This is a genomic window from Streptomyces sp. NPDC001663 (assembly GCF_042893105.1).
GTDB lineage: Bacteria > Actinomycetota > Actinomycetes > Streptomycetales > Streptomycetaceae > Streptomyces.
The window spans coordinates 343737-392699 of sequence record NZ_JBIAUR010000011.1 but is presented as its reverse complement, the minus strand read 5'-3'; the positions used below and the strand labels follow the sequence as shown (position 1 = coordinate 392699).

Sequence of the window (48963 nt, the reverse complement as noted above, 5' to 3'; positions counted from 1 at the left end):
CGGGGGGGGGGGGGGGGGGGGGGGGGGGGGGGGGGGGGGGGGGGGGGGGGGGGGTGTGGGGGGGGTGGGGGGGGGGGGGGGGGGGGGGGCCGGGGCGCCCCCCACCCCCCCTCGTCGTACTTCACATCGGCTACTTCACAGCCATGCTCTCGATACCCAGGACGAGATAGACCCACTTGGGCTGCCCCTTGGCAGGGCCGTCGACCTTCTTGACGCCGAAGAAGATGCGACCGTCCTGGACGACGATGTCGTTGTAGTCCGTCATCGTCATCAGGTCGGCCTCCTCCGGCAGGTCGAAGTAGAGGTACGGGGTCTCGGTGCCCGCCTTCGGGTCCAGGCTGACGAGCCCCGAGGGCATGACGTGCTGGTCGGTCACGCGCACGGCGAGAAGCCTGTCGCCGCTCATCCGTACCGGGTAAAGGAGCGAGCCGGGGCCGGAGTCGAACTTCTTGGTGGTGTGCCCGGTAGCCAGGTCGAAGCCGATGACCCAGTTCGAGTTGATCAGCTCGCCCGACTCCTTGCTGCGCAGGAAGACCTGGTCGTCGCCGACGGCGATGGTCGGGCAGTCGTCGGTGGTGAGGAAGTCGTCGAACGAGCACTCTCCGACGTAGGTGCCGTTCTGGAGGCGGATCACCGTGCGGGTCTTGCCGTCGGCGTCGAGGGACAGCATCTCGGAGATGCCGATCTCACCGGCCTGGACGGCCAGGACGGGCGGTTCGGCGGACGGGATGTTGAGGTCCCGGATGCCCTTCGCGGCCGAGTAGGTCCACAGGACCTTGCCCGTCTTCGGGTCCACCTTGCGTGCCTTGTAGGTGGTGGCGTCGGTCGAGCCGAGGGCGGCGTCGTCGTGCCAGCACTGCTGACGGACGAGCAGCGCGCCTCCGCCCGCGGCGCCCATGTCCTGGCAGGAGCCGGTCGACGTCGTCTCCCAGATGCGCTCGCCTGTCTTCATGCTGTACGCGTCGGTGCCGCCGCCCCAGGTCACGACGACCGTGCCGTGGACCAGGGTCACGCTCGGGGTGTCCTGGTCCTCGCCGCCCGTCGCCAGCCCCTTGGCGTCTCCGAACTTGGAGTAGGGGAAGTCGGTCGTCCAGACCTCACGGCCGTCGTCGAGGTCGAAGAAGGCCACGTGGTTGCAGTAGGCGCCGCCTCGGTCGTTGGCCCGATACAGGACGGCCGTGCGGTTGTCGTTGGTGACATGGCGCGTGTAGCCGCAGATCGGGCCGTCGAGGGGGAGCTTCCACTTCTCGTCGCCCGGGACGGCGTCGGTGCCGATGCGCAGGCCGATGACGGTCTTGTTGATGCCCTTGGCGAGGATCCTGTCCGTGGCCCACATGCCGGGCATCTGGTATTCCTCGCCCGGGCTCAGGTCGTCCACGGAGAAGCGGAAGGCCATCTTTCCGGTGGCGCTCGCGGGCTTCTTCTCGACGGTCTCCCGCACGTCGAGCGGCCCCTGGCCGTTGGCGAGCGGCTTGCCCGATGTCGTCGAACCTGCGCCGCCACCGCCCCACAGCAGCCAACCGCCCGTGCCGAGCGCCGCGACGAGTACGACCACGAGCACACCCAGCAGCCATTTCCGGCGGCGGTTCTTCTCGTCGGTCTCCGCGGCGAGGGCGGACTGGGTGTACATGGAAGGGGGTGGGCCGAAGCTCACGCTGGGGTCCTTTTCCTGTGAAGTGGTCACGGATTCCTGTGGGGTGATCACGAAAGCGCCCCTACTATGCCCGGCGTTGCGCTCACACGTGCGGGTGGGTGAAGTCGCGGGCCGTCAAGGCCCTTGCGGGGTGCGGCGGTTCGGGCGACGACTGCGACCGCTTTTGTTCGGGTTCGGCGTGAGATTCTGCGCGGCGGCTGCATGAGTATCGCCCGTTTTGTTCACCAATACGCGGACTCTGTACGCCACTTCTGAGCCGGTTGTGACGCAGTGGTCAGGCGCTCAGGGGTGGGCGGGCCTGCCGAGGTGGGGCCCGTGGTGATTAGGCTGGGAGGGGGCGCGTCGCCAGACCCGTGGACCAGGCGGCGGTGTCCCAGGGGGGAAGCCCGTGGATCGGACGACCTCGGAACGACTCAGGACGACAAGCAATGGTCGCCCCGGCACGGCATGAGGGTGCTCGACCACACCAGGAGGAACTGTGAGCAGCGATCGGGACGGGATCCGCGGGGGCTGGGCCACACCCGGCGATGACCAGCCCGATGCGGAGTCCGCCATCGAGACGACGGGCGAGTTCACCATCGACTACGCACCGCCCGCTTGGTACACGCAGAACGCGTCCGAGGGCGCAGGCGCGGGCGGCGGCGGAGCCGGTGGTTCCGGTGCGGCCGGACCCGGTTCCACGGCCTCCGGGCCGGCCGGTGGGCCGGGTGCGGGCGGGGGCAACGGTCCCGGTGCGGCCGGGGCCGGAGCGGTGCCGGGGGTGCCGTCTGCTGCCGGGTCCCCTTCGGACTTCTCGATCTCCTCGCTGCCCGGGCTGACTCCGCCGGCTCATTCGGTTCCGCGGCCTCCTTCGTCCGCCGGTCCGGCTGCTGTTCCGACTGCGCCGACTCCTCCGGCTCCGGGGGCTCCTTTCACGCCGCCCGCGCCGGCGCCCGGTGCTCCCTTCACGCCCCCTGCGGCAACGCCCGCGCCCGGGGCTCCTTTTGCACCACCCCCGCCTGCGCCCGGTACGCCGTTCACGCCGCCCGCGCCGCCCAGCGGCGGGCCGGGCGCGGTGCCGAGGCTTCCCGTGGGGAGCGGGTTCGAGCCGCAGCCGGGTCAGCCCGCGCCGCCCGCTCAGCCGCAGGGGCCGGGCGAGGCGCCGGCCGGAGGTGCCCCCTCGCCGACGGCCGTGCCGAACATTCCGGTCGGCGGGTTCCAGTCGCAGTGGGGGGCTCCGGCCACCCCGCCGGCACCCGTTGCCGCCGACTCGTCGGAACCCTCCGAGCCCTCCCCGGCTTCTCCGGCCGCCTCGGCTGCCGAGGACGAGTCCGGGAACGGGGACCTGGAGAGCGGTGCCACCATGCGGTTCTCCGCCGTGGCGCTGAAGCGTGAGATCGCCGAGCGCGCCGCCGCGGCCGAGGAGGACGCGACCGACGTGGCTTCCGGCGAGGCCGACGATCCTGCCGACGAGGTTGCCCCGGGCGAGAGCGCGGACGTCGACACCGCCGTCGAGGACGGTGACGGTGACACCGACGCCGAGGTGACGGACACGTCCACGGACGCGGAGACCGGAGCCGAGGACGAGGCCGCCGACGGCGACACGGCCGATGAGGCCGAGGACTCCGACTCGGCCGACGTGGTCGAACTCAGGGGCTTCTCCGGCTACTCCAAGGACACGGAGTCCTCGGCGATCGAGCCCGAGGATGCCGATTCGGGTGAGACGGAGGCCGAGGGCTCCACCGATGCCGTGGCCGAGGCGGACGCTGAGGCGGAGTCGGAAGCAGAGGCGGAGGCCGAGCCCGAGGCCACCGTGCTTCAGGACCCGACATCCGTGGACGCAGAGCCCTCGGACGCCGCGGTCGTAGACGCCGTACCGGAGGACTCGGTACGTGAGGACGCCGAGCCCTCTGACGCCGTGCCCGCGGATGCTGCGCCTGCCGACGAGCCCCAGGACAGCGAGCCCCAGGACGCCGTTCCGAGCGCGGCCGACGCCCCTCAGGACGCGCCGCCCGCATGGACTCCCCCGCCGGCGCCGCAGGGCGGGCTGCCGCCGTTGCCGCCGTCGTACCAGCCCGCCGCGCCTGCACCGGCCGCCCAGTGGCCCGTGCAGGCGGACCCGGCGGCGCCCGTGCAGCCGCAGCCGGCGGCCGCACAGGGCCAGCCGCCCCTGCCTCCGCAGCAGCCGGCCTTCCAGCCGCAGGCCCCGCAGCCCGCACCCGCGGCCTGGAACCAGCCGACCCAGGCGCCCGCCCCGGCCGCACAGCAGCCGCCCGTCGGCGCACCGCACCCGGGCACCCCGGCTCCGCCGCCCCAGCAACCGCCAGCCCAGCAGCAGCCCGGCGCTCCGGCACCCGGCGGCTACGGCTTCCCGCACCCCGGCGCCCCGGCCGCACACCAGCCCCCGGCCGCCACACCTGCAGCACCGCCCGCCCAGCCCGGCCCCAACCCCCCTGCCCAGCCCGGCAGTTACGGCTTCCCGCACCCCGGCGCCCAGCAGCAGCCTCCGGCCGCCGCACCCGCGCCCACCCCGCAGAGCGGCTACGGCTTCCCGCAGCCCGGCGCCCCGGCCGCACACCAGCCCCCGGCCGCCACACCTGCGGCGCCGCCCGCCCAGCCCGGCCCCAACCCCCCTGCCCAGCCCGGCGGTTACGGCTTCCCGCAGCCGCCCGCGGCCCCCAACACCCCCGGCGGCTACGGCTTCCCGCACCCCGGTGCCCCCGCCCCGAACGCCCAGCCGCAAGCCGCCCCCGCGGCACCCCCCGCCCAGCCCGTCCCCAACCCCCCTGCGCAGCCCGGCGGTTACGGCTTCCCGCAGCCGCCCGGGGCACAGGGGCAGCCTCAGCCCGGTGTGCCCCAGCCGGGCGCGCAGGCACCGCAGGGGTACCCCGAGCAGGCGCCGCCCGCCCCCCAGGCCCCGGCGCCGCAGCAGCCCGTAGACCCGCGCGCGGGCGCCGCCTGGCCGCAGCCGATCCAGCACGATCAGCGGCAGGTGACCAACCCCGGTGCCGCGCCGCTGGGTTACACCGCTGCTGTGGAGCTGTCCTCCGACCGGCTGCTCAACAACAAGAAGCAGAAGGCGAAGAGCGGGCGGCCCGCGGCGGCGCAGAGTCGGTTCAAGATCGGCGGGAAGAAGGAGGAGGCCGAGCGGAACCGCAAGCTCGAGCTGATCCGGACGCCCGTGCTGTCCTGCTACCGCATCGCGGTCATCAGCCTCAAGGGCGGTGTCGGCAAGACCACGACCACCACCGCGCTCGGCTCCACGCTGGCCACCGAGCGGCAGGACAAGATCCTCGCGATCGACGCCAACCCGGACGCCGGTACGCTCGGCCGCCGTGTGCGCCGGGAGACCGGGGCCACCATCCGTGACCTCGTGCAGGCGATCCCGTACCTCAACTCGTACATGGACATCCGCCGGTTCACCTCCCAGGCGCCGTCCGGGCTCGAGATCATCGCCAACGACGTGGACCCGGCCGTGTCCACGACCTTCAACGACGAGGACTACCGGCGCGCGATCGACGTGCTCGGCAACCAGTACCCGATCATCCTCACCGACTCCGGTACCGGTCTGCTCTACAGCGCCATGCGCGGTGTGCTGGACCTCGCCGACCAGCTCATCATCATCTCGACGCCGTCCGTCGACGGTGCGAGCAGTGCCAGTACGACGCTGGACTGGCTGTCCGCGCACGGGTACGCCGACCTGGTGTCGAGGTCCATCACCGTCATCTCGGGTGTGCGTGAGACCGGCAAGATGATCAAGGTGGAGGACATCGTCAGCCACTTCGAGACGCGCTGCCGCGGTGTCGTGGTCGTGCCCTTCGACGAGCATCTCGCCGCCGGTGCCGAGGTCGACCTCGACATGATGCGGCCGAAGGTGCGGGAGTCGTACTTCAACCTCGCGGCGATGGTCGCCGAGGACTTCGTACGGCACCAGCAGATGCACGGCCTGTGGACCAGCGACGGCAACCCGCCGCCGGTGGCCGCCCCGCCGATGCCGGGCCAGCAGTACGCCCCCGGACAGCCGTACGCCCCTGGCCAGCCGGTTCCCGGACAGCCCGTGCCGGGACAGCCGATGCCGGGTCAGCCGATGCCCGGGCAGCAGTTCCCCGGTCAGCCGCCGGTTCCCGGGCAGCCGGGCCCGTACCCGCAGGCACCTCAGGCAGCCCAGCCGCCACAGCCCGGCACTCCGTACGCCATGAGCGAGCTCTACGGCCAGCCGGGCCAGCCGCCCGCCCAGCCCGGGCAGCCGTACCCGCCGCAGGCCCAGGCCCCGGCCCAGCCCGGCCCGCCCTACCCGCCGCAGCAGCCGGGCCAGCCGTACCCGCAGCCCGGTCAGCCGCCCGCGCAGCCCGGTTACGGCTACCCGCAGCCCCCGCAGCAGCCGGACGGGCAGACCCCTCCCCCGCCGCCGCAGCAGTAGGCCGGGAACGACGAGGGGCGGCCGGTGCCCGAAGGCACCGGCCGCCCCTCGTCGTGGGAGAGCCGTCTACTCGGCCGCGGCCACCAGTTCCCGGCAGCGCTTCACGTCCTCGGAGATCTGCTCCAGCAGGGCCTCCAGGGACTCGAACTTCGCCTGGCCGCGGACGAAGGCGAGGAAGTCGACGGCCACGTGCAGGCCGTACAGGTCGAGGCCCACGCGGTCGATGGCGTACGCCTCCACCGTGCGCTCGGTGCCGTCGAACTGCGGGTTCGTGCCGACGGAGATCGCGGCCGGCATCGCCTCGCCCTGGGCGTGCAGCCAGCCGGCGTAGACGCCGTCGGCAGGGATGGCGGTGTGGGGCAGCGTCTCGACGTTGGCGGTCGGGAAGCCCATCTCACGACCGCGCTGGGCGCCGCGCACCACCACGCCCTCCACCCGGTGCGGGCGGCCCAGGATCTCCCCCGCGCCCTCGACGTCGCCCTCGGCGACCAGGCGCCGGGTGAGGGTCGAGGAGAAGGGTTCGCCGCCGCCCGCCTCGCCGGTCACGTACAGGTCGACGATCTCCACCTCGAAGTCGTAGACCCTGCCCTGCTCGACGAGGAACTCGACGTTGCCCGCGGCCTTGTGGCCGAAGCGGAAGTTCGGGCCCTCGACGACCGCCTTGGCGTGCAGCTTGTCGACCAGGACCTTGACGACGAAGTCGGCCGGCGAGAGCTTCGAGAACTCCGTGGTGAAGGGGAGGATCAGGAGCGCGTCCACACCCAGGTCCGCCATCAGCTCGGCGCGGCGGTGGTGCGGGGCCAGCAGCGGCGGGTGGCTGCCGGGGCGGACGACCTCGCTGGGGTGTGGGTCGAAGGTGACCACGACGGAGGGAACGCCCAGTTCACGGGCGCGGTCCACGGCATGCCGGATGATCAGCTGGTGCCCGCGGTGGACCCCGTCGTAGGAACCGATGGTGACGACGCTGCGCCCCCAGTCTTCGGGGATGTCCTCCAAGCCACGCCAGCGCTGCACTGTGACCGCTCCTCGAACCCGTGTCCGTGTCTACCGACCTCTTACGCAGGTCTAAGGGTGCCATGCCGGGCGCGCCCCGCCCGCATCGGCATGGGGGCTGTGACTCGACGCACGTGACGGCCCGGCCTCAGGCCGGTACTCGTACGCCCGACAGGTTCTCGAGCATCCGGCGGGTGCTGGGGCCCACCACCGCCGCCCAGGCCTTCGGGGCGTCGGTCAGCCAGCCCGTCATCCGCTCTGCGAAGCCGGGGACGTGCCGGCCGAGGTCGACCAGGCCGCGGTCGAAGCGGGCCGCGCCGTCCGGGGTGCGCACGAGGAGAAGGCCGGTGCGGTGGACGAGATCACAGGTGTCGTCGCCGGAGCGGTGGGCCGTGGCGTGCAGGAAGGCGTCCAGGACGGCGGGGTCGTGTTCGTGGGCCAGCAAGAACTCCAGGAGTTCACGGCGCAGGGGGCCGGAGGCGGGGGCGCCGGGAGCAGCGAGCAGGGCGGCGAGGGCGGCCCGCACCTCCACCGGGCCGCCGTCGAGGAGGCCGGTGACCAGAGGCAGGAGCACGGCCCGGGCCGCCGGTCCCTGGTCCAGGCGGCGATCGACGTACGCGGCCACGTCGGCGGCGATCTCCGGGCGCTGCTGCACGGCCTCCCGGACGAGGGCGGCGACCCTTCGGGCGAGCGGGGGCGTGGTGACGTCTGCGAGTGTCCGCAGCGCCGCCCCGGCGTCCGGCCCGCGCAGCCGGTCGCGGAAGGCGTCGAGGACCGGCTCCGGGTGGGTCGTCAGCGCGGGCACCAGTGCGCTCGGCGGGAACTGCGGGTCGCCGTCCGCGAAGTGCCGCAGCGCCTGCGGAAGATGACGGGCACGCGTGCGTGGATCCCGTACCAGGAGGGCGAGCGCACCGCCGTGCAGGGCGCGGTCGGCGGGGCGGGCTAGCAGGGCGAGCGCCGCGTACCGCAGCAGCTCGCGGTCGGCCTCCGTACCGACATGGGGTGCCGCGCGCAGACCGTACGCCAGCGCCGCCACCCGCCGGGCCGCCCGCTCGTCGTGCGCCCACCGGTCGACGGCCCGGCAGACCGCGGACGGCTCGTCCTGCGCCAGTACGGCGAGCAGCTCGTCGGCCCGCCGGTGCGCACTCTCGACGAGCACTTCGGTCAGCTCGTCCAGGGCGAGATGCCGATGGGTGTGCAGCAGGGCCTGCGCGGCCTTCGCCACGGTCGCGTGGGGGGTCGCGGGCAGCGGGCGGTCGTCCTCGAACCATTGGGTGAGGAGGGCTTGTACGGCGGTGGGGTCGGCGGCGAGGAGACGGGAGACGGCGTCGAGGAAGCGGGGACCGGTGTCCTGCGGGGGGCCGTCGGCGAGGAGGAGGTCGCGCAGGAGGTCGAAGCGCTCGGCCTGCGGGAGCGCCAGGGCGGTCCAGAAGTCGGGGGTGAAGGCGGTGGGTGTGTCCGGAATGTCCTGGCGGCGTGCCGCCACGAGCCGGTCGGCGAGCAGGCGCAGCACGGGCAGGTACGGCGTCGCGTCCGGTACCCGCAGCAGGGTCTCGGCGAGGAGGCGGGCGGCCCACCAGGAGTGCGGGTCCGCGTCCAGGGCGTGCGCCAACTCTTCTAGCCGGAGGGCGAGTTGGGGCGCACCCTGCTGACGGGCGAGCAGCAGCAGGGCCTGTACGACGGGGCCGATGCGGTGGTGCGGTACCGGGAGGAGGCGGTCGTCGTCCGGGGCGGGGCGGCGGTGGACCAGGGCGCGCAGGGCCTCGTCGAGGTCGAGGTGCATGCCCTGGATCCAGTCGGCGAGTTCCTCGTGGGCGAAGCGGTAGCCGCTGCCGGCGGGGACGAGGAGGCCCTCGGCGAGGACGGCGGACGCCCAGCCGGTGCCGCCGCCGAGCCTCTCGGGGGCCGGTCCCCACGGGAACACCGCCTCGAACGCCTCCCGGTCCAGCTCGCCCTGCCCGGGGCCGAGGCTGCGGCGCGCGGCCTCGTGGACCTGGCCGGAGACCTTGGCGGCGAGCCGGCGCACGGCGGTGCCGCGCAGGCCGTTCTCGGCGGCCAGTCTGACGGCGATGCGCAGGCACATGAGGTCGAGGTGGGCCGAGAAGACCTCGTTGCGGTCCACACGCGCGTGGGGGGCGTCGGGGAGCGCGGCGCGGACCTCCGAGAGCAGGTGCACGGTGAGGGGGTGCCGGGCGTCGGTGGTCTCCAGTGCGTCTTCGGGGATGCGGTAGCGGGCGCGTGCTCTGCGGGCCTCCTCGTCCTGCAGGTCGCCGAGGCGCAGACAGGGCGGCAGCCCTCCATACGTAGACCCTCCGTATGCAGCCCCCTCGTACAACAGCTCCCCCGGAAACCCCGCCCCCTCCCAGTACTCCTCCCGGCACGCAACCACCAACCGCGCCCCGGCCTCCCGCAGCCAACTCGCCGTCCCCTCGGTCCAGTCGGGCAGGCGGTGGGCCAGGAGCGGCGGCATTTCCTCGGGGCCGTCCAGGAGCAGCAGCAGAGGGCGGTCCGCCGCACCTGCCACGGCGGCCAGGCGACCCGGTGTGATGTCGCCGAGGTCCGTCCCGCCCGCGGACTGCGACGCCTCGACGATGCGGGCCGCGCGGGTCAGCGACCGGCCGGCCGCGTCCGCGACCGATGTGTCGTCGTCCCTCAGGTCGGCGCCGCGCAGCCACAGCGTGGGGGCCGGTTCGGGGCCGCGGTTGCGGCGGGCGGCCAGGGAGGCCAGTTCCGTCGTACGGCCGCTGCCCGGGGCTCCGACGAGGCCGAGGACGGCGGCCGGGCTCCGCGTGAATGCGGCGAACTCCCTTGCCGTAGCCGCCCGTTGGACCGGCTCGACGGAATCGCCCGGCGGGCCGTCCTGCCCCACCGACGTGGCCGTCAGTTCCAGGACACCCGCCAGGTTGAGGTCCACTCCGTACGCGGGCACCGTCGCCGCGTTCTCGGCGAGCAGGTCGGCGAGCGGGCCGCTCGGTGCGGGGAGCAGGGGGACGGCGAAGCCGACGTCGCGGTGGCCGGACTGCAGTGCGGTGCCGAGGACGGCGACGACGGCACCCGTTTCGGAGTCCAGCACCGGTCCCCCGGCCGCGCCACCACCCAGCCGCAGCGCGTCCCGGCCGGCCGTGCCGATCGCCAACTCCAGTGCGTCGTCGAGGAGATGGAAGCGGTCCGTCGCCGCGTACGTCACAGAGGTCGCGCCGAGCACGCGCGCCTCGCGCCAGCATCCGGCGGGGATCCGCACATACGTGCCCGTCTCGACCCGGTCCCGCACGGTGATCGGCAGCGGGTCCACGTCCAGGCCTTCGGTGCGTACGAGGGCCAGGTCCAGGGCGGGCAGCGGAGTCACCGCGTCCGCGGTCACGAGGCAGGTGCGGTCGCCGGCGGCGTGCAGGACGAGCCTGGGCAGGCCGTCGACGGCTTCGTGGCTGGTGATCACGGTGCCGTGGTGGTCGGCCACGAAGCCGGTGCCGCGGGGGCGCCCGGCGAGATCGTGGATACGGACCAGGGCGTCGTCACGGGCGGGTGGCGGTGCCGTGTCAGGGGCGAGCGGCGGGTCCGTGTCACGGGCACGTCCGGCCCGCACACCGTCCGCCGACCGGTGTCCGCCCCCGGTCCGCGGGCCCCGTCCCGCCATGGCCGAACCTCCCCGCCGTACATCTGTGCCCTTGTCTTCGACGTTAGGCGCGGGTTGATCAGCGGGACAGATCGCGCGGTGAACGCGCCCCCTTCCGCTCCCTCGGTTCACTCCGAGCGCCTGCCCGGACGGGTGAACAGACGGGGGTCGGTGGATACACCCTAGGGGTGGGGGAACCGAGGGGGACCGTGGAGCGGCGGCACAACCCCGTGATCGCCGCTCCACGGGCAGGCAGCCCCGGTGCCTCGGTCAGCCGAAGACCGCCAGGCTCTTCGCCTTGCCCTTGTGCTCCTCGACGAGCGCGAGGAAGCAGCCTTCGGGATCGAAGACGGCCACCGGGCCACGACCCGCGTACGTCTCGGGCATCTCCAGCCGTACACCGTTCGTGAGCAGCCGGGCGCGCTTGGCATCCACGTCCCAGCGCGGGAACGCGGCCGCAGCGGCCTCGGCGATCGGCATGACGGTGAGCTCCTGCTGCAACTGGTCCAGCGTCTTGGCGGAGTCCAGCTTGTACGGGCCCACGCGGGTGCGGCGCAGGGCGGTCAAGTGGCCGCCGACGCCGAGATCCGCGCCCAGGTCGCGGGCCAGTGCCCGGATGTAGGTGCCGGAGGAGCAGACGACGGAGACCACCAGGTCCAGCACCGGGGTGCCGTCCTCGGCGACCGCGTCCCGGACGTCGTACACCGCGAAGGAAGAGACGGTGACCGGACGGGCCGGGATCTCGAACTCCTCGCCCTCCCGGGCCCGTTTGTACGAGCGCACACCGTCGATCTTGATGGCGCTGACCTTCGACGGCACCTGCATGATGTCGCCGGTCAGCTTGGCGATCCCGGCGTCGACGGCCTCCCGGGTGACCTTCGAGGCGTCGACCGACCCCGTGATCTCGCCCTCGGCGTCGTCCGTCAGCGTCGTCTGCCCGAGGCGGATCGTCCCCAGGTACTCCTTCTCGGTCAGCGCCAGATGACCGAGCAGCTTGGTGGCCCGCTCGACACCGAGGACGAGCACGCCCGTCGCCATGGGGTCGAGGGTGCCTGCGTGCCCGACGCGGCGGGTGCGGGCGATGCCGCGCATCTTGGCCACCACGTCGTGCGAGGTGAAGCCCGACGGCTTGTCGACCACGACAAGCCCGTCGGGCGTCCGGTTCTTCTGGGTCATTCGGTGCTGTCGTCCTCGTCTTCACCCGGCTTCTTGTACGGGTCCGCGTCACCGGCGTACGTGGCGCCCGCGGAGACCTCGCGCACCTTCTGGTCGGACTGGCGCGCCTTGTCGAGGAGGTCCTCGATGGTGCGCGCGGTGTCCGGCAGGGCGTCCGCGACGAAGGCCAGGGTCGGCGTGAACTTCACGCCCGCCGCGGCGCCGACCGCGGAGCGGAGCACGCCCTTGGCGCTCTCCAGACCGGCGGCCGCGGCCGCCCGCTCCTCGTCGCCCCCGTACACGGTGTAGAAGACGGTCGCCTCCCGCAGGTCACCCGTGACCCGGGTGTCCGTGATGGTGACGTGCGAGCCGAGCCGCGGGTCCTTGATCCCGCGCTGCAGCTTCTGGGCCACCACCTCTCGGATGAGGTCCGCCAGCCTCTTGGCACGCGCGTTGTCGGCCACTGGTCCGTCTCCTTTAAGTGCTTACTTCTTGCTTCAGTCTTCGTCGCTGTGGAGCCTGCGTCGAACCGAGAGCAGTTCAACCTCGGGCCGCCCGGCGACCAGCCGCTCGCAGCGGTCCAGTACGTCGATGAGGTGTCCCGTGTCCCCGGAAACCACCGCGAGACCGATCTCGGCCCTGCGGTGGAGATTCTGACTGCCCGTCTCCGCCACGCTCACCGCGTACTTGCGCTGGAGCTCGGCCACTATCGGACGGACGAGAGAGCGTTTCTCCTTCAGCGAGTGGACGTCGCCGAGGAGCAGATCGAAGGACAGAGTCCCCACATACATGTATGTCCGGATGTCCCGCCGGTTCGGGGTACGGGCGCCGCGCCGACGCCGATACCGGAACCGTACACGCAACGGCCGGGGCCGATCGACGGAATAAGTCCCGCCGACCGGCCCCGATCGCGTGCTGGGATCAGACGCGCGGCTTCTCGCGCATCTCGTACGTCGCGATGACGTCGTCGACCTTGATGTCGTTGAAGTTGCCGAGGTTGATACCGCCCTCGAACCCTTCGCGGATCTCGGTGACGTCGTCCTTGAAGCGACGCAGACCCTCGATGTTGAGGTTCTCCGCGATGACCTTGCCGTCGCGGACCAGGCGCGCCTTGGTGTTGCGCTTGACCTCGCCGGAGCGGATGAGAACACCCGCGATGTTGCCCAGCTTGGACGACTTGAAGACCTCGCGGATCTCCGCCGTACCGAGCTCGACCTCCTCGAACTCCGGCTTGAGCATGCCCTTGAGGGCCGCCTCGATCTCCTCGATCGCCTGGTAGATGACCGAGTAGTAGCGGACGTCCACGCCCTCGCGCTCGGCCATCTGCGCCGCGCGGCCTGCCGCACGGACGTTGAAGCCGATCACGATGGCGTCCGAGCCCATCGCCAGGTCGATGTCCGACTCCGTGACCGCACCGACGCCGCGGTGCAGGACGCGGATGTCGACCTCTTCGCCGACGTCCAGCTGGAGCAGAGAGGACTCGAGCGCCTCGACGGAACCAGAAGCGTCACCCTTGATGATGAGGTTGAGCTGCTGGACCTCGCCGGCCTTGAGCACCTTGTCCAGGTCCTCGAGGGAGACACGGCGCGTGCGCTTGGCGAACGCGGCGTTGCGCTCACGGGCGGCGCGCTTCTCGGCGATCTGACGGGCCGTACGGTCCTCGTCGACCACCAGGAAGTTGTCGCCCGCACCCGGGACGTTGGTCAGGCCCAGGACCTGGACCGGCGTCGAGGGGCCGGCCTCGGCGACGTTGTTGCCGTTGTCGTCGAGCATGGCGCGCACACGGCCGTAGGCGTCGCCCACGACCATCGTGTCGCCGACCCGCAGCGTGCCTCGCTGGACGAGGACCGTCGACACGGCACCGCGGCCGCGGTCGAGACGGGACTCGATCGAGATGCCCTGCGCGTCCTGGTTCGGGTTGGCCCGCAGGTCGAGCGAGGCGTCCGCGGTGAGGACCACGGCCTCCAGCAGGGAGTCGATGTGCAGACCCTGCTTGGCGGAGATGTCGACGAACATCGTGTCGCCGCCGTACTCCTCGGCCACCAGCCCGTACTCGGTGAGCTGACCGCGCACCTTGGTCGGGTCGGCGCCCTCGACGTCGATCTTGTTGACCGCGACGACGATCGGGACGTCGGCCGCCTTGGCGTGGTTGAGCGCCTCGACCGTCTGCGGCATGACGCCGTCGTTGGCCGCGACGACCAGGATCGCGATGTCGGTCGACTTCGCACCACGGGCACGCATGGCGGTGAACGCCTCGTGACCCGGGGTGTCGATGAAGGTGATCTTGCGCTCTTCGTCGTTGACCTCGGTCGCGACCTGGTAGGCACCGATGTGCTGGGTGATGCCGCCGGCCTCGCCCGCGATGACGTTCGTCTTGCGGATGGCGTCGAGCAGTCGGGTCTTTCCGTGGTCGACGTGACCCATGACGGTGACGACCGGCGGACGGACCACGAGGTCCTCCTCGCCGCCCTCGTCCTCGCCGAACTCGATGTCGAAGGACTCGAGCAGCTCGCGGTCCTCCTCCTCGGGGCTGACGATCTGAACCGTGTAGTTCATCTCGTCGGCGAGGAGCTGCAGCGTCTCGTCGGAGACGGACTGCGTGGCCGTGACCATCTCGCCCAGGTTCATCATGACCGCGACGAGCGACGCCGGGTTGGCGTTGATCTTCTCCGCGAAGTCGGTGAGGGAGGCACCGCGCGACAGGCGAATGGACTCGCCGTTGCCGCGAGGCAGCATCACGCCGCCGACCGACGGGGCCTGCATGGCCTCGTACTCCTGGCGCCTCTGCCGCTTCGACTTGCGGCCGCGACGCGCGGGACCGCCGGGACGACCGAAGGCGCCCTGCGTGCCACCACGGCCACCGGGACCGCCGGGACGACCACCGAAGCCGGGACGACCGCCGCCACCGGCGCCGGGACCACCCGGACGACCGGCGAAGCCGCCACCGCCGCCGCCACCGGGACCGCCGGGACGACCGGCGAAGCCGCCGCCACCGCCGCCGCCACCGGGACGACCGGCGAAGCCGCCGCCGCCCGGACGACCGCCGCCACCGCCACCGGGACGACCGCCGCCGCCGGGACCGCGGCCGCCGGGGCCACCGCCGCCGGGACGCGGGCCGGCAGCAGGACGCTGCGGCATCATGCCGGGGTTCGGACGCGGGCCGCCGGGGCCGCCGCCGGGACGGGGACCGCCCTGCGGACGGGGCATGCCGCCCGGAGTCGGACGCTGACCGCCCGGAGCCTGCGGACGGGGACCGCCCGCTGCGCCCTGGGGACGGGGACCACCCTGGCCCTGGCCCTGCGGACGCGGAGCGCCGCCGGGGCCACCCGGGCCGCCGGGACGCGGGGCGCCGCCCGGACGGGGCGCCTGCGGGCGCGCCATGCCGGTGGAGCCACCAGAGGTGAACGGGTTGTTGCCCGGACGGGGACCGGCCGGACGGGCACCGGGACGCGGAGCGCCGCCACCCTGACGCGGACCAGCGGGACGGTCGCCGCGGTCACCACGGCCCTGGCCGCCCTGACCGGGGCCGCCCGGACGGGCGCCCGGACGCGGAGCCTGGCCGGCCGGACGCGGGGCGCCCGGACGCGGGCCGGAGCCCTGGGAGGCCGCCGGTGCGGCGGGAGCCGCCGGCGGTGCCGTGAACTCGGGCGTGGTCGGAGCCGGGGACGCCGGGGCAGGCCGCGGCGCGGGCTTCGGGCCCGGGGTGGGACGGGGGCCGGGAGCGGCCGGTGCGGCGGGAGCCGCGGGCTTCTCGGCGGCGGCCGGCTTGGGGGCCGGCGGGCGCGGGGCGGCCGGACGGGCTGCCTGCGCGGGAGAGGGGGCTGCCGGCCTTGCCGGGGCAGCCTTGCGGGCGGGGGCGGACTTGCCGCCTCCGTTGCCCTGCTGGAGGGCGTCCGTCAACTTACGGACTACGGGCGCTTCGATGGTCGAAGACGCCGAACGGACGAATTCACCGAGTTCTTGGAGCTTGGCCATGACGACCTTGCTCTCAACCCCGAACTCCTTGGCGAGTTCGTATACCCGGACCTTAGCCACTTCGCTCCTTTTAGGTCCGGGTGCGTCCGGACCGTCGCTACTTCATGGGCGTACTCATCGCGTGCTCATCGAGTGCTCATCGCAATCTCGACCTACTTCCAACTCGCGGGGTACCAGGGCCGCACGGAGGTTCCGTACGACGCGTCTTACGGTGTTGCCTGCTCAGCAACTCTCGGACTGCTCGACGTGGTGGCGCAACGCCTTTGTGTCGAGCGGCCCCGGGGCGCGCAACGCCCGCGGGAACGCCCGGCGGCGTACCGCCTGGTCGAGACAGACCAGGGCGGGGTGTACATACGCACCCCGGCCGGGCAGCGTACCGCGATGATCGGGGACGCATTCGTCCTCGATCGCCACGATCCGCAGCAGATCCTTCTTGGCCGCTCGCTGCCTGCACCCCACACAGGTGCGCTCAGGGCATGCGCGGGCTCGCGTCCGGCCAGACACTCTTAAGTCTACCTCCCCGCGGCGACCTCACCCCTTTGGGGCAAGATTCGAACAGCTCCGCGCATACAACTGTCGTGATCCGAACCATGGGCGGCTTGGATCTATTCCCCGCCCTGGTCGCCCGTCTGCTCGGTGTCCGGGCGGATGTCGATCCGCCAGCCCGTGAGCCGGGCCGCGAGCCGGGCATTCTGCCCTTCCTTGCCGATCGCCAGCGACAGCTGGTAGTCCGGCACCGTCACGCGCGCGGAACGGGCCGCGAGGTCCACGACCTCCACCTTGGAGACGCGGGCCGGCGAGAGGGCGTTGGCGACCATCTCGGCCGGGTCGTCCGACCAGTCGACGATGTCGATCTTCTCGCCGTTCAGCTCGCCCATCACGTTGCGCACGCGCCCGCCCATGGGGCCGATGCACGCGCCCTTGGCGTTCAGGCCCGAACGGGTGGACCGTACGGCGATCTTGGTGCGGTGACCGGCCTCGCGGGCGATGGCCGCGATCTCCACCGAACCGTCGGCGATCTCCGGCACCTCCAGGGCGAAGAGCTTCTTCACCAGATTGGGGTGCGTGCGCGACAGGGTGACCGACGGGCCGCGGACGCCCTTCGCCACTCGTACGACGTACGACCGGATCCGCATGCCGTGCGGGTACGTCTCGCCCGGCACCTGCTCCTGCACCGGCAGGATGGCCTCGAGCTTGCCGATGTCCACGAGCACGTTCTTCGGGTCGCGGCCCTGCTGGACCACTCCGGTGACGATGTCGCCCTCGCGCCCGGCGTACTCGCCGAGCGTCGCGTCGTCCTCGGCGTCGCGCAGCCGCTGCAGGATGACCTGCTTGGCGGTGGTGGCGGCGATACGGCCGAAGCCGGACGGGGTGTCGTCGAACTCTCGGGCCTCCTGGCCCTCCTCGAGGTCCTCGGGGTCCTCCTTCGCCCACACCGTCACGTGGCCGGTCTCCCGGTTGAGCTCCACGCGCGCGTGGCGGCGGCTTCCCTCGGTTCGGTGGTAGGCGATGAGGAGGGCCGACTCGATCGCCTCGACCAGCAGGGGGAAGGAGATCTCCTTCTCCCGTACCAAGCCCCGCAGGGCACTCATGTCGATGTCCACGGCTACGCCTCCTCTTCCTTCTTGTCCTTGCGGCTGAACTCGACCTGCACACGCGCCTTCTCGACGTCATCGAAGGCGAGTCTGCGGCTGGTGGCCTTGCGGCCCTTGACTCCGGGCACTTCGAGGTCGAGGCCTTCGTCGTCGACCTTCAGGATCCTGGCGACCAGTTCCCCGCCCTCGGCCAGCTGGAACTTCACCAGCCGGTCGACAGCGCGCACGTAGTGCCGGTGTTCCTTGAGGAGGCGCTCCGCGCCCGGGGTTCCGACCTCGAGGGTGTACTCGCCCTCGCCCATCGCGTCCGACTCGTCGAGCTTCGCCGAGAGCGCGCGGCTCACATCGGCGATCTGGTCCAGGTCGGCACCGGTGTCCGAGTCGACGACCACGCGCAGCACCCGCTTCCGTCCGACGGAGTCCACTGCGATCTCTTCGAGATCCAGGCCCTGGGAGCTGACGAGCGGTTCCAGGAGCTCTCGCAGCCTCTCGCTCTGGGTGGTGCTCATCCGGGTGACTCCTCGGCCGCGTGTGCTGTTGTGGGATGGGTCGCGTGTCTGGTCAAAGGGTATCGGGTCCAGGGGTGTGTTGCCGTCCACGTGTGCCACGGCGACGGCGAGCCCCTGGGGTGGGTCCACGAGCCGGTGACATGAGTCGAGGGTGTTCGCGGGTACCGTGATCAGCGGTGGGCCATCCCCCGCCCGTTTGTTCGTACGACCCCCCGAGGACGTCAGTCGTGCCGTACCCCCCGCCCTTGCGCGCCCTCTCGGGGCCGCGTAGAAGATCTCTGCTTGCCTCGGTCGCCGGCGCTGCCGTGCTGGTGGGCTGTTCGGACGGTTCCGGCGAGTCCGGGGAGAGCACCGGTGGCAGTCCGTCGGTCGCCGAGAAGGCACGTGCGCGTGCGGCGCGGGACAGTGTGGGGCTGGTGGGGCGGTACGACGCCGTGATCGCCGCGCATCCGGCGGTGGCGGAGCGGCTGGGACCGCTGCGGGCGGAGGTCGTGCGGCATGCAGAGGCGTTCGGAGGAACGGCCGCGAAGGCGTCCCCGACGGCGTCCGAGGCCTCTCCCTCCGCACCGGCCGCCGTGCCGGTGAGCGAGAAGGACGCCCTGGCCGGGCTCGCCGCCGCCGAGCGGGCGCTGGCCGACCGCCGTACGACGGCGCTCCTCGACGTGCCGGGCGAGCTGGCGCGGCTGCTGGCCTCGGTGGCGGCGGCCGGGGCGGCGCACGCGTATCTGCTGACGGAGGGCGCGAAGTGAGCGAGAAGCAGGAGCTGAAGGCCCTGCAGGCGGCGCTGGCCGCCGAGCACGCGGCCGTCTACGGCTACGGCGTCGTCGGCGGGCGGATCCGCGAGGGCCGTCGCAGCGAGGCCCGGTCGGCCTACGACGCCCACCGCGCCCGGCGGGACGCGCTGGTGCGCGAGGTGCGGGATCTGGGCGGCAAGCCGGTGGCCGCGGCGGCCGCCTACGCGCTGCCGTTCCCGGTGCCGGACTCGGCCGCGGCGGTGCGGCTCGCCGCCGAGCTGGAGGACCGGGTGGCCGGGGTGTACTCCGACGTCGTACGGGCAACCGGGGGCGAGCGGCGGCGCTCGGCCGCCGAGGCGCTGCGGGAGGCGGCGGTGCGGGCGGTGCGGTGGCGCGGCGAGAGCGTAGCCTTCCCTGGGCTCGCCGAGCGGGCGGCCACCGCCTCGGCCTCGCCGGCACCCACCTCGTAACGCGTACTGGAAGGAACGACTCGCGCATGGCTTTCGAACCGCCGCAGCGTCTGGTCAGGGCGCTCGGTGAGACGGCACCGGGCGGTGACGACTGGCTGGAGAAGCTGCCCGAAGTGACCCAACAGGCCGTTGCGCTACGCGAGTTGACCGTGGAGCGGGTGCAGGTTCCTGGCGGGCGCAGCAGTCTGGTGGTGCTGGTCCGGCGTTCCGACGGCACCCCCGCTGTACTGAAGCTGGCCCCGCCGCGGTGTCGGCCGGAGGCCGAGCGGGCCGCGCTCGCGCACTGGGGCGGGAAGGGTGCCGTACAGCTCCTCGACGGGCCGGTTGTCGAGGGTGTGTTGTTGCTGGAGCGGTTGCATCCGGATGTTTCCGTGCGGTCGTTGCCGGAGGCGAAGGCGTTGTTGGAGGCGGCGGGCACGCTGCGGCGGCTGTGGGTGGAGCCGCCGGGCGAGTACCCCTTCGAGACCGTCGCCGAGCGGACGGGGCGGCAGGCCGAGGCGATGAGGGCGAGCGCCGATGCGGAGATCGCTCCGCTGGTGGACGCCGCGTTGGCTGCGCGTGAGGAGTTGCTGGCGGCGCCACCTGAGCGGCGGTTGCTGCACGGGACGTTCCGGCAGAGCAAGGTGCTGGCCGGGGAGCGGATGCCGTGGCTCGCTGTGGGGCCCGATCCGGTGGTGGGTGAGTGTGCGTTCGATCTGGCGCGGCTGGTGCGGGACCGGGTGGAGGACCTGATCGCCTCGCCCAGCGGGGCGGCCACAACTCGGCGGCGGATCAAGAGACTTGCCGAGTCGCTGGACGTGGATCAGGAGCGGTTGCGGGGGTGGACGTTGTTCCGTGCTGCGGAGTCCGGGGTGCGGGCACTGCGCGTGGGGCGGCCGAAGGACGCGGAGTTGTTGTTGGAGTTTGCCGGGTGGCTGTAGGTCGTGAGTCGCTGATACCGGCGGTCTTACTCCCCCTTCTCGCGTAGTACCGCCCTGGCTCCGTCCTTCCACACCTCCGTCACGTTCGAAGGCAGCGCCTTGAGGTCGTATGCGTCGCCCTGTACGACGACCAGGTCGGCTCGACGGCCCGGCTCCAGGACGCCCAGGTCGTCGTAGCCCAAGAGGCGGGCGGACGAGGAAGTGGTCGCGGCCAGCACCTCGCCCGGGCTCATGCCGCACCCCTCCATCAGCGCGAGTTCGTCCAGGTTGGTGCCGTGCGGGCCGATGCCGCTGTCCGTGCCCATGGCTGTGCGGACGCCCGCCTCGGCTGCGCGGCGGACCGAGTCGGCGTGGACCTCGGCGACCTCCTTCGCCTTGCGGACCATGGCGTCGGGGATCTGGACGCCCGACTCGGCGGCCCGGATCACCGCCATCGGGGCGATCAGCGTGGGGACCAGCCACGTCCCGCGCTCCAGCATCAGGTCGATCGCCTCGTCGTCCAGGTAGATGCCGTGTTCGATGGAGCGGACTCCCGCTCGGACCGCGTTCTTGATGCCCTCTGCGCCCTGCGCGTGAGCCATGACGTAGCGGCCCTGGGCGGTGGCCTCGGCGACCAGGACGTCCAGTTCGGGTGGGGTGAACTGGCTGTGTCCGGGGTCGTCGCGCGGGGAGAGGACACCGCCCGTCGTGCAGACCTTCAACACCTCCGCCCCGGCCCGCAGCAGGGTGCGGGCCGTGCGGCGCATCTCGTCCGGGCCGTCCGCGATTGCGGGCGGGCGGCCCGGGTGGGGTACGGCCAGGCCCGCGCAGTTGCCCGAGGGCATCCAGTTGTCGCCGTGGCCGCCGGTCTGGCTGATCAGGCCGATGGAGATCTGGACGCGGGGGCCGGGGACGAGGCCGTCCTCCACCGCCTGCTTGACGCCCAGATCGGCGCCCGCGGCGTCGCGGACCGTGGTGATGCCTGCTTCGAGGGTGCGGCGCAGGTTCACCGCCGCTTCGAAGAACTGGTACGAGAAGGGCTTCTGCAGGGCTCCGAGGAGGCCGATGCCGTTCAGGGTCAGGTGGACGTGGCAGTCGAACAGGCCCGGGAGGAGGGTGCGGCCCGTGCAGTCCACGTGGGTGTCGCCGTCGAGGTCCGTTCCGACGTCGACTATGCGGCCGTCGGCCACCACCACGTCCGCGGGGGCCGGGTCGGCGCCGGTGCCGTCGAAGACCAGGCCGCCGGCGAAGACCGTACGGAGTCCTTCCTCGCTCACACGGTCACCGCCACCGGCTCGTCCGATTCAGGGGTTGCACTGCGGGTCAGCAGCCGCTCGGCGAGCGCCGCCGCGGCCAGCACGACCAGGTTGGCGGCCAGGCCCACCAGGCCGACGTTGACGTTCCCCGTCAGGCCCTTCTGCCAGAACGTCAGCCAGATAACGGCCAGTTCGCCGACGAACAGGCCGGCCAGGACGGGCACCTTGCCCACCGGGCGGCGGGCCAGGAAGCCGAGGGCGATGGCGGGGGCCAGCTGGACCGTGCCGCTGTAGGTGAGCAGGAGGAGGTTGGCCAGCAGGTCCGGGCGGAAGATGGCCAGCAACAGGGACAGGCCGCAGGCCGCCACCACTGTGCCGTGGTTGATCCAGAACTGCTTCCGCTCGCTCCTCACCCGTGCGATGTTGCGGGCCACCAGCGACGAGATGCCGATCAGGATGCCCGCCGCCGGGACCATCGCCGTCGCGATCGCCGCGACCACCACCAGGCCTGTGGCCCAGGACGGCAGCACCTGCTTGCTCAGGGTCAGGAGGATGCCGTTCGCCGGGGTACCCGGCTTGAGGACCAGTACGGCGGCGAAGCCGACGATGATCGGCATCAGCAGGCAGAGTTCGTACAGCGGCATCCAGGTGTAGTTGCGGCGCAGGACCTTGGGGTCGCGGGCCGACATCACGGCGGGCCAGGCGTGCGGGAGGCACATCAGGCCCACGCCGATCGCGCTGACCAGCATGCTCGTGGTGAACCAGACGTGGTCGGCGGGGCCGGAGTGGATGGTCAGCAGCTGGGGGTGGAGTTCGTCGATGCGGTGGAACATCGCCGTCACGCCGCCGGTGAAGTGGGCGGGGACGGCGACCAGCAGCACGGCGAGGACGGCCAGCATCACCACGTCCTTGAAGTACGACGTCATCGCTACGCCGTGCAGGCCCGCCCACAGGACGAAGGCCACGACCAGTGCACAGCCGATGATCATGCTGAGCGTGCCGGAGGTGGAGTCGCCGGTGACCAGCTGCACGATCAGCCCCAGGCCGGTGATCTGGAGTTGGAGGTACGGCAGCACGAAGACGACGCCGAGGACGGCCGCGACCGTGCCGAGCAGTTTGCTGTCGTAGCGGTCCTCCAGGTAGTCGCCCTGGGTGAGGTAGCCGCGTTCCTTGCCGAGCGACCACAGGCGCTTGGCGAGGAAGAACAGCACCATGTAGCCGATGGGGACGTACGGGAGGGCGTAGAGGGCGGCGACTCCGCCGCTGAAGGCGAGGCCCGCCATGCCGAGGAAGGTGAAGGTGGTGAACACCTCGCCGGCCTGCAGGAACCACATGCTGATCGCGCCGAAGTTCCTTCCCCCCACGGCCCATTCGGACAGGTCGGCGGCGGGCTTGCGGCGGCCGACGAAGCCGAGGACGCCGATCAGCACGATGCCGGTGAAGGTCATGACCAGGATCGTGCTCACTTCTCCGCCTCCTCACGGGTCATCAGACGCTCCGTCAGGAGGAGGGCGGGCGTACACATCACGCACCAGACCGCGCCCCACACGAGCATCCGGGGGAGGCCGAACCACAGTCCGTCGGTGTTGACGAACGGCAGGAAGGGCATGAGGACCAGTCCCAGCGCGGGTATGGCGGGAATCAGGTGGTAGGGGCGCACTACGCCTCCTTGGAAGGACGGTCGAGGCGGCGGACCGCGAGTTCGGCGAGCAACGCGGCGCCGTCGGCGAGCACGCTGTCGTCGAAGGCGGCGAGCGGGGAGTGGTTGGTGGGTGCGGTCTCCGGGTCGCCGGTGGCGTCGGCGCCGAGGAAGACGAAGGCGCCCGGGACCCGGTCGAGGACCCGGGAGAAGTCCTCCGAGCCGGTGATCGGGTCGGCCATCGGCTCGAAGCGCTCCTCGCCGAAGGCCTCGCGGACGGTGTCGGCGAGGAAGTCGTACTCGGCGGCGTGGTTGACGGTGACCGGGTATTCGGGGACGAAGTCGACCTCGGCGGTCAGGCCGTGGGCGGTGGCAATGTCCTGGCAGAGGCGTACGGCGACCTCGGCGGCGCGCTCCGCGGCGGCGGCGCTGAACGTCCGTACCGTCGCCTCGAAGACCGCGTCGTCCGGGATGATGTTGCGCCGGGTCCCGGCGTGGAAGGTGCCGACGGTGACCACGACCGGGTCGAAGACGTCGAAGCGCCGGGTGACCATCGTCTGCAGCGCGGTGACCATCTCGCAGGCCGCCTGGATCGGGTCGAGGGCGTCTTGCGGCCGGGAGCCGTGCCCGCCCGCGCCGACCACGCGCACGTGCAGACCCGCCGAGGCCGCCATGACCGTGCCGGGGCGGCAGGTGAAGACGCCGGTGGGGTACGACGACGAGCTGACGTGCAGCCCGTACGCGGCGTCGACCGGACGGCCCGCCGCATCCAGCACGCCCTCCTCGACCATGTGACCGGCGCCGTCCCAGCCCTCCTCCCCCGGCTGGAACATGAACACCACGTCCCCGGCGAGGCTTTCGCGCCGGTCGGCGAGGAGCCGGGCGGCGCCGACCAGACCGGCGGTGTGCAGGTCGTGGCCGCAGGCGTGCATGGCGCCGTCGATCAGGGAGGCGTAGTCGGCGCCGGTACGTTCGGTGACCGGCAGGGCGTCCATGTCGCCGCGCAGCAGTACGACGGGACCCGACCGGGCGCCGGGTGCGCCGCCGCGCAGGACCGCGGTGACCGAGGACAGCGAGCTGCCGGTGCTGGTCTCCAGCGGCAGTCCGTCCAGTGCGGCCAGCACCTTCTCCTGGGTGCGCGGCAGGTGCAGGCCGATCTCCGGTTCCCGGTGCAACGCCCGGCGCAGGACGGCCAGTTCGCCCTGGAGCTCATGCGCATCGTCTCGCAGACTCATCCCTCTCCCCTCACCTGTGCACCACGTGTTGCGTGTACTGCCCACGTGACCGGCAATCATGAGAGAGCAGCGCAGTGTCGCGCGGAAATTGGCGGAATACGCCGCCCAGAGGCTCCGAATCCGAAGGATCCGCCATGCTGTCCGAAACCGACCTCGCTCTGGTCAACGCGCTGCAGGTGCAACCCCGCGCTTCCTGGTCCCTGATCGGCAGGGCGCTGGGGGTCGGCCCGGTGACGGTGGCGCGGCACTGGGAGCGGCTGGTCGAGCGGCGGGAGGCGTGGCTGACCGCGTATCCGGGCTCGGCCGTCGGGGAGCGGCTCGTCTTCGCCTTCGTGCAGGTGGACTGCGCGCCCGGCGAGGCGATGCGGGTGGCCCGTACGGTGGCGGCGGATCCGTGTCTCACCGCCGTCGACCATGTGGCGGGGCCCTGCGACCTGGTGCTGCATCTGGTGGCGTCGAGTCTGGAGGCGGCGTCGCGGTATGTCGTGGACCGGCTGGCCGGGCTGCCGGGAGTGGCGGCGACCCGGACGCTGGTCGCGCCCCGCATGTACGCCGAGGGCAGTCGCTGGCAGGTGCGGGCGATCTCCCGTGAGCAGCGCGGGACGCTTGCTGTTGCGCGGCCCTCGCCGGGGATGGCGCCCCGGTTCGGCTCACTGGACCGGGCCCTGCTCCTGGCGCTCGGGGAGAACGCGCGGGCCACGCATGCGGAGCTGGCTTCGCGGCTCGGGGTCGGTGCGAGTACCGTGCGGCGGCATTTGAGCGCGGCTCTGGCGGGTGGGGTGATCCGGTTGCGGTGTGAGATCGCGCGGTCGTTGTCGCCTGCGCCGGTGACGATGTTGTTGTGGTTGCGGGTGCCGCCGGATCAACTGGAGCGGGCTGCACGGACGTTGGGGCGGTTTCCTGAGGTGCGGATGTGTGCGGCGGTCAGTGGGGCGGCGAATCTGTTGGTGGGGGTGTGGTTGCGGTCGCCTGCGGATGCGGTGTCTCTGGAGAGCGAGATGGTCGGCAAGCTGTCTCGGCTGGAGATTGTGGATCGGGCGGTTACGTTGCGGCCGGTCAAGCTGGGTGGGTGTCTGCTGGATGAGTGGGGGCGGATTTCGGGGCGGGTGCCTATGGATTTCTGGGCGGATGTCTAGGACGGGACAGCTCGGGGGTGTGGGTTGTTTTCGGGCTGCGTGTGTGTGGGGGGGTGATCGCGCAGTTCCCCGCGCCCCCGGGTATGTCACCCAGCCGTCAGTTTCAGGGCCAGGACCGGGCAGTCTGCTGCTGCTCTGCGGGCTCGTTTCAGTGTGCGGGACGGGATGGGAGTGTCGTCGACCAGGGGGTAGCCCCACTCGTCCAGGGTGATGTGTTCCGGCAGGAGCTCCGCGCAGAGGCCGTGGCCCTGGCAGGACGTCCAGTCGATGTCGATTCGCTGGTCCATGTCAGTGCTCCTGAGGTACGGGCAGCAGGGGCGTGCGGTCGGTCGCCGTGCACAACCCCCGTGAGTGGGCGTCGAGTTCGGGGGCGAAGGTGGTCAGGGCGCTGCGCACCAGGCGGATCGTGCCGTCCGGGTGGTGGCACGCGCCTCGGCCCTCGACCAGGCCCGCCCAGCGGCCGACGTCGGTGCGGTTGGTGCCCTGGGGGCCGGGGGTGGCCAGGGTGTGGAAGGCGGCCGCCATGCGGGGCAGGCCGTTGAGGCAGGGGCCGCACTGGCCCGCCGACTGGAGGGCCAAGTAGCGCAGGACTCGCGCGGTTTCGGCGAGGCCGCAGCGGGTGGTGGGGAGCGCGGCCACGACTCCGGCGCCCATTGTCGTGGCGTCCAGCGGGAGTTGGGCCGCCTCCGCGGCCGGGAGCCAGGTGCCGTGGTAGCCGCCGAGCAGGACGGCCGACATGCCGTCGAGGGGGACGATCCGGTGCAGCGGCACGCCGAACGGGGCCTCCACGACCCGCGGTTCATGTCCCGGCACATGCACCGTGCACAGGGCGCTGCCCGGCTGCGCCGGCGTCCCGGCGGTGCGGAACCAGTCGGCACCGTAGCGGGCGACGAGTGCCAGGTGCGCCAGGGTCTCCACGTTCTGGACGAGGGTGGGGGCCTTGCGCACCCCGCGTTCGCGCACCGGCGGGTTCTGGTACGCGGGCAGCGCGGCGCCTCCGCCGACGTACTGGGCGAGGGCCGAGGCCTGCCCGGACAGGAACCGCTTCGGCAGTCGTACGACCTGGACGGCGACCGGATCGTTGCGGCGGGCGAGAGCGGATTCGAGGTAGGAGGCACCGTCCTCGACGGCGAGATGCGCCTGCGCCGCGCCGACCGCCCGGGCGGCCACCTGGATTCCGTCGAGGACGAGGTGGGGCGAGAGGCCCAGCAGCGTCCTGTCCTTGCGGCTCGCGGGCTCGCCCTCGGCGCCGTTGGCGACGACGACCGGGGCGCGGCCGGTGCGGCGGCCGGCCCCGGCGACCGCGGCCAGCTTGCGGTGCACGGGGAACGCCGCTCCCCCGCGCCCGGAGAGTCCGGACTCGGCGACGGATCTCAGGAGGGTGTCCGGATCGCCGTACGACAGTGGGCCGTAACGCTGTTCATGGGTGGGGAGGTCGGCCGGGGTGCCGCCGGGGGCGAGCAGGCGCGGGGACATGTACAGGTCGGGGAAGGTCGCGGTCATGAGCGGACTCCTTCGGCCGTGCGGAGAAGGGCGGCGGGGGTGCGGCGGGATGCGCGGGCGGAGTGCGCCACGCGGATGCCTCCGCCGGTGAGGACGGCGGCCACGCAGGCGATGGTCAGCCAGGTCATCCAGTCGGCGCCGGTGTCCGTGCCGATGCCGATGCCGTGGATCAGGGCGACGGGCCAGGAGGCGTACGCCAGCCAGTGGATCGCGCGCCAGGTGCGGTGGCCCATCCGGGCGCGAAGCAGGCTGGTGATCAGTACCGCCAGCATCAGGTCGAGGGCGACGGTCCCCAGGCCGAGCCAGAGGGGCTGGTAGTCGGAGACGAACGGGACCAGGGCGTCCAGGACGGTGATGTCGACATAGCTGTCGATCACCGCCACCGCGATGTGCAGGGCCAGGAAGGCCGTGGCGGAGAGGGACAGGGTGCGGTGGAGGCTGACCGTGCCGAAGCGAGGCAGGCCTGGGATCCTGCCGCGGAGCTTCACGGCGAAGCCGAGCAGGACGACGACGGTGAAGAGGACGAGGCAGACGGCGCCGGTGGCCCGGTTCGCGTACCAGAGGGTTTCGGAGGTCATGCGGCTGACTCCCGGTGGGGGCCGGTCACGCCCCTTGGGTTCGTGGGCCAGCCCGGAGTCCTCATGACCAGGCCCTCTTGGCTCACCAGGCGTGCAGGCAGCCCCATCCGCGTCAGCCACCGCTCCGCCCCCGCGCCCTTCACCAGGGCCGCCGTGGTCGCCGCGTTGGCGTCGGCGCAGGTGGTGGCGGCGACCGAGACCGTGCGCCACGGGGAGCGGACGGGGAGGCCGGTGCGGGGGTCGACGATGTGGTGGAGGTCGTGGCCGCTGCGGCGCCAGTTACGGGCGGCCGTGCCCGAGGTGGCGAGGCCTCCGCTGTGCAGGCCGACCATGGCGTACGGGCCCTGCGCGGGCGTCTCGCCCACCGAGCCGGTGACGTCCTGGACGCGGATCTGCCAGCCGTCGGCCGGGGGCTCGCCCGCGACGGCCGTGTCGCCGCCGAGGCTCACGAGGACTCCGCAGCCGGACGCCTCCGCGAGCATCGCGGCGGCCTTGTCGGCGGCCCAGGCCTTGGCCGTGGCGCCCAGGTCGAGGCGGACACCGGCCGGGACGGTGACCGTGCCCGTCGCGCGGTCGAGCGTGACGGTGCGCCAGCCCGGGGCCCGCTTCACGGTGAGCCGTACCGGGCGGTCGTCCTCCTGGACGAGGGTGAAGTCGCGGTCGTAGCCGATCGCGTCCATCGCCGAGCCGACCGTGGGGTCCACGGCTCCGTCGGTCGCCTCGGCCGCGCCCAGGGCGACCGCGAGGGCCTCCGCGAGCAGCGGGCTGACCCGGACCGGGCGGCCCGCCGTCTCGTCGAGCGCGGCCAGTTCCGAGTCCGCGCGGAAACGGCTGCAGGCCGCGTCGACCTCGGCGAGATGCCGGGCGAGGAGCAGGTTGCAGGAGTCCAGCAGGGCGGGGTCGGTGACCACCAGGCGGACCGTGGTGCCGAGAGCACGCCACTCGGTGGCGGCCGTGGTGCGGGTCTTCAGCAGCGCGCTCATCACGACGCCCCCGAGGTGGAGTCGGCGGAGCCACCGGAGGAGGAGGTGAGGCCACTGGAGCTGCTGGAACTCGACGAGTTGTCCGAGGAGGACGAGGTGCTGGAGCTGTCAGTGCTGCTGCTGGAGCCGCTGGAGCTGTCAGTGCTGCTACTGGAGCTCGTGCCGCTGCTCGCCGACGTGTCGGCGCCCGCCTGCAACGTGCCGACCAGGGCGAACACCCCGGCAGCGGCGGCGAGCGTCACGGCTGCGGCGAGGGACGCCGTCCGCCGGGTGCCTCTGCGGACCGCAGCGGCGGCACCTCGTTCCCTGGTTGTCATGACCGTTCCCCTCCCATAGTGACGCTCTGTCACGCACTACGGTCGGGGAACGGCCTGAGAGAAGTCTGTGAGACTCCTTTAGGAGCCCAGAGACCTTTCTGAGGAGTTTCTTTACGCGGTCAGACGGGCGATTGCCTCGTCCACCGTCAGCTCCTCGCGCTCACCGCTCTTGCGGTCCTTCAGCTCCAGGACGCCCTCGGCGGAGCGGCGGCCCGCGACCAGGATCTGCGGGACACCGATGAGTTCGGCGTCCGTGAACTTCACGCCCGGGGAGACACCGGCGCGGTCGTCGACGAGGACGCGCAGGCCTGCGGCGCGCAGCTTCTCGGAGACCTCGAGGGCGAGTTCGATCTGCAGCGCCTTGCCCGCGGCGACCACGTGCACGTCGGCCGGTGCGACCTCCTTGGGCCACACCAGGCCCTGCTCGTCGGCGGTCTGCTCGGCGAGCGCCGCGACCGCGCGGGAGACGCCGATGCCGTAGGAGCCCATGGTGACGCGGACCGGCTTGCCGTTCTGGCCGAGGACGTCGAGCTTCAGCGCGTCCGCGTACTTGCGGCCGAGCTGGAAGATGTGGCCGATCTCGATGGCACGGTCCAGCTTGAGGCCGGTGCCGCACTTGGGGCACGGGTCGCCCTCCTGGACGACCACGACGTCGACGTACTGGTCGACCTCGAAGTCACGGCCCGCCACGACGTTCTTGGCGTGCGTGCTCTCCTTGTTGGCGCCGGTGATCCAGGCCGTGCCGGGGGCCACACGCGGGTCGGCGATGTACTTGACCTTCTCGCCCAGGCCCTGCGGACCGACGTAACCGCGGACCAGGTCCGGGCGGCCGGCGAAGTCCGCCTCGGTGACCATCTCGACGACGGCCGGGGCGAAGTGCGCCTCGACCTTGCCCATGTCGACCTCACGGTGGCCGGGGACGCCGACGGCGACGATCTCGCCGTCGACCTTCACGAGGAGGTTCTTGAGAGTGGCGGAGGCCTCGACGCCGAGGTGGGCGGCGAGGGTCTCGATGGTCGGGGTGTCCGGGGTCGGGATCTCCTCCAGCGCGGGCACGCCTTCGGCGTCGACCGGCTTCAGCTCGTACGTGATCGCCTCGGTGTTGGCCGCGAAGTCGCAGTTCGGGCAGTCGGCGAAGGTGTCCTCGCCGGCCTCGGCCGGGGCGAGGAACTCCTCCGACTTGGAGCCGCCCATCGCGCCCGCGGTCGCGGCGCAGATGCGGTAGTCGAGGCCCAGGCGCTCGAAGACGCGCTGGTAGGCCTGGCGGTGGAGCGCGTAGGACTGGGCCAGGCCCTCGTCCTCGGTGTCGAAGGAGTACGAGTCCTTCATCAGGAACTCGCGGCCGCGCAGGATGCCGGCCCGCGGGCGGGCCTCGTCACGGTACTTGTGCTGGATCTGGTAGAGGATGACCGGCAGGTCCTTGTAGGAGGACGCCTGGTCCTTCACCAGCAGGGTGAAGATCTCCTCGTGGGTCGGGCCGAGGAGGTAGTCGCCGCCCTTGCGGTCCTTGAGGCGGAACAGCTCGGCGCCGTACTCGTCCCAACGGCCCGTGGCGTCGTACGGCTCCCGCGGCAGCAGGGCGGGGAGCAGCACCTCCTGGGCGCCGATCGCGTCCATCTCCTCACGGACGATCCGCTCGACGTTGGCGAGGACCTTCTTGCCGAGGGGCAGCCACGACCAGATGCCGGCCGCCGTGCGGCGGACGTAGCCGGCGCGCACGAGCAGCTTGTGGCTGAGGACCTCGGCGTCCGCCGGGTCGTCGCGCAGCGTCTTCGCCATCAACTGGGACATGCGCTGGACCGGTGCGTTCGCCATGGTTCTCGTACTCCTGCCGGGAAAGGGTGATGGCAAGGAGGTTAGCCGCGCTTGCTGCGCCGGTGGAAATCCGTTACCGGCGCCGCAGCGGCAGCGGGGCGCCCATCACGGCGTACGGCTTCGGGGCGCTCGGGAAGAGGACCTGGCGGGCCAGGTCCTGGTAGCCGAGGGAGTGGTAGAGGCCGCGGGCCGGGCTGTCGACGTCGATCGCGGAGAGGATCGAGCGGGGCTCGGCGGCGCTGTCGGTGATGGTGGTGATCAGGGAGCGGCCGATGCCGTGGTTCTGGTGACCGGGGTGGACGTGCAGCTCGGTGATCACGAAGGAGTCGTCGAGCCACCCGTCGTGGCCCTGGGCGCGGAGGTAGGGCTCCACGACGGTCGACCACCAGTGGGTGCGGTCGTTGGGCATGCCGTAGACGAACCCGACCAGACGGCCCTCGATGGTGGCGCCGAGTGCACGGGCTCCCGGGTACGTCATGTGGCGCAGCACGATCTGTCGGCGTACGGCGACCTCGTCCGAGCCCAGTCCGAACGCGACGGCCTGCACGGCAAGGGCCTCGTCGACCCGGGCGGACAGATCGAGCGGACCGATCACGACGTCGTCGGGCCGGCGTCGATGACCATGACCGGGAAAGTGCAGCATGCCGGGGAGACTACAGGTCTCGTACGAGGGTCAGAACAGCACTGTGAACAGCGGCTAGAAGAGAACGCTCATGAATGCGCCGACCTCCTGGAAGCCCACCCTCTGGTACGTCCTGCGGGCCGGCGTATTGAAGTCGTTGACGTACAGGCTGACGATCGGCGCCACGTCCGCCAGGGCGTAGCGCAGGACCGCCGCCATACCGGGTGCCGCGAGGCCCTTCCCCCGGTATTCGGGGGCCACCCACACGCCCTGGATCTGACAGGCCTGCGCGGTCGCCGCGCCGATCTCCGCCTTGAAGGCGACCTTGCCGTGCTCGTCGAGGCGGGCGAAGGAGCGGCCGGAGCCGACCAGTTCGGCCACCCGCGCCTGGTAGAGCAGCCCGCCGTCCCCTGCCATCGGCGAGACGCCCACCTCCTCGGTGAACATCGCCACGCAGGCCGGCATGATCGTCTCCATCTCGTCCTTGCGGATGCGGCGGACATAGGGATCCGGAGCGATGTCGGCGGGCATGCGGTCGGTGACCATGAGCGGCTGGTGGGAGCGGACCTCGCGGGCCGGGCCCCAGCTGGGTTCGAGCAGACGCCAGAGCTGGGTGGTGGGCTCGGCGGGGCCGACGATGGACGAACAGCGGCGGCCGGCCCGGCGCGCGCGGTCGGCGAAGGCGCGCACGGCGCGCGGGGTGGCGCAGATCGGGACCAGGTTGGCGCCCGCGTAACAGAGGGAGGTCAGCATGCCCTCCTCGTAGAAACCCCACATCTCGCCGCCGAGCCGCCACGGGTCGAGGCCGGCCACCTGGACCCGCGACGTCACGAAGGCGTTCGCGACCGGCTCGCGGTCGAGGACGGCGAGCGCGGCGTCCAGGTCGCTCGGCTCGAGCACCCGGGAGGTGGTCTGGGTCAACACGTGCGGGGCCTCACCCTGAGGGTTCTGCTGATCTCCGCACTGTACCTGCCGAATTTGTGCCGCGCCGCCCGATGGGACGGCGCGACGGGACACCGGCGTCAGCCGTGGCCCACGGGGTGACCGTGGCCGACCTCCACCTCGTCGATCCGCAGTTGGCGGTAGAAAGCGGGGACGGTTGCGGCGGCCCAGGTGGTCTGTACGTCCAGCCGGATGTAGCGGGTGCGCAGGCCGTCGCCGAGGTCCACGAGCCGCACCCCGCGGGCGCTTTCGAGCACACCGGCCTTGACGTCACGCCAAGTCGCACTGTCGTCACTCACGGACACCGTGCAGTCCTTGATCCGCGCGGAGTCCTCCTTCCTGCCGAAGGTCTCCCTGTTGTACGTAGGCGACCACTCGCGCTGGTTGATCCCGAGGAAGCCGACCTTGCGGACGTGCCCCAGGTCGAGGGTGTAACTCACCGGCAGCACACCGCTGTTGTCGGTGTACGTCGTGAAGTCGCCGTCGGCCAGGGCGGGTTCGCTCGCACGGACCGTGCGGGTGGGGTAGACGCCCTCGCGGTGCGCGGCCGTGCGCACCTTGAAGACGGTGTCGTACGGGTCCCAGTCGCCGATCCCCTTGATCGTGAGGGTGCCGTCGCGCTGGTCGAAGTGGAGGCGCTTGCCGGTGCGCAGGTCGGTGATCCGCTCGACGCGGTAGCCGTTGTCACGGATGCGCACCTGGTCGCCGGTGGCCGGCTTGGTGGTGACGTGGACGTACTGTGTCCGGCGGTCGGCGCGGCTGACGGTGACATAGCCGTACGAGCCGTCGTTCCAACTGCCCGGCTGCATGCCGCCGTACATGAAGCCGCCGCCGTCGACGCCGTGCAGGGACTCCCAGATGGGCGGGAGGTAGTCCTTCATGAGGTCGATGAACTTCTCCTGCTGCGGCGGGAACCGGCCGTTCACCATGGCGGTGAAGTCCATGAGGGACTTGATGGAGTTGCCCGCGTTGGCGATGTAGCGGTCGACGTTGAGGCCGGTGGAGACCGGGCGGTCCTGGCCGTCGTACCACCAACTGCCCGTGTCCGGGACCTTGTAGCAGGACTCGGTCAGGCGCGGCATGGGCGTCCAGATCGCCGACGGCTGGTCGTACGGCGGGGTCATGCCGGTCTTCTGCTCGTGGGACACCATGTCCATGATCGGGGTGTCCTCGTTGTTGTTGCTCAGCGTCATGGCGGGGCGCAGCTGCCGTATCTGCTCGTAGAGCTGGTGCTGCTCCCAGTACTCGTTGTCGTTGTCGATCCAGAAGCCGGACAGCTTCGGGTAGTTGCGCATCACTTCGAAGAAGTTGTCGTAGCTGAACTCGCCGAAGCCCTCGCGGGTGGTGAGGTCGACGTCGTGGCCCTTGTAGGCGGAGTAGGCGGCCGAGTCGAGGGTCTCGATGCCCTGCTCGTCGTGCCACTTCGGGTCGTCGGTCATGTAGAGGACGACCTTGAGGCCCTTGGCGTCGGCCGCCTTGATCAGTTCGCCGAGGATGTCGCGCTTCGTCGAGCAGGAGCCGGGGATCTGCGAGGGCCAGGGGCGGGCGTAGCCGAGGCGGGAGTGGAAGGTGGCGAGCACGATGTAGCTCGCGCGGATCTTGCGGGCCTCGTCCACCCAGTACTCGGGACTCCAGCCGCCGTCGGTGACGGCCTGCTCCCAGGACGCGCAGTCGTAGTGCTTGGGGGCGGTGAACATGCCCCAGTGCAGGAAGAGTCCGGCGGTGGCGTTGCGCAGCATGGTCTGGCGGGGCGGGGGCGGTTCGGCGGCCTTGGCCTCGGCGCCCGCGTTGGCCGCGGGGGCCGTGCACAGCAGGGCGAGAAGGGCGATCCAGAGGACGAGCAGCTTGCGGCGTCTCATACGGTCACCTTGGTCATCCGACGTATAGGCGGGCATGTGCGCATCACGGAGGCAGTTGAGCCGGTACGGCCCACAACTTCCCGCCATACATCGGAGCTGTCAAGGGAACTGGTAGCAGAACTGGAAACAACACTTACGCCCCGCCACAAGGGATGTGACGGGGCGTAGCGGAAGGGTCGGGGAGCGCGCGGGCGTCAGCCGGCGACGGACACCTCGGGCTCGCCGGAGGCGACACCGTCCGCCTCCATCTGCTCGGCCAGCTTCATGGCCTCCTCGATGAGGGTCTCCACGATCTTGGACTCGGGGACGGTCTTGATGACCTCGCCCTTGACGAAGATCTGGCCCTTGCCGTTGCCGGAGGCGACGCCGAGGTCGGCCTCGCGGGCCTCGCCCGGGCCGTTGACGACACAGCCCATGACGGCCACGCGCAGCGGGACCTCCATGCCGGTCAGACCCGCGGTGACCTCCTCGGCCAGCTTGTAGACGTCGACCTGGGCACGGCCGCAGGACGGGCAGGAGACGATCTCCAGACCGCGCTGCTTGAGGTTCAGGGACTCCAGGATCTGGTTGCCGACCTTGACCTCCTCGACCGGCGGGGCCGAGAGGGAGACGCGGATCGTGTCGCCGATGCCCTGGGAGAGGAGGGCACCGAAGGCAACCGCCGACTTGATGGTGCCCTGGAACGCCGGGCCCGCCTCCGTGACACCGAGGTGCAGCGGGTAGTCGCACTGGGCGGCGAGCTGCTTGTAGGCCTCGATCATGACGACCGGGTCGTTGTGCTTGACGGAGATCTTGATGTCCCGGAAGTCGTGCTCCTCGAAGAGGGACGCCTCCCACAGGGCGCTCTCGACGAGGGCCTCCGGGGTCGCCTTGCCGTACTTCTGCAGCAGGCGCCGGTCCAGGGAACCGGCGTTGACGCCGATGCGGATCGGGGTGCCGTGGTCCTTGGCGGCCCGCGCGATCTCCTTGACCTTGTCGTCGAACTGCTTGATGTTGCCGGGGTTGACGCGGACCGCGGCGCAGCCGGCCTCGATGGCCGCGAAGACGTACTTGGGCTGGAAGTGGATGTCGGCGATGACCGGGATCTGCGACTTCTTCGCGATGGTGGCGAGCGCGTCCGCGTCGTCCTGCGTGGGGCAGGCCACCCGCACGATCTGGCAACCGGAGGCCGTCAGTTCGGCGATCTGCTGGAGCGTCGCGCCGATGTCCGACGTACGGGTCGTGGTCATAGACTGCACCGACACGGGGGCGTCCCCGCCGACGGCCACGGTCCCGACCTGGATCTGCCGGCTGTGCCGACGCTCGGCAACCCTGGTCGGAACGGACGGCATGCCGAGAGAAATCGCAGTCATCTGCTGTGCAACCCCAAGTCGTGGATCAAGGTCCGGTCCCGTAATCAGCGGGCTCCGAGCTTCGAGATTACGGCACGGACATGAACGGAGGCACATGGCGTGGTGGACGTCCACCCGATGGCGGGGCACGACCGCCGACCAGGCATGGACCTCGATCGGCGGGTCATGCTCTCGTGTTGTGATGACCATCACGGGTGACCGTCACGGAGATCTGGCGTTGGCGCATCGCCTGGCGGACACGGCCGACGCCATCGCGCTACGGCATCTCGCGCACACCGGCGGGCTCGCAGTGCGGGCCAAGGGCGACGGTAGCCCCGTCACCGAGGCCGACCGGGAAATCGAGGGCGTACTGCGCGAGTTGATCCGGCAGCGGCACCCGTACGACGCATTTCTCGGGGGAGGAGTACGGCGAGGAGCCCGGCGGGCCGCCCAAGTACGCGAGCCGCCGATGGATCGTCGACGGCATCGACGGAACCGCCGCTTTCGTCGCCGGGGAACCGGAGTGGAGCACGCTGATCGCCCTCGAAGAAGGCGGCGAGGTCACGCTGGGCATGGTCTCGGCGCCCGCGCTCGGCCGGCGTTGGTGGGCGGTGCCGGGATCCGGCGCCTGGTCGGGGGCCTGCCCTTCCGCTCCGCCTCCGTGGTCACCGCCGAGCCGGCTGACGATCCCCGACGGCGGCGACGTACGCGAGACAGTCATCGGCATCTGGCCGCCTCCGGCCAGGCTGAGCGAACCGGAGCGGGCCGTGGCCGCCGCGCTGGCGGCTCACACCGCTGGGACCCGGCCGGTGCTCGACTGGTCGAGCCCCGCGGAGCAGCCCGTCCGCAAGCCGTCCTCGGGCTCCGGCACCTGCCACGGTGCTCTCCTCGTCGCGACCGGGCAGCTGGACGCCTTCCTGCTGCTGGGCGCCGGTGCCTGGGACGTCGCCGCGCTGGTGCCGATCGTCCAGGAGGCGGGCGGCACGTTCGGCGACCTCACGGGCGGGCAACGGACCGACACAGGAGCCGCACTGTTCGCCAGACGCGGCCTCCAGCAGCGGCTCCTGCAGATCGTCACCCGAAAGTGAAGTACTCGGCCCTAGCTGATCTTCACCGGGTTGACGACGTCCGCCACGAGCACGAGCAGCGTGAAGCAGACGAAGATGCCCGCCACCACATAGGCCACCGGCATCAGCTTCGCCACGTCGAACGGACCCGGGTCCGGCCTGCGCAGCACGCGTGCCACGTTCCGGCGCAGGGACTCCCACAGCGCGCCCGCGATATGGCCGCCGTCCAGCGGCAGCAGCGGGAGCATGTTGAACAGGAACAGGGAGAGGTTGAAGCCCGCGAGCAGCATGACGAACATGGCGAGCTGCTGTGAGGCCGGGATGTCGAGGGTGGCGATCTCGCCGCCGACCCGGGCCGCGCCGACGATGCCCATCGGGGAGTCCGGCTCGCGCGGGCCGTCGCCGAAGGCCGCGTCCCACAGGGCGGGGATCTTGGAGGGCAGGTCGGCGATGGAGTCGACGGCGTCGCCCACCCGGTCGGTCATCCAGGTGACGGAGTCCCCGAAGTCCTGTTTGACGACGCCGGTGGCCGCGCTGAAGCCGAGGAAGCCGGCCTTGACGTACTGGCCCTGGACGTAGGTCCCGCTGGAGTCCTTCTTCGCGACCTGGTTGGTGGCGATCTTCGCGTGCAGGGTCAGCTCCTGGCCCTTGCGGTCGACGATGATCGCGACCTCCTTGCCGGCGCTGACGCGGATCAGGTCGGAGAGGGTGTTCCAGTCGTCCGTCTTGACGCCGTTGAAGGAGACGATCTTGTCGCCCTGCTTCAGACCCGCGGCCGCGGCCGGGGAGGCGGGGTCGGACTTCTTGCAGGTGTCGCGGTTCTCGCTCTGTGCGATGACGCACGGGGAGACGGAGGCGACGGTGTTGGTCTGCTGCTGGATGCCGAAGCCCATCAGGACGGTCAGGAACAGCCCGATCGCGAGGATCAGGTTCATGAACGGGCCCGCGAACATCACGATGACCCGCTTCCACGGCTTGCGCGTGTAGAAGAGGCGGGTCTCGTCACCGGGCCTGAGCTCCTCGAAGGCCGCCGAGCGGGCGTCCTCGATCATGCCGCGCCAGGGCGAGGTGGACCGGGCTTCGAGGCGGCCGTCCGGGCCCGGCGGGAACATGCCGATCATGCGGATGTAACCGCCGAACGGGACGGCCTTGAGCCCGTACTCGGTGTCACCCTTCTTGCGCGACCAGATGGTCGGGCCGAAGCCGACCATGTACTGCGGTACGCGGATGCCGAAGAGCTTGGCCGTCGACAGGTGCCCCAGCTCGTGCCACGCGATCGAGACGAGCAGGCCGAACGCGAAGACCACTATGCCGAGGATGAACATCAGGGTCGTCATGCACGGGCCTCCGCCGTCTGTGCCGCCAGTTCCCGGGCACGCCTGCGCGCCCAGCTCTCCGCTTCGAGGACGTCCGACACGGTGAGTGAAGTTCCCGTGACCGGCGTGCCGTGCTCCTGCACCACCCTGGTCACCGTCTCCATGATCCCGTTGAACGGCAGTGCGCCGCCGCGGAACGCCTCCACGCACTCCTCGTTGGCCGCATTGAACACCGCCGGGGCGGTGCCCGCGAGCTCGCCCACGTGCCGGGCCAGGTTGACCGACGGGAACGCGTCATTGTCGAGCGGGAAGAACTCCCAGGTCGACGCCTTGCTCCAGTCGAAGGCCGGTGCCGCGTCGGGGATGCGCTCCGGCCAGCCGAGGCCGATGGCGATCGGCCCGCGCATGTCGGGGGGCGTCGCCTGGGCGATGGTCGATCCGTCCGTGAACTCAATCATCGAGTGGACATACGACTGGGGATGCACGACCACCTCAATGCGACTGAAGGGAATGTCGTAGAGAAGGTGTGCCTCGATGACCTCCAGGCCCTTGTTGACTAGGGTCGCGGAGTTGATCGTGATCACCGGGCCCATGGCCCAGGTGGGGTGCGCGAGAGCGTCCTCGACCGTCACATTCGCCAGCTGTTCCTTCGTACGGCCGCGGAAGGGGCCGCCGGAGGCCGTCACGACCAGCTTGCGTACGTCGGCGCGCGTGCCGGCCGCGAGCGCCTGGAAGAGCGCCGCGTGCTCCGAGTCGACCGGAATGATCTGCCCCGGCTTGGCGAGCGCCTTGACCAGCGGGCCGCCGACGATGAGCGACTCCTTGTTGGCGAGCGCGAGGGTGCGGCCCGCCTCCAGGGCGGCGAGGGTCGGGGCGAGGCCGATGGAGCCGGTGATGCCGTTCAGGACGGTGTGGCAGTCGGAGGCGGCGAGCTGCGTGGCCGCCTCGGGCCCGGCGAGGATCTCGGGGAGCGGCTCGCCCGTGCCGTACTGGGCCTGCAGGGCCTCCCGCAGCGCCGGCACGACGTCCTCGCGGGCCACCGCGACGGTCCGCACCCGCAGCCGGAACGCCTGCTCGGCGAGGAGTGCGACCCGGCCGCCGTTGGCGGAGAGCCCGGTGACCCGGAACCGGTCGGGATTGCGCAGTACGAGGTCGATGGCCTGGGTGCCGATCGACCCGGTGGAGCCGAGGATCACCACGTCCTTCGGGCCGCTGCCCGCCACTGGGTCGTAGACCAGGTGGGGGTCGGCGAGTGGGGCTGGACTGTCGCTCATTCCTCCATTGTGGCCGTAAGGACGGTGTGTGAGGACAGCGCGTCCCCCTCATCCCCCACACGGGGGCCGAGCGGGACGCGCTGTCCTTCGTCGGTCAGCGGATCGGCCGGTGCATGTTCTTCTTCTCCGAGGCTCCGGGAGTCGCGTCCGCGATCCACGGCCCCTCGCCCGACGGGTCGACGATGCCCTCCTCCAGCCATTCGTACGTGCCGGACATGACGCCCTTGACCAGCTTGCGGTCGAGGTCGTCGGTGTTGGTCCACAGGCGGTTGAAGAGTTCCTCGACGCGGATGCGGGACTGGCGGCAGAAGACGCCTGCCAGCTGGTAGGCCTCGCGGCCGTGGTTGCCCTGGCTGCGCAGGAGTTCGGCGCGTACACAGGCCGCGCTCATCGCGAAGAGCTCCGCGCCGATGTCGACGATGCGGCCGAGGAAGCCCTGCTTGGTCTCCATCTTTCCCTGCCAGCGGGACATGGCGTAGAAGGTGGAGCGGGCCAGCTTGCGGGCGTGCCGTTCGACGTAGCGCAGGTGCGGCGAGAGGTCGACCTCGTGCTTGAACTCGCCGTAGGAGACCGGGAGTTGTCCCGGTCCGGCGACGAGCTTCGGGAGCCACTTGGCGTAGAAGACGCCGGCGTTCGCGCCCGCCTTCGCCTTGTCCTGCAGGGACTTCTCGGGGTCGATGAGGTCGCCGGCCACGGTCAGGTGGGCGTCGACCGCCTCGCGGGCGATGAGGAGGTGCATGATCTCCGTCGAGCCCTCGAAGATGCGGTTGATGCGCAGGTCGCGCAGGACCTGTTCGGCGGGGACGGCGCGCTCTCCGCGGGCGGCCAGCGAGGCCGCCGTCTCGAAGCCGCGGCCGCCGCGGATCTGGACGAGTTCGTCGGCGATCAGCCAGCCCATCTCGGAGGCGTAGAGCTTGGCCAGGGCGCCCTCGATGCGGATGTCGTTGCGGTTCTCGTCCGCCATCTGCGAGGACAGGTCGAGTACGGCCTCCAGGGCGAAGGTCGTCGCCGCGATGAAGGAGATCTTCTGGCCGACCGCCTCGTGGTGGGCGATCGGCTTGCCCCACTGCTCGCGCGCGGCCGACCACTCGCGGGCGATCTTCAGGCACCACTTGCCGGCGGCCACGCAGGAGGCGGGGAGGGACAGCCGGCCGGTGTTCAACGTGGTGAGCGCGATCTTCAGGCCCGCGCCCTCCGGACCGATGCGGTTCGCCGCCGGGACCCGGACCTGGTGGAAGCGGGTGACGCCGTTCTCGATGCCGCGCAGGCCCATGAAGGCGTTGCGGTTCTCGACGGTGATGCCGGGCGAGTTGGTCTCGACGACGAAGGCGGTGATGCCCCCCTTGTGGCCCTCGCTCTTGGGCACGCGGGCCATCACGACGAGCAGGTCGGCGACGACGCCGTTGGTGGTCCACAGCTTGACCCCGTCGAGGACGTAGTCGTCCCCGTCGGGCACTGCGCTGGTCGCCAGCCGGGCCGGGTCGGAGCCGACGTCCGGCTCGGTGAGCAGGAAGGCGCTGATGTCGGTGCGGGCGCACCGGGGCAGGAACTGCTCCTTCTGCTCCTGTGTGCCGAACAGCTTCAGCGGCTGCGGTACGCCGATCGACTGGTGCGCCGACAGCAGCACGCCGATCGCCGGGCAGGCCGAGCCCGCCAGCGCGAGCGCCTTGTTGTAGTACACCTGGGTCAGGCCGAGGCCGCCGTACTTGGTGTCGATCTTCATGCCGAGGGCGCCGATCTCCTTGAGGCCGTTGATGACCTCGTCGGGGATGCGGGCCTCGCGCTCGATGAGGGCGCCGTCGACCTTGGTCTCGCAGAAGTCGCGGAGCTTGGCGAGGAACTCCTCGCCGCGCTCGACGTCCTCGGTGGGCGGGGTGGGGTGCGGGTGGACCAGGTCGAGGCGGAAGCGGCCGAGGAACAGTTCCTTGGCGAAGCTGGGCTTGCGCCATTCCTGTTCCCGGGCCGCCTCGGCCACCTGGCGGGCCTCACGTTCGGAGACGGTAGGGCGTCCAGCAGAGTCGGTGGGGCTGGCGGACATGAGGCTCACCTCGCCGCGAATCGGGATCTTGGACCGTAATTGGTTACCGACGGGTGCTACCCGATCGTATGTACCCGATCCCGGGCGCCCCCACCACCCTTCGCGCAGCCGTTCAGCCGATGTTGACGGAGTACGACCTGGTGTCCAGACGCCCTGTGCCCTTGAAGACCTCGGTGCCGGACTCGATGCCGGAGACGTATTTGTCGTTTCCGAGGAGCTTGCGCCGTACGAGTGCCTGGGTGAAGTCGTCCAGGTCGAGCGTGGCCCTGGTGGTGTTGGTGCGGCGGACGAAGGAGTAGACGTTCCAGCCGATGTCGCCCTGGTAGATGTCCCACATCGAGCCGCCGAGGCTGACGCTGCCGTACTTGGTGCCGAGGGGGCCCGCGCCGCCCTGGCGGTTGAGCCAGATCATGATCTCGTCGGTGGGCTGGTCCTGCCAGTCCGCGTTGTTCTTGGCGTGCAGCCACAGGTCGTACGAGACGTTCATGGTGCCGGGGTTGGACGGCAGCGAGAAGTCCCAGGTAGTCGTGACCTTCTTGCGGTCGCCGACCTTGATCGGCAGTCCGGTCGTCGCCTTGTCGACCTTCCAGCCCCAGTGCCAGCCGAGGACCGTGCTCGCGTACGACTTCACGTCCGCGTCGGTGCCCTTGCTGTTGTTGGCCCAGGAGTAGTTCGTGCCCCAGGAGACCGTCGAGCCGGACAGGGAGTTGTCCCAGGCGCACTGGCTGCCGATGGCCTTGTCCTGACCCCAGAGGTTGTTGTTGACGTAGTACTTGCCGAGCGTGATCGTGTCGAAGGCCGTGCACTTCTTGTCCGTCTCGCCGGCCTGCGCGACGGTGACACCGGCGGCGGCCGCGAGGGCGACCGCGGAGGCGAGGAGGGTCTTCCTCTTCTTGGACAGGCGCGGTCTGCGGTGTTGCATCGGGGGTCCTTCCGGGGGACGGTTCGGGTACGCCCGGTCAGTGGCCGCCGAGGGCCGGGCAGGTTGCCGCGCTCCCAGAAACGACACGTCGGAAAAGAAAGCTGTCGAAGCGCTTCGACAACCTATGGACACCCAAGCCCGCCAGAGCTAGTGTCGAACCACCCTCACACCCGCCCCTGTACGCAATGCGCACTGTCGAAGCGCTTCACACCGCTTGGAGAGCTGGATGGTCACCCTCGCCGAGGTCGCCCAGCACGCCGGAGTCTCGGCGAGCACGGTGAGCTATGTCCTCAGCGGCAAGCGGTCCATCTCCACGACCACCCGGCTGCGGGTCGAGCAGAGCATCCGCGAGCTGGGCTATCACCCGAACGCGGGCGCCCGGGCCCTGGCCAGCAGCAAGTCGAACATCATCGCGCTGATGGTCCCGCTGCGCACCGACATGTATGTGCCGGTGATGATGGAGATCGCCATCGCGGTCGCCACGACGGCCCGGACGCACGGGTACGACGTGCTGCTGCTGACCGGCGAGGAGGGCCCCGACGCCGTGCGGCGGGTCACCGGCAGCGGGCTCGCCGACGCGATGATCCTGATGGACGTCGAACTCGACGACGAGCGGCTGCCGTTGCTGCGCGGCACCGACCAGCCGTCGGTGCTGATCGGACTGCCCGCCGACACCTCCGGACTGACCTGTGTCGACCTCGACTTCAAGGCGACGGGCGCGCTGTGCGTGGAGCATCTGGCGATGCTCGGCCACCGCGACATCGCTGTCATCGGCGAGGCCCCCGCGGTCTACGAGCGGCACACCGGCTTCGCCGAGCGCACCCTCGACGGACTCCGTTCCCGGGCCCGGGAGTTGGGCATCCGGGTACTGCACCGGCCGTGCGAGGGCGGCTACGACGCGATGGCCGTCACCCTCGCCCGCATCCTCGACGAGCGGCCGGGCACCACCGGGTTCGTCGTGCAGAACGAGTCGGCGGTCGAGCCGCTGCTCGCCCTGCTGCGCCAGCAGGGCCGTGCCGTGCCCGAGGACGTGTCCGTGGTGGGGATCTGCCCGGACCAGGTGGCCGTCCAGGCCTCGGTGCGGCTGACGTCCGTCGCCATCCCCGCGCAGGAGATGGGCCGGCACGCCGTGGAGCGTCTGGTCGCCAAGCTCGACGGTCGCGGCGAGGAGGAAGTCGTGCTGATCGCACCGGAGTTGACGGTACGGGCGAGCACGGGACCGGCGCCCTCCAGCACCTCCTGACCCACCGCCCGAAACACCTGCCGACGCACCTCCTGACCCCACTTCCGGTGCCCCTGTGGGCACCCTCATGTCCTTTCGGGAGCACCCCTCGTGAACCAGCCTGCCGAAAACCAGCCCAGTCACGGCACGGTCAGCCTCGCGCAGTCGTCGCCCACCGTCGGCACCTTCCGCGAGCGCGACGGCGCGCTGGAGTGGAGCGGCCGCCAGGAGACCCTGCGCATCGAGCCGTGGGGTCCGGACGCGGTCCGGGTCCGCGCCCGGCTCGGCGGCCCGATCCTGGAGGGCCTGCCGGGTGCCCTGCTCGACGAGGCGCCGGCCACCGAGAGCAGTGTCAAGATCGTTGACGGGGAAGGGCAGTTGACCGTCGGCGCGCTGACCGTCGAGGTCGACGCCGAGGGCCTGATCCGCTTTCTGCGCACCGACGACTCCACGGAGCTCCTGGCCGAGGACCGCGCCCACTTCTGGTGGCCGGGGTCACGGTTGTACACGGCCGTCGGGAACGGCCACCACCGTCTCGAGCAGCGTTTCGCCGCCTACGACGACGAGAAGCTGTACGGCCTCGGTCAGCACCAGCACGGCCGCTTCGACCAGAAGGGCCTGGTCCTGGACCTGGTGCAGCGCAACGCCGAGGTCGGCATCCCGGTGCTCTCCTCCAGCCGCGGCTACACGCTGCTGTGGAACAACCCGGCGATCGGCCGTGTGGAGCTGGCCGGCAACGGCACGCGCTGGGTCGCCGACTCGGCCCGGCAGATCGACTACTGGATCACCGCGGGCACCCCGGCCGACGGGCAGCGCCGCTACAGCGCGGTGACGGGCCGCACGCCGATGCTGCCGGAGTGGGCGGCCGGCTTCTGGCAGTGCAAGCTGCGCTACCGCACGCAGGACGAACTCATGGCCGTGGCAAGGGAGTACAAGCGCCGGGGCCTGCCGATCTCGGCGATCGTGTGCGACTTCTTCCACTGGACGCATCTCGGCGAGTGGAAGTTCGACCCGGCCGAGTGGCCGGACCCGGCGGCGATGGTCCGTGAACTGGACGAGCTGGGCATCAAGTTGGTGGTCAGCGTCTGGCCGTCGGTGTCGCCGCTGAGCGAGAACCACCCGGTGATGGAGCAGCGCGGCTACTTCATCGGGACGCAGTACGGCCCCATGGCGCACGCGGACTGGCCGGACAAGGAGGTCGCGTCGACGGTCCAGGTGGCCTTCTACGACGCGACGAACCCGGACGCCCGTGACTTCGTGTGGTCGAAGGTGCGCGACAACTACCTTGTCCCGTACGGCATCACGGCCTTCTGGCTGGACGCCTGCGAGCCGGAGCTGAAGCCCGGCTTCCAGGAGAACCTGCGCTACTGGACGGGCCCGGGCCTGGAGGTCGGCAACATCTACCCGGCCGAGAACTCCCGCACCTTCTACGAGGGCCTGCACGCCTCCGGCGAGACCGAGGTGGTGACGCTCAACCGCTCGGCCTGGGCGGGCAGTCAGCGTTACGGCGCCGCCCTGTGGTCCGGCGACATCGGCACCGACTTCCCGACCCTGCGCCGCCAGATCGCGGCAGGCCTCAACACCGCGCTGTCGGGCATCCCTTGGTGGAACACGGACATCGGCGGCTTCCACGGCGGCGACCCGGACTCCCCTGCGTACCAGGAGGTGATGGTCCGCTGGTTCCAGTTCGGCGCGCTGTCCCCGCTGATGCGCCTGCACGGCTTCCGCGACCCGGGCATGCCGCTGGGCCCGGAGATGACCGGCGGCCCGAACGAGGTGTGGTCGTACGGCGAGGAGGCCGGCGCGATCCTGGAGCGGTACCTGCGGCTGCGCGAGCGCCTGAAGCCGTACGTCCTGGACGTCATGCGGGAGGCGCACGAGGAGGGCCTGCCGCCCATGCGGCCGCTGTTCCTGGAGTTCCCGGAGGACCCGGCGACGTGGTCGGTCGACGACGCCTACCTCTTCGGCCGGGACCTGCTGGTCGCGCCGGTTCTCGAGGCGGGTGCGACGACCTGGACGACGTATCTCCCGGCGGGCGCGACCTGGACGGACGCGTGGACCGGGGAGGAGTACGAGGGCGGTGCGACCGTGACGGTCGACGCCCCGCTGGACCGCATCCCGCTGTTCCTGCGGGACGGGGCGCGGTTGCCTGTAGGGGAGTGACCGGGCCGGAGAGTGCGGCCGGTCCCGCCACGAGACGGACCGGCCGCACTCTCGTAACTCCCTTATGAAATAGGTCAGTTACGGCAGACCGAGATCAGGGAGCGGACCAGCGCGCCGGTGTGGAGCAGGTCCGGGTGTTTCTCGTGGTGGACCTCCACGACGGCAAGGGCGAGTTCTGGGCGGCAAGCCGGGGTCGTGCGCTGCGGGGTGGTGTCGGCCAGGGACTGGACCAGGTCCGTGTTGATGCGGTTGATGGTCTGGCGGACGACGTTCAGGTCGGGCCTGGTGGTCGGGGCCTGGTCCGGGTGGGCGGTCCACTCGGCGTAGAGGCCGCGCTGGACGACCTTGTTGGCCTCGATCTGGTCGCGGAAGATCCGGCGGACCTCGTCGGGGTCGGCGCCGATCTGCCGGGCCTGTGCGGCGACGTTGTCGAGGACCTGCTGTTCGCGAGCCGGGTCGTCGATGGGGCTGTCGGTGCCCCACTTGGCGGCGGCCACGAGATCGGCGGTGGCGAGGCGCTCGGCGGCGAGCGAGGCGACCGGCCGCAGCGGGGATACGGGAGTCGGCGAGGCGGGGGCCGCCGCCGCGGTGCCCGGTATGGCGAGCACCGCGGCGGCGGCGAGCACGGTGGTGCGGAGGGGGGTGAGGTTATGCATGGGTCCATGAAACCCCACCCCGACTGCTCAACTGCTGCTGACGCTCTCGCTGTTGACGGCGAAGTCCAGGCCGCCGGACGAGGACGTGATCTCGAAGCCGAACTGCAGGTCCCCGATGGTCACGTTGCCGAACCAGCCCTTGGTGTCCTTGATCCACTTCAGGATCGGCAGGACGTTGACCGTGCCGGACGTCGAGTTGGAGGTGCGGACGAACGAGAACACGTCGTTGGAGCCGTTGTTGCCCTTGTAGACGGTCCAGGTGTGACCGCCCAGCGTGACGTTGCCCTGCGAGGTGCCGAGCGGGCCGACGGCTCCGGTCTTGTTGACCCAGAGCATGATCTCGTACTTGTAGCCGGTGTCCCAGATGTCGTACGACGTGTTGTACGCGCCGGACGACGGGACCGTGACGTTGTAGCTGCTGGAGAGCGAACCGAGCGAGGTGATCGACTTGTTGATCACCTTCTTGGCGTTGGGGTAGGACTTGATGCCGCCGGTGTTGGGGTGGTTGGCCCAGACACCCCAGTTGGTGCCGGAGTTGGCCCAGATGCACTGGCTGCCGGCGCCGGAGCCCCAGATGTTGTTGTAGAGCGTGTAGCCGTTCAGGGTCGTGTTGCCGTACTGCTCGCAGGAGTTCCAGACGGCGGCCGACGCGGGGGCGGAGGCGAGGCCGACGGTGGCGCCTATCGCCATCGCCGGGGCCAGCACGGCCATGGTGACCTTGCGCAGAGTGCTCTTTGCCATGGTGTCCCTTCCATGGGTGGGGGGAGTTGCGGGGGTGGTTACCACGCCCCCAGGGCGAGGACGTGGTCTTCTCCGGCGACCAGGTCGAGCGGTCGGGTGCCGGAGGAAGTCCTGAGTTCGACGCGGTGGCTGCGGGTGGGGCGCAGCACCGCGGTCGCTGCTTGCGGGCTCCAGGCCAGGTCGAGCTCCGCCCCGAACCGGGTGCGGATGCCGAGGAGTCGGCCCTTCGGGTACGCCGTCGGGAGCGCGGGCAGCAGGACCAGGCGGTCCGGGGTCGACTGCACGAGCATCTCGATCAGCACGGCGGGGAGGGTGTGCGCGGCGTCGGCGTTGTAGACGTCGCGGTTCGGGTAGTGCGCGCTCATCAGGGAGTTGTGGAAGAAGTCGCCCTTGAGGACCTGCCCGAGGGCGTGCGCGACCCGTTCGCCGTCGCGCAGCCGGGCGGCGACCAGGGCGTGGTGCAGATGGCCGTGGGCCGAGTCGTTCTCGGCGCCGCGGAGTTCGAGGGCGCGGTGGGCGGCCGCCGCGAGGTCCGGGGTGTCGTACGGATTGATCTCGTCGAGCGGCCAGACGCCGTAGAGGTGGCTGAGGTGACGGTGGTCGTAGGTGTCGTCGAGTCCGGGCCGGGCCCATTCGGCGAGCGCGCCGTCGGCGTTGATCCGGTGCGGGGGCAGCCGGTCGGCGAGGGCGCGCCAGCGGTCCGCGTCGGGTCCCGGGTGGTAGTCGGCGGCGGTCAGCAGGGCGTGTCGGGCGGCCGAGAGGTCCATGGCCGCGTTGATCGCTCCCCAACTGGCATTGGCGGGGCGGTTCTCGGGCGAGTAGGACGGGACGACGACCAGTCGGCCGTCCTCGTCGGTCCGGGTGAGGAAGTCCTCGTAGAACAGGGCGACTTGGGCGAGCGCGTGGGCGGTGCGCGGGTCGCGGTTGCCGTCGGTCTCGTCGTGGTCGACGAGGGGCTTGAGCAGCCAGTCGGCGCCCGCTGTCCACAGGTGTAGCGGGTATTCGCGGCTGAAGTGGTACGTCAGCCCGGAGTCGCCGTCGGTGTGGGCGGGGGCGACGACGCCGCGGGCGCCGAAGACCGCGTGGGCGTTCTCGGCCCAGTCCGAAAGCTGACGCTGGATCAGGGCGGCGTGGGCTGCCGTGACTTCGGGGAGGGCGGCGGCCGCCGCGGAGGCGGTCTGGAGGTTGAGGTTGGCGTCGTTGGTGAACGCCCCCGACCATGCCGTGTTCCAGTCGCCGGTCCACAGGCCGACGAGGCGGGGCGGAAAGAGGCCGCTCGCGGACAGCAAGTGGTAGCGGCCGGCGGCGAAGAGGCGTTCCAGGAGGGCGGGGCTGCCGCGGCGCGCGAGCAACTCCGAGCCGGACAGGGCGCGTTCGGCGGGGTCGGCGGCCAGATCGAGGGTGACGCGCTCGTAGGCGGTGCGGTGAAGGGCGGTGTGGCGGTCCAGGAGGCGGTCGTACGACTCCTCGCTGCCGGTGGCCAGTTCGCGCAGGGCCTGGGTGTGGGGGGTCGTGTCCAGCTCGCCGGTGTGGCGTACGACGCGGGTCAGGAGGAGGACGGATTCGGCGCCGGTGACATGTGCGCCCGGTGGGACGAGCGCGGTACGGCCGCCCGTCGGCACGACCAGGGTGATGCCGGTGTAGCGGCGGTCGCTGTCGGGGTGGCGGACGCGGAGGGTGAGAAGGGCTCCGTCGCCGGCGCGGACGATGCTCTGGCCGACGACCAGCGTGTCGGGCGCGCCCGGGAGCCGGTGGTCCAGGCCGATGACGAGATCCGCCGCCTCGACCCGCTGGACGACGACGTCGTCCGCGCGCGAGACGAAGACCCGGCTGCTCCACCCTTCGCACTGCGCCTGCGTGACGCCGGTGGTGAAGTCGACGGACCGGCGGTAGCCGCGGCTGTCGGCGCGCGGACGGCGCAGCCGCACCTGAAAGGCGGGATGGAAGGGCTGCACCCATTGCAGGTCACGCCCGTCGGTGAAGCTCTCGGCCGCGTGCAGGTCGCCCGCGAGCAACCGGTCCTGGAGCGCGGGGAGTTCGGTGGCGAGCTGGGGCGGGCGGGCCTTCTCGCCGCCGTTGGGGCGGACGAGAGTGTGGTGCGTGACGACGACCCGTTCGTCGTTCGGATCGCCGAACACAAGGGCGCCGTGGTGGCCGTTGCCACTCAGGAAGCCGTCCTCCCAGCGGGCGGCGGGGAGGGGTTCCCAGGTTCCGTGGACGATGTTCATGGCGTGCATGGCGTTCATGGGCGCAACACCATCACGCCGTACCGGCCGAGCGTGAACTCGCCCTCGTACGTCACCCCCGTCAGCAGGTCGTGGTGAGTTCCCGGTACCTCGACGGTCACCGACT

At 71.3% G+C, this 48963-nt stretch carries 40 protein-coding genes and 2 pseudogenes (1 of these 42 cut by a window edge); 10 read left to right on the top strand and 32 right to left on the bottom strand.

Going from position 1 to position 48963, the window contains the following annotated elements; translation table 11 throughout:
• Positions 1-130: 130 nt before the first annotated feature.
• Positions 131-1654: a PQQ-binding-like beta-propeller repeat protein gene (locus tag ACFY1L_RS34000; protein WP_388832701.1), complete on the bottom strand. Its 1524-nt coding sequence runs from the start codon at positions 1652-1654 to the stop codon at positions 131-133.
• Positions 1655-2132: 478 nt separating this feature from the next.
• Between ACFY1L_RS34000 and ACFY1L_RS33995 the strand changes: the two are divergent.
• Together ACFY1L_RS33995 and ACFY1L_RS33990 are read left to right on the top strand one after the other, a co-directional pair.
• Positions 2133-2213 (top strand): annotated as a pseudogene (locus tag ACFY1L_RS33995) (SCO5717 family growth-regulating ATPase); the annotation flags it as partial.
• Between the two features lie 495 nt (positions 2214-2708).
• Entirely contained in the window at positions 2709-6053 is a 3345-nt protein-coding gene (locus ACFY1L_RS33990) for an AAA family ATPase (protein WP_388832768.1), read from the top strand.
• 66 nt (positions 6054-6119) lie between these two features.
• Here the strand turns inward: ACFY1L_RS33990 and ACFY1L_RS33985 are convergent, their stop codons facing one another.
• From ACFY1L_RS33985 to rimP, 9 genes are all read right to left on the bottom strand, one after another.
• Entirely contained in the window at positions 6120-7067 is a 948-nt protein-coding gene (locus tag ACFY1L_RS33985; protein WP_388832698.1) for a bifunctional riboflavin kinase/FAD synthetase, read from the bottom strand.
• A 127-nt stretch (positions 7068-7194) separates the two neighbouring features.
• The gene (locus ACFY1L_RS33980; RefSeq protein WP_388832696.1) at positions 7195-10680 is read right to left on the bottom strand and encodes a trypsin-like peptidase domain-containing protein; all 3486 of its coding nucleotides are present in this window, start codon (positions 10678-10680) and stop codon (positions 7195-7197) included.
• Positions 10681-10929: 249 nt separating this feature from the next.
• The gene (gene truB / locus ACFY1L_RS33975) at positions 10930-11835 is read right to left on the bottom strand and encodes a tRNA pseudouridine(55) synthase TruB (RefSeq protein ID WP_388832693.1); all 906 of its coding nucleotides are present in this window, start codon (positions 11833-11835) and stop codon (positions 10930-10932) included.
• A complete protein-coding gene (gene rbfA, locus ACFY1L_RS33970; protein WP_388832691.1) occupies positions 11832-12278 on the bottom strand; it encodes a 30S ribosome-binding factor RbfA in 447 nt (148 codons plus the stop codon). Before rbfA ends, truB begins: the two co-directional genes overlap by 4 nt.
• 33 nt (positions 12279-12311) lie before the next feature.
• Positions 12312-12605, bottom strand: a complete 294-nt coding sequence (locus ACFY1L_RS33965; protein ID WP_388832688.1) for a DUF503 domain-containing protein — start codon at positions 12603-12605, stop codon at positions 12312-12314.
• Between the two features lie 130 nt (positions 12606-12735).
• Positions 12736-15849: a translation initiation factor IF-2 gene (gene infB, locus ACFY1L_RS33960; RefSeq protein ID WP_388832685.1), complete on the bottom strand. Its 3114-nt coding sequence runs from the start codon at positions 15847-15849 to the stop codon at positions 12736-12738.
• A 162-nt stretch (positions 15850-16011) separates the two neighbouring features.
• Entirely contained in the window at positions 16012-16293 is a 282-nt protein-coding gene (locus tag ACFY1L_RS33955) for a YlxR family protein (RefSeq protein ID WP_361270498.1), read from the bottom strand.
• A gap of 101 nt (positions 16294-16394) precedes the next feature.
• Positions 16395-17393, bottom strand: a complete 999-nt coding sequence (gene nusA, locus ACFY1L_RS33950) for a transcription termination factor NusA (protein ID WP_388832681.1) — start codon at positions 17391-17393, stop codon at positions 16395-16397.
• Between the two features lie 2 nt (positions 17394-17395).
• Complete coding sequence (rimP, locus tag ACFY1L_RS33945) at positions 17396-17893, bottom strand: ribosome maturation factor RimP (RefSeq protein WP_388832678.1); 498 nt, start codon at positions 17891-17893, stop codon at positions 17396-17398.
• A 227-nt stretch (positions 17894-18120) separates the two neighbouring features.
• Here rimP and ACFY1L_RS33940 point away from each other — a divergent pair, with 227 nt between their 5' ends.
• Genes ACFY1L_RS33940 through ACFY1L_RS33930 form a run of 3 tightly spaced genes read left to right on the top strand, consistent with a single transcriptional unit; the run spans position 18121 to position 20017 of the window.
• Positions 18121-18642, top strand: coding sequence for a hypothetical protein (locus ACFY1L_RS33940; protein WP_388832675.1), 522 nt, complete (start codon positions 18121-18123; stop codon positions 18640-18642).
• On the top strand, positions 18639-19097 hold the full coding sequence (locus ACFY1L_RS33935) for a ferritin-like domain-containing protein (RefSeq protein ID WP_388832672.1): 459 nt from the start codon (positions 18639-18641) through the stop codon (positions 19095-19097). Before ACFY1L_RS33940 ends, ACFY1L_RS33935 begins: the two co-directional genes overlap by 4 nt.
• Before the next feature lie 26 nt (positions 19098-19123).
• A complete protein-coding gene (locus ACFY1L_RS33930; RefSeq protein ID WP_388832669.1) occupies positions 19124-20017 on the top strand; it encodes an aminoglycoside phosphotransferase family protein in 894 nt (297 codons plus the stop codon).
• Between the two features lie 26 nt (positions 20018-20043).
• Here ACFY1L_RS33930 and ACFY1L_RS33925 read toward each other — a convergent pair whose 3' ends face one another.
• From ACFY1L_RS33925 to ACFY1L_RS33910, 4 genes are read right to left on the bottom strand one after another with little or no spacing between them, the layout of a single operon-like run.
• On the bottom strand, positions 20044-21273 hold the full coding sequence (locus ACFY1L_RS33925; protein ID WP_388832667.1) for an amidohydrolase family protein: 1230 nt from the start codon (positions 21271-21273) through the stop codon (positions 20044-20046).
• Complete coding sequence (locus ACFY1L_RS33920) at positions 21270-22718, bottom strand: sodium:solute symporter (RefSeq protein ID WP_388832664.1); 1449 nt, start codon at positions 22716-22718, stop codon at positions 21270-21272. Before ACFY1L_RS33920 ends, ACFY1L_RS33925 begins: the two co-directional genes overlap by 4 nt.
• Positions 22715-22912, bottom strand: a complete 198-nt coding sequence (locus tag ACFY1L_RS33915; protein WP_388832661.1) for a hypothetical protein — start codon at positions 22910-22912, stop codon at positions 22715-22717. The genes ACFY1L_RS33920 and ACFY1L_RS33915 overlap by 4 nt, the downstream gene beginning before the upstream one ends.
• Positions 22912-24126, bottom strand: coding sequence for a M20 family metallopeptidase (locus tag ACFY1L_RS33910; RefSeq protein ID WP_388832659.1), 1215 nt, complete (start codon positions 24124-24126; stop codon positions 22912-22914). The genes ACFY1L_RS33915 and ACFY1L_RS33910 overlap by 1 nt, the downstream gene beginning before the upstream one ends.
• 134 nt (positions 24127-24260) lie before the next feature.
• Between ACFY1L_RS33910 and ACFY1L_RS33905 the strand changes: the two genes are divergently transcribed.
• A complete protein-coding gene (locus tag ACFY1L_RS33905) occupies positions 24261-25262 on the top strand; it encodes an Lrp/AsnC family transcriptional regulator (protein WP_388832656.1) in 1002 nt (333 codons plus the stop codon).
• A gap of 86 nt (positions 25263-25348) precedes the next feature.
• Here ACFY1L_RS33905 and ACFY1L_RS33900 read toward each other — a convergent pair whose 3' ends face one another.
• From ACFY1L_RS33900 to ACFY1L_RS33885, 4 genes are read right to left on the bottom strand one after another with little or no spacing between them, the layout of a single operon-like run.
• Positions 25349-25549, bottom strand: a complete 201-nt coding sequence (locus ACFY1L_RS33900) for a ferredoxin (protein ID WP_388832653.1) — start codon at positions 25547-25549, stop codon at positions 25349-25351.
• Between the two features lies 1 nt (position 25550).
• Positions 25551-26765 carry an NADH-ubiquinone oxidoreductase-F iron-sulfur binding region domain-containing protein gene (locus ACFY1L_RS33895; RefSeq protein WP_388832650.1) on the bottom strand — a complete coding sequence of 405 codons (1215 nt, stop codon included), beginning with the start codon at positions 26763-26765 and terminating at the stop codon, positions 25551-25553.
• Positions 26762-27343 carry a ferric reductase-like transmembrane domain-containing protein gene (locus ACFY1L_RS33890; RefSeq protein WP_388832647.1) on the bottom strand — a complete coding sequence of 194 codons (582 nt, stop codon included), beginning with the start codon at positions 27341-27343 and terminating at the stop codon, positions 26762-26764. The genes ACFY1L_RS33895 and ACFY1L_RS33890 overlap by 4 nt, the downstream gene beginning before the upstream one ends.
• Positions 27340-28326, bottom strand: coding sequence for an FAD:protein FMN transferase (locus ACFY1L_RS33885; protein ID WP_388832644.1), 987 nt, complete (start codon positions 28324-28326; stop codon positions 27340-27342). The genes ACFY1L_RS33890 and ACFY1L_RS33885 overlap by 4 nt, the downstream gene beginning before the upstream one ends.
• Before the next feature lie 45 nt (positions 28327-28371).
• On the opposite strand from ACFY1L_RS33885, the gene ACFY1L_RS33880 reads away from it, so the two are divergent.
• Positions 28372-28662, top strand: coding sequence for a hypothetical protein (locus ACFY1L_RS33880; protein WP_388832641.1), 291 nt, complete (start codon positions 28372-28374; stop codon positions 28660-28662).
• Between the two features lie 92 nt (positions 28663-28754).
• On the opposite strand, the gene ACFY1L_RS33875 is transcribed toward ACFY1L_RS33880, so the two are convergent.
• From ACFY1L_RS33875 to ACFY1L_RS33850, 6 genes are all read right to left on the bottom strand, one after another.
• Positions 28755-30458: a proline--tRNA ligase gene (locus tag ACFY1L_RS33875; protein WP_388832638.1), complete on the bottom strand. Its 1704-nt coding sequence runs from the start codon at positions 30456-30458 to the stop codon at positions 28755-28757.
• A gap of 73 nt (positions 30459-30531) precedes the next feature.
• The gene (locus ACFY1L_RS33870; protein WP_388832635.1) at positions 30532-31101 is read right to left on the bottom strand and encodes a GNAT family N-acetyltransferase; all 570 of its coding nucleotides are present in this window, start codon (positions 31099-31101) and stop codon (positions 30532-30534) included.
• Between the two features lie 54 nt (positions 31102-31155).
• A complete protein-coding gene (locus ACFY1L_RS33865; RefSeq protein ID WP_351326045.1) occupies positions 31156-32004 on the bottom strand; it encodes a GNAT family N-acetyltransferase in 849 nt (282 codons plus the stop codon).
• A 98-nt stretch (positions 32005-32102) separates the two neighbouring features.
• Complete coding sequence (locus ACFY1L_RS33860) at positions 32103-33881, bottom strand: alpha-L-fucosidase (RefSeq protein ID WP_351326043.1); 1779 nt, start codon at positions 33879-33881, stop codon at positions 32103-32105.
• Positions 33882-34075: 194 nt separating this feature from the next.
• Positions 34076-35233: a flavodoxin-dependent (E)-4-hydroxy-3-methylbut-2-enyl-diphosphate synthase gene (gene ispG / locus ACFY1L_RS33855; protein WP_388832630.1), complete on the bottom strand. Its 1158-nt coding sequence runs from the start codon at positions 35231-35233 to the stop codon at positions 34076-34078.
• 256 nt (positions 35234-35489) lie between these two features.
• Positions 35490-35777: a hypothetical protein gene (locus ACFY1L_RS33850; protein ID WP_388832627.1), complete on the bottom strand. Its 288-nt coding sequence runs from the start codon at positions 35775-35777 to the stop codon at positions 35490-35492.
• On the opposite strand from ACFY1L_RS33850, the pseudogene ACFY1L_RS33845 reads away from it, so the two are divergent.
• Positions 35683-36300: pseudogene (locus tag ACFY1L_RS33845) on the top strand (inositol monophosphatase family protein); the annotation flags it as partial. The gene ACFY1L_RS33850 and the pseudogene ACFY1L_RS33845 sit on opposite strands and share 95 nt — an antisense overlap.
• Before the next feature lie 11 nt (positions 36301-36311).
• On the opposite strand, the gene ACFY1L_RS33840 reads toward ACFY1L_RS33845, so the two are convergent.
• The 4 genes from ACFY1L_RS33840 to ACFY1L_RS33825 all read right to left on the bottom strand — a co-directional run bounded on the left by ACFY1L_RS33840 (position 36312) and on the right by ACFY1L_RS33825 (position 41829).
• Positions 36312-37604, bottom strand: a complete 1293-nt coding sequence (locus tag ACFY1L_RS33840) for a M50 family metallopeptidase (protein ID WP_388832765.1) — start codon at positions 37602-37604, stop codon at positions 36312-36314.
• Positions 37605-37612: 8 nt separating this feature from the next.
• The gene (dxr, locus tag ACFY1L_RS33835; RefSeq protein ID WP_388832624.1) at positions 37613-38869 is read right to left on the bottom strand and encodes a 1-deoxy-D-xylulose-5-phosphate reductoisomerase; all 1257 of its coding nucleotides are present in this window, start codon (positions 38867-38869) and stop codon (positions 37613-37615) included.
• A gap of 94 nt (positions 38870-38963) precedes the next feature.
• Positions 38964-40907, bottom strand: a complete 1944-nt coding sequence (locus ACFY1L_RS33830; RefSeq protein ID WP_388832621.1) for an acyl-CoA dehydrogenase family protein — start codon at positions 40905-40907, stop codon at positions 38964-38966.
• A gap of 112 nt (positions 40908-41019) precedes the next feature.
• Positions 41020-41829 (bottom strand): endo-1,4-beta-glucanase, encoded by an 810-nt coding sequence (locus tag ACFY1L_RS33825; RefSeq protein WP_388832618.1) that lies wholly within the window; start codon positions 41827-41829, stop codon positions 41020-41022.
• A 226-nt stretch (positions 41830-42055) separates the two neighbouring features.
• Here ACFY1L_RS33825 and ACFY1L_RS33820 point away from each other — a divergent pair, with 226 nt between their 5' ends.
• The gene (locus ACFY1L_RS33820; protein WP_388832615.1) at positions 42056-43072 is read left to right on the top strand and encodes a LacI family DNA-binding transcriptional regulator; all 1017 of its coding nucleotides are present in this window, start codon (positions 42056-42058) and stop codon (positions 43070-43072) included.
• A 90-nt stretch (positions 43073-43162) separates the two neighbouring features.
• Positions 43163-45214, top strand: a complete 2052-nt coding sequence (locus ACFY1L_RS33815) for a TIM-barrel domain-containing protein (protein WP_388832612.1) — start codon at positions 43163-43165, stop codon at positions 45212-45214.
• 74 nt (positions 45215-45288) lie between these two features.
• Here ACFY1L_RS33815 and ACFY1L_RS33810 read toward each other — a convergent pair whose 3' ends face one another.
• The 4 genes in view from ACFY1L_RS33810 to ACFY1L_RS33795 are tightly spaced (at most 38 nt apart) and all read right to left on the bottom strand, a layout consistent with a single transcriptional unit that may run on beyond the window.
• Entirely contained in the window at positions 45289-45870 is a 582-nt protein-coding gene (locus tag ACFY1L_RS33810) for a chorismate mutase (protein WP_388832609.1), read from the bottom strand.
• A gap of 27 nt (positions 45871-45897) precedes the next feature.
• The gene (locus ACFY1L_RS33805) at positions 45898-46611 is read right to left on the bottom strand and encodes a hypothetical protein (protein WP_388832606.1); all 714 of its coding nucleotides are present in this window, start codon (positions 46609-46611) and stop codon (positions 45898-45900) included.
• Positions 46612-46649: 38 nt separating this feature from the next.
• Complete coding sequence (locus tag ACFY1L_RS33800) at positions 46650-48839, bottom strand: glycoside hydrolase N-terminal domain-containing protein (RefSeq protein WP_388832762.1); 2190 nt, start codon at positions 48837-48839, stop codon at positions 46650-46652.
• Between the two features lie 14 nt (positions 48840-48853).
• Positions 48854-48963: the 3' portion of a beta-galactosidase gene (locus tag ACFY1L_RS33795; protein ID WP_388832603.1), read on the bottom strand. It continues 1873 nt past the right edge of the window; the window shows 110 of its 1983 coding nt (coding positions 1874-1983); its start codon lies off the right edge, out of view; the stop codon is at positions 48854-48856.

Excerpts from the sequence above, each read along its gene's own strand:
- ACFY1L_RS33840 (WP_388832765.1), bottom strand. The coding sequence starts at position 37,604 with ATGTTCATCCTCGGCATAGTGGTCTTCGCGTTCGGCCTGCTCGTCTCG.
- ACFY1L_RS33930 (WP_388832669.1), top strand. The coding sequence starts at position 19,124 with ATGGCTTTCGAACCGCCGCAGCGTCTGGTCAGGGCGCTCGGTGAGACG.
- ACFY1L_RS33910 (WP_388832659.1), bottom strand. The coding sequence starts at position 24,126 with ATGAGTCTGCGAGACGATGCGCATGAGCTCCAGGGCGAACTGGCCGTC.
- ACFY1L_RS33820 (WP_388832615.1), top strand. The coding sequence starts at position 42,056 with ATGGTCACCCTCGCCGAGGTCGCCCAGCACGCCGGAGTCTCGGCGAGC.
- ACFY1L_RS33890 (WP_388832647.1), bottom strand. The coding sequence starts at position 27,343 with ATGACCTCCGAAACCCTCTGGTACGCGAACCGGGCCACCGGCGCCGTC.
- ACFY1L_RS33800 (WP_388832762.1), bottom strand. The coding sequence starts at position 48,839 with ATGAACATCGTCCACGGAACCTGGGAACCCCTCCCCGCCGCCCGCTGG.
- ACFY1L_RS33805 (WP_388832606.1), bottom strand. The coding sequence starts at position 46,611 with ATGGCAAAGAGCACTCTGCGCAAGGTCACCATGGCCGTGCTGGCCCCG.
- ACFY1L_RS33870 (WP_388832635.1), bottom strand. The coding sequence starts at position 31,101 with ATGCTGCACTTTCCCGGTCATGGTCATCGACGCCGGCCCGACGACGTC.
- ACFY1L_RS33830 (WP_388832621.1), bottom strand. The coding sequence starts at position 40,907 with ATGTCCGCCAGCCCCACCGACTCTGCTGGACGCCCTACCGTCTCCGAA.
- truB (WP_388832693.1), bottom strand. The coding sequence starts at position 11,835 with ATGACCCAGAAGAACCGGACGCCCGACGGGCTTGTCGTGGTCGACAAG.
- ACFY1L_RS33900 (WP_388832653.1), bottom strand. The coding sequence starts at position 25,549 with ATGGACCAGCGAATCGACATCGACTGGACGTCCTGCCAGGGCCACGGC.
- ACFY1L_RS33875 (WP_388832638.1), bottom strand. The coding sequence starts at position 30,458 with ATGGCGAACGCACCGGTCCAGCGCATGTCCCAGTTGATGGCGAAGACG.
- ACFY1L_RS33810 (WP_388832609.1), bottom strand. The coding sequence starts at position 45,870 with ATGCATAACCTCACCCCCCTCCGCACCACCGTGCTCGCCGCCGCCGCG.
- ACFY1L_RS33860 (WP_351326043.1), bottom strand. The coding sequence starts at position 33,881 with ATGAGACGCCGCAAGCTGCTCGTCCTCTGGATCGCCCTTCTCGCCCTG.
- ACFY1L_RS33885 (WP_388832644.1), bottom strand. The coding sequence starts at position 28,326 with ATGAGCGCGCTGCTGAAGACCCGCACCACGGCCGCCACCGAGTGGCGT.
- ACFY1L_RS33980 (WP_388832696.1), bottom strand. The coding sequence starts at position 10,680 with ATGGCGGGACGGGGCCCGCGGACCGGGGGCGGACACCGGTCGGCGGAC.
- ispG (WP_388832630.1), bottom strand. The coding sequence starts at position 35,233 with ATGACTGCGATTTCTCTCGGCATGCCGTCCGTTCCGACCAGGGTTGCC.
- ACFY1L_RS33905 (WP_388832656.1), top strand. The coding sequence starts at position 24,261 with ATGCTGTCCGAAACCGACCTCGCTCTGGTCAACGCGCTGCAGGTGCAA.
- dxr (WP_388832624.1), bottom strand. The coding sequence starts at position 38,869 with ATGAGCGACAGTCCAGCCCCACTCGCCGACCCCCACCTGGTCTACGAC.
- ACFY1L_RS33965 (WP_388832688.1), bottom strand. The coding sequence starts at position 12,605 with ATGTATGTGGGGACTCTGTCCTTCGATCTGCTCCTCGGCGACGTCCAC.
- ACFY1L_RS33825 (WP_388832618.1), bottom strand. The coding sequence starts at position 41,829 with ATGCAACACCGCAGACCGCGCCTGTCCAAGAAGAGGAAGACCCTCCTC.
- ACFY1L_RS33895 (WP_388832650.1), bottom strand. The coding sequence starts at position 26,765 with ATGACCGCGACCTTCCCCGACCTGTACATGTCCCCGCGCCTGCTCGCC.
- rimP (WP_388832678.1), bottom strand. The coding sequence starts at position 17,893 with ATGAGCACCACCCAGAGCGAGAGGCTGCGAGAGCTCCTGGAACCGCTC.